The following is a 57,671-nucleotide window of genomic DNA, read 5'->3' on the forward strand; positions in this document are numbered from 1 at the left end:
CGCGGGTTCGAGTCCCGTCCACTCCGCCACTTATTAGAGAACCCGATGCGAAAGCATCGGGTTTTTTGCTATCTGAGATATACTACGCTGACTACGCTCGATTCTAGCCAACCATTTAACTAGCCCTCACATGACTTTGAAATATAGGCTAGGTGATAGAATAACTTTTATTCTTTCTTCATGTCATACCATAGCCACATCTCCCGTTCGTTGTACGATTCAGCTCTTTCAACGCGTTACTCTGCATTCTTCGGTACCGACCATTTGACTCAGATCTTTAAGAAGATACTTAATTTATTTCGCAAATTTAATCACCATCATAGTTTTCGATATCGTCGCTTTTAATGATAACGTTGTCATGTATTCTTCATTACAATGCAACATTTCGTACGTTATCAGTATCTGAGCAGAAAAATGAAGTTAAAAAATCAGACATATTTATTATCTCTAATTATCCTTGTTGCCGTAGTCGCTGTTGCGATATCAGGCCTTTGGTCACTACGAGTCGCTAGCGACAGTGACAATAAATCTCGAGTGACCGAGATTTTCACGAGTACTTATTCAACGATCGCGGAACTAGAAAAGTTGGCAATAGAAGGTACGCTCTCCGAACCAGAGGCTAAAGCAATTGCTACACGTATACTTAGGAACAATGTCTATAAGGACAATGAGTATGTGTATGTTGCCGATGATCAGATGATTTTTATTGCAGCACCATTGGATCCTCAACTTCACGGTACAAGCTTCCACGATTTCAAAGACAGTAGTGGTCGTAGCGTCGCTGATATTATTCTGAGTAAGCTGGGCAATACGACAGGCTCTCTCATTGAGTATCATTGGTCTCAAGCGCTCCCAGATGGCTCAGTAGAGGACAAGTTGTCTATTGCTGAACGAACTCCTCATTGGAACTGGGTTGTAGGTACTGGGATTGGTTTTAATGAAGTTAATGAACGTTTCTGGTCCACTGCTAAGTGGCAACTGTCATTCTGTTTGATCATTATCGTCGCTATAGTCGGTCTTCTGCTAACTTCCTTAAATAGAATGACTTCTATCCTGGGTGGCGAGCCTTCTGATGTGCTTAAAGCCGTCCGCGACGTTGCTGATGGCAAGCTAAAGACAAACTTTGAGCACAAAGCAATAGAAGGCAGTATTTATCATTCAGTGCAGACCATGAACCTCTCACTTGCTTCATTGCTGTCTAGCATCGAGAAGGTAACCGCTTCTATTATGTCACAGCTCTCAGACGCTGATTCTCGCTCTTCGGTTATCGCGTCGCTAACATCTACTCAGCAGCAAAGCACAGAGATGATCGCTACGGCCATGACGGAGATGGCATCCTCTGCTTCTCATGTAGCTCAATCGGCCACTGATGCGGCGCGGAGTACGGATGAAGCAGATAAACAGAGCCAACAAGTGAGTCAGCTTATTCTCGCGACAGTATCGAACATTGAAGGCCTGGCTACACAGTTGGAGGGTGCTAGCACCGCGGTATCTGAACTCGACAGCGATGTTCACAATATCGCGCGCGTTCTCGATGTTATTGGTGATATTGCAGAGCAGACCAACCTTCTCGCATTGAATGCAGCCATTGAAGCGGCACGTGCAGGCGAACAAGGAAGAGGTTTTGCAGTAGTTGCTGATGAAGTGCGTAACCTAGCAGGTCGCACTCAACAAAGTACCAAAGAGATCCAAGAGATGATCGGTAACTTACAATCTGGCTCTCAAAACGCGATTCAAAGTATTCTACTTTGTGCTGAAACGAGCCAGGCAACGGTTTCTGAGTCTCAAACTGCCTCTCGCGCACTTCAAGAAGTCGTAGTGAGCCTTGAAGCCATTACCGAGAAAAGCCAACAGATCGCGACAGCGGCCGCTGAGCAAACAGAAGTGAGTGATGATATCTCCCAACGCATCAATATGATTGAGCACAGTGGTAGCGAATTAAGAGGTGTTGTCGACGAAACTAAGCGCGCAACCCAAACATTAAACCAGCTTTCTGAAGATCTAAGTGCGAAAGTCGCTCGTTTTGAAGTGACTTAACACAAAATACGGTTGGCTGTAGGCGTTAAAATTGATACTTTTTTGGTGCTTGGGAACTGTCTCAAGTCCAGTAATAACGTGGTCTACAATTGTCTGATCCACTGCTAGGGCTTGTTTTTGAGCACCAAACGAATAAAAATAGAACGCTAAGTATATAAAAGCAACAAACGATATTTTTTTTGCAATTTAGTGTTGACCTAAAGGCCGAAAAACCGTTTAATACACCTCGTCGCCCGGATAGCTCAGTCGGTAGAGCAGAGGATTGAAAATCCTCGTGTCGGTGGTTCGATTCCGCCTCCGGGCACCACAATTTAGGTTGTTGGTGCTAAGACAATTAGTACGAGCAATAACAAAATAAAGTGTCGCCGACTTAGCTCAGTAGGTAGAGCAACTGACTTGTAATCAGTAGGTCACCAGTTCGATTCCGGTAGTCGGCACCATTTATTTACGTAAAGTAATTCCCCCTTAGTTCAGTTGGTAGAACGGCGGACTGTTAATCCGTATGTCGCAGGTTCGAGTCCCGCAGGGGGAGCCACTTTTAAAAGTAAGCGCAAGCTTGCTTTAAGTGCCGACTTAGCTCAGTAGGTAGAGCAACTGACTTGTAATCAGTAGGTCACCAGTTCGATTCCGGTAGTCGGCACCACTTTATTGCGAAAAGCAATTCCCCCTTAGTTCAGTTGGTAGAACGGCGGACTGTTAATCCGTATGTCGCAGGTTCGAGTCCCGCAGGGGGAGCCACTTTAAAAAAGACCGCATCGAAAGATGCGGTCTTTTTGCATTTAATATCCCCAAACTCAACTCATATCTATCTTAATACCACTCAATCTGCTCTGTTGTTTAGACTCGCTCTCTTGAAGCTTTAGCATCAGTCTTAAGTCGTTTGGTGAATCTGCACTATGCATAGCATCGCTTTGATTGATTTTATTCTCCAGAACAAGGTCATATAGGGCTTGGTCGAAGGTTTGCATTCCGACTTCCTTGCTTTTACTCATCGCTGTTTTGATTTCGTGGAGATCTCCCTTGCGTATGAGCTCTGCCACTCTAGGACTGTTCAGTAAAACTTCAAAGACCCCGTGTCTACCGCGACCGTTTTTGTCACGTATGAGTTGCTGGGCAACAATGCCCCTTAAGTTGGTCGAGAGATCAAACAGAAACTGCTCTTTGCGCTCTTTGGGTACGAGATGAAGTATTCTTTCTAATGCTTGGTTGGCGTTATTGGCATGCAAAGTCGCCATACAAAGGTGGCCTGTTTCGGCGAATGCCATCGCATATTCCATGGTCGCACGGGTACGAATTTCACCGATAAGGATCATGTCGGGAGCTTGTCTAAGCGAGTTTTTTAAGGCAACGTCGTAGCTTTCTGTATCTAACCCCACCTCTCTTTGAGTAACAATGCATTTTTGATGTTCATGCACAAACTCAATCGGATCTTCCACCGTTAAGATATGCCCACTTCGATTGCGGTTGCGATACCCCGTCATCGCTGCCATCGTGGTTGATTTTCCAGATCCGGTTGCGCCAACTACAAGCACTAGCCCACGTTTGGCGATTGCTAAGTCTTGCAGAACGTCCGGTAGTGCTAGCTCTTCAAAGCTAGGTATTTGGGTTTCGATGCGGCGTATTACCGCGGCAGGGAGTTCTCGCTGAAAAAAGGCACTGACGCGAAAGCGGCCAATCGCTTTTACGATCGCGAAGTTTGCCTCTTTAGTCGCTAGATAATCTTGCCGAAGGTTGCTATCCATAACAGCGTTTAATAACTCGAGAATCTCCTGCTTGGTAAGTGTTTCTCCCTTAGACTTTAGCTCGCCATCGACGCGATATAGAACAGGTGCTCCCACCGTCAGGTAGAGATCCGAGGCTTTCAGCTCTAGCATGTGATTTAGAACGTCATCAATGATTAACATGTTGCCTCCTTACTGGAACAGGTTGTCATTTTGAACCACTTTCTTACTGACCTCTTCGATATCAATTAGGCCTTGAGAAAGAAGCAGCCTTGCGTGCTGTTCCATGGTTTGCATTCCATTCGCGGCACCAGTCTGGATAACCGAAAACATTTGAGCCACCTTGTCTTCTCTGATGAGGTTACGTATCGCTGGGGTACCAACCATGATTTCATGACACGCAACTCGGCCACCCCCCAGGCGCTTAAGGAGTGTTTGTGCAATGACGGCGCGCAATGACTCAGAGAGCATAGAGCGAACCATGTCTTTATCTTGGCCAGCAAACACATCCACAATCCTATCTACAGACTTCGCCGCAGAGTTAGTGTGCATAGTGGCAAACACTAAATGCCCAGTTTCAGCCGCCGTTAACGCAAGGCTAATGGTTTCTTGGTCGCGAAGCTCACCGACAAGGATAATATCTGGGTCCTCCCTCAGTGCAGAGCGAAGCGCGGATTTAAAGCTATGAGTATCCCGGTGTACTTCACGTTGATTAACCAGGCATTTCTTATTGCAGTGAATAAACTCGATCGGATCTTCAATGGTCAAGATGTGCTTGTTTTGATGCTCATTGATGTGATTGACCATGGCCGCTAGCGTGGTGGATTTACCAGAGCCGGTTGGCCCTGTTACCAGTACTAGCCCATTCTCGAGGTTGGCAAGCTCGGCGAACTTACTTGGTGCACCAATGCTGTCGAGTGTCGGTATCTCGGTAGGGATGGTTCGAAACACGGCTGAGCAGCCGCGTGATTGATTAAACGCATTGGCGCGAAAGCGGCCGATATTGGGAAGTTCAAACGAAAAGTCGACTTCTAAATTCTCTTGGTATTCGTTGCGCTGCTTGTCATTCATGATGTCAAAGATGAGTTTATGTACTTCTGAATGCTCTAATGCCGGGATACCCAGTTTTCTCACGTCTCCATCGATACGCACCATGGGGGAAACCCCAGCAGAAAGGTGTAGATCTGATGCATTATGCTTTACACTGAAGTCTAGTAACTCGGTGATATCCATTCATTTTCCTTTTGACTTTAAATCTATGACTAGCATTCAGAACAATATACAACTTATTAACTCGCAAATTGCGGCAACAGAGCAAAAGTGCGGGAGAGTGCAAGGTGAGGTGCAACTGCTCGCGGTAAGCAAAACCAAGCCTGTGGCAGCGATTCTAGAAGCCTGCGACGCTGGGCATCGCATGTTTGGTGAAAACTATGTGCAAGAGGGCGTTGCTAAAGTCGCGCTATTCAGAGAGCAGTATTCAGATCTGGATATCGAGTGGCACTTTATTGGCCCTATTCAATCGAATAAGACTCGACCAGTGGCTGAGCACTTTGATTGGGTGCACACCATCAATAGAGATAAAATTGCGCAGCGTCTCAACGATCAAAGACCGGCAGATATGCCCCCGCTTCAGGTGCTGATTCAGGTAAATACCAGTGGTGAAGCGAGTAAGTCTGGTGTAGATGATGAGCAGGTGTTTGAACTTGCCCAGTTGATATCTGAACTTCCCAACCTCACGTTAAGGGGAGTGATGTCCATCCCTGAAAACGTCGGTGACTATCAATCTCAGCTTGTTGCTTTCAATGCTCTAGCAAAAGTGAAAGATACACTGGCAAAGCGCTATCCGCAGGTTGATACACTATCGATGGGAATGAGCGGAGATATGCAAGCGGCGATTGAAGCGGGCAGTACCATTGTACGTATCGGCACTGCAATATTCGGCGCAAGAGATTACAGTAACAAAGCTTAGGCAGCACCTAGCTTAGCTTTCATTTTAGGATTAGTTTCATGGAACAAAGAAAAGTCGCCTTTATCGGAGCGGGCAACATGACGCGCTCGATAGTTGCAGGTCTAGTTGCTAGTGGATACGAGCCAAGTCAAATCATTGCCACCAACCGCAGTGAAGCGAAACTCACGGCATTGCAACAAGACTATGGCGTACAGGTAACCACTGACAATGTTGCTGCGGTGCAGCAAGCTGATGTTGTCGTTATGGCAGTAAAACCGCAATTAATGGAAGAGGTAGCAAAACCGCTTCAAGCTATTGATTTTAGTAGTAAGCTGGTTATCTCGATTGCTGCAGGAATCAACGTTGCAAGAATGCAACAGATGTTCGCGTGTGATTTAAACCTTATTCGCGTGATGCCAAACACACCATCACTGGTTGGCAAAGGCATGAGTGGTCTTTTGGCTTCTTCATTGACGCCAAAAATCGATAAACAGTTTGCGGGTGACCTAATGCAAGCTGTTGGCGAGGTGTGCTGGGTTGAGCAAGAGTCAGGTATCAATGATGTGATTGCAGCAGCTGGCAGTGCACCTGCTTACTTTTTCTTGTTTATGGAAGCGATTCAGCAGCAAGCAATAGCCAGTGGTTTTGATAAGGAAACCGCGCGCTTGTTGGTTCAGCAAACGGCGTTAGGCGCTGCAACTATGGTAACGGCCAACCCAGACACCGATCTTGCGACACTGCGTCAGCAAGTGACATCAAAAGGTGGAACGACTGCAGAAGCGGTACGCACCTTTGAAGAAAGTGATATTCGTGGCATTGTAGCCAAAGCGATGCAGGCGGCAGTGGCGCGTGCAGAAGAAATGGAAAAACTGTTCTAATCCCACTAATGATTATTCGTAAGGGCTTTATATGAATTCAATGAGTTTTTTAGTTTCGACCGTGTTTGATCTTTACATCATGGTCGTTCTTTTACGTATTTGGCTGCAGGCTGCGCGAGCGGATTTCTATAATCCGTTCTCTCAGTTTATCGTCAAGGCAACGCAACCAGTGGTCGCGCCACTGCGTCGTGTTATTCCATCGATCGGCAGTCTCGATATGGCGACGTTGCTGTTTGCCTACCTGCTTAGTGTCGGTAAATTTATTGCGCTAGTGATGGTCTCTTCTGGTGGCGGTATTAGCCTAGATGCGGGCTTCTTTATTTGGGGAGCGCTGTCACTACTTAAAGCAGCTGGCGGACTACTATTCTGGGTACTGCTACTTCGAGCTATTCTCAGCTGGGTCAGCCAAGGTCGTAGCCCAATTGAGTATGTGTTCCATCAACTGACTGAGCCAATGCTTGCGCCAATTCGCCGTATTATCCCTGCTATGGGCGGGTTTGATTTGAGCGTGTTGGTGCTGTTTATCGTGCTGCAATTTGCCAATATGCTTATGGGCGATATTATCGGTCCAATCTGGTTCCGACTATAATGTCAGCCGCTACTTTGGTGGTGGATGACCTAGTTTTGCGTATTTACGTACAACCTAAGGCAAGCCGAGATAAGTTGGTAGGAGAACATGGTGATGAGTTTAAAGTTGCTATAACTGCCCCTCCCATCGATGGCAAAGCCAATGCCCACTTAAGTAAATACTTGGCCAAGCTATTTAAAGTGGCGAAAAGCCAAGTGCTGATAGAAAAAGGCGAGCTCGGTCGCCACAAACAAGTCAGGATAATTGCGCCTACGCAAATACCTCAGGAATTCCAAGCCCTCTTATGAGGGCTTTTTACAAGGAGATAACAGATGAAAAAGTCGTTGTTATTCATCTTTGCTGTACTCATGAGCAGCGCTGCAGCCGCAGGCCAGTTTAAAACTATAAAAGATGCAGAAGTGCATTATGTTGTCTTTAACTCGACGTTTATGACGCCAAAGATTGCTCGCAGTTATGGCTTAAAACGCAACGAGCATATCGCAACCGTTAATGTGAGTGTGCTTGATCGTGCTAGCGCGGGTAAACCTGCGATGGAAGTAGGTATCAAAGGGGTTGCCAAGAACCTTATCGGTCAAATGAAAACGCTAGAGTTTAAGCAAATTAAAGAGGGAGATGCGGTATACTACCTCGCTCAATTTCCGATCGTGAACGAAGAAATGTACCAGTTTACGATTGATATCGATGCGGGAAACAAAGGCCGTGGCCCGGTTTCTTTTAGTCAAAAGCTTTATGTTGAACCTTAACCCCGAGACACTCTCATGAACAAAAAAATCGTCCTAGCAACCGGTAACCAAGGGAAAGTCCAAGAGATGGCAGACCTGCTGTTAGACTTTGGCTTTGAGGTTCACTCTCAAAGTGAGTTTAACGTTTCTGAAGTCGCTGAGACCGGAACGACGTTTATTGAAAACGCCATCATCAAAGCCAGACACGCCGCAAAAGAAACAGGTTTTGCTGCCATTGCTGATGACTCTGGTTTAGAGATTGATTACCTGAAAGGTGCCCCTGGCATTTACTCTGCTCGCTATTATGGTGAAGGCGCGACGGATAAGCTTAACTTAGAGAAAGTACTTACTGAAATGCAAGGCGTACCAGAAGAGCAAAGAACGGCGCGTTTTCACTGCGTACTGGTATTGATGCGTCATGAGAACGATCCAACGCCACTGGTTTGTCATGGTAAGTGGGAAGGCCGAATATTAACGGAAGCATCCGGTGAAAATGGCTTCGGCTACGACCCTATCTTCTTTGTCCCTGAGGAAGGTTGTGCTTCTGCAGAGTTAGAGCCTGTGCGTAAAAAGCAGCTCTCTCACCGTGGTAAAGCGCTCAACGAGCTTTTCACAACGATCAAGGCTCAAGGTCTATAAACGATGTCGACTCTTTCTGCCATCACTCCACCGCCTCTTAGCTTGTACATTCATATCCCATGGTGTGTGCAAAAGTGTCCTTACTGTGACTTTAACTCCCACGCTCAAAAGGGAGAGATACCTCAGCGGGCATATATCACTGCGCTTCTAGAAGATCTGGATGCTGATATCGCTCGTTATCAACTTGCCGACGATGAGCGTTCACTGCACTCGATCTTCATTGGTGGTGGTACGCCAAGCTTAATTGCTCCTGAGTTGATTGAGGAGCTGTTGGATGGTGTAAGGCAGCGAATCCCATTTCGTGATGATATTGAAATCACCATGGAAGCCAATCCAGGTACTATCGAAGCGGCAAGGTTCCAACGCTATCAAACTGGCGGTGTGACTCGTATTTCAATTGGTGTTCAGAGCTTCCAGCAACAAAAGCTTGAACGTTTGGGGCGTATTCATGGAGAGAGTGAAGCTGTTAATGCTGCCAAACTGGCGCATACTATAGGTCTGAACAGCTTTAACTTAGATCTGATGCACGGCCTTCCAGAGCAGTCCGTAACGGATGCGCTTAGTGATCTGCAGCAAGCCATTGATCTTGCGCCACCGCATCTTTCTTGGTATCAGCTAACCATTGAACCGAACACCTTGTTCTACTCAAAGCCGCCGACCTTGCCAGATGATGACGATCTCTGGGATATCTATGAGCAAGGCCATAAGATACTTGAAGAGGCTGGTTACCAGCAGTATGAAGTCTCCGGCTACAGTAAGCCAGGCTACCAATGTCAGCATAATCTGAATTATTGGCGATTTGGTGACTACCTCGGAATTGGTTGCGGTGCACACGGCAAGTTGAGTTTTTCAGATGGTCGTATCGTGCGAACCACCAAAGTTAAGCACCCTAGAGGCTATCTCAATATGCTTAAGCCCTACCTAGATTCTGAGATTGAAGTCGAAGCCAATGATAGGCCGTTTGAGTTCTTTATCAACCGCTTACGCCTTTTGGAGGCTTGCCCTAAAGCTGAGTTTACCGAGCGTACTGGACTAAGCATGAGTGTAATTGAAGCTCCAATGACGCACTGTATTCAACATGGCTACATTGATGATCTTGGAGATAGCTGGATAGTGACCGAAAAAGGCAAGCTGTTCCTCAACGACGTATTAGAGCAATTTGAACTGGAATGATGACCAATCATTACCGTAACTTACTTCTGCTTAAGTAACAGTTTGACTACAATTCGCGCCCAGGAAGACTTTTTACTGTAAGGATGCAGTAACCTGTTGAAATTACTGGGCGCAATATGATCCTTTCTTTAGTAAAAATTGTCGTGATGCTGGCACTGTTGTCAGTTATTTCTAAAGTTACTTTTCTTGGTTGGTATGAAATCAACTATTCCGACACATCATGGTTAGAATTTCTGAAAGCCGTTGTATGGGGCGTGCAATTCGACCTGACGGTCTCTATGTTGCTGACAGGCTTAAGCTTACTTTTGCTTACTCCAATGGCCTACTTTAAGCGCTTCTATCAAGGTTTGTTTCACATCTGGCTATTTGCTTGTGGTGCGTGGATCATTTTTTCGACCATGGGCGATACGATTTACCTCAGCCAAGCAAACCGTCATGTAACCGTTGATTTGCACTTAGGCAAGGGAATGGAGCTTGAGCTTTTATCAACCGTCGTCACTCAGTTCTCAGGTCTTATTGTTGCCGCGGTAGCCATGTTAGTGGCTTTTACTGCGCTGCTACGGAAATTTCCTCAAAAGATCATTTTTAGCCGACGTTGGTACCAATCTACGTCGATTGCACTGGTCTTTGTTTTTGCTGTGGTTACAACGGTACGTGGCGGTTACAGTGATAAGCCACAAACCCCAATGTACGCCTATAAAATTGGCGATGTTAACCATGCTCGTATTGCCTGGAATGCACCTTATGCGATTACTTACTACTCGCTAATAGGTGAAGATAAGTCTGGTCATCGCTGGACGCCAGAGCAAAGTAACCAGCAAATGGCCACACTCAAAACGAAAGTAAATCCTAAGCCGAAAACGAGAGTAAATCGACTCAAGCAACATGACGTCGTACTAGTTCTATTAGAAAGTTGGACTGCCTACGATATGCAAAGCTATGGCTCTGATGTCAATGCCACCCCGAACTTTGATGCATTGCGTGATAAATCGTTATCGACAGAGGCGTTTTATTCCAACGGTTTTCGAACCGTAGAAGGTGTTTTTGCTACCATGTGCTCGCAGCCTAATCCGGTTGGCGGAAGTGTGGCTGGAACCCGTCTAGAGAGCATGCCGTACCGCTGTTTGCCGCAATTACTAAAAGAGCGCGGCTGGGAAACGTCCTTTGTTCAAGGCAGTGGTCACGGCATGGTCGGTGCATTCGCTCAATCGCTAGGATTTAGCGATTCCTACGGTAAGTTTGACTACCCCCATAAAGGGCAAGATCAAAACTATTGGGGCTATATGGATGATGGTATTTATGATTTCGCGTTAGATAAGTTGGCGAGCGCCAGTGATGCGCCGCAATTTGTTGCGATCAACACAGGTACTACGCACGATAGCTATCTGCCGAATGAGTCTGACTATGTGTTTGGTGATGAAACAGATGAACAAACGCGCCGTAGCGTATTGCACCATGCTGATCAGTCGTTGGGGCGTTTTGTTGAGCGTTTGAAAGCGCAAACTAAGCGACCAACGCTCTTGGTGCTGGTGGCTGATCATACTATGGTGGGGGCAAAAAACGATCTCAGACATGTTTCTATTCCATTTTTGATCCATGGTATCAATATGGATATTCCGACAGGCACCTTACCGTTTGCAGCTTCTCACAAAGATGTCGCGCCAACGGTGGTCGATCTGTTAGGAGGGCAAGTCGGTTGGTTCTCAGGACAAAGTCTCTTGGCGAAAAACTACAAAGAAGGGGCGGATTTTTCCGTGAATAACCAGTTCTACTGGTTAGCTAACAACAAGATGGTTCGAATTAACGCAGAAACTGGCCAAAAAGAGGCGTGCTATCGTGTAGGTCGCGATAGCATCAGTTTGAAGTCATTTGACTGTAGTGAGTCGAAACGCACCAAAGCCATGTATGAAAATGGCCTTAATTACCTGCTTTATAGTCAGCAGCACTTGTTTGATGGCAGTACAGCGCGCTACTAGTGCCGGGTTGCTAGATGTCTCGTCCTAATACGTTGAAATAAAAACGAAGCTGGTGGAAACCAGCTTCTTTTGTTTTAAACCATTGGAAATGGAATCAGAAAATTGAGCGACCGATTCGCTCAGAAAGCATTTCTAAAGCGCGAGTGCCGGCGAGTGAGTTACCGGATTTATCCAGTTCAGGTGACCATACGGCTATGGTCATCTCCCCAGGCACAATCGCGATGATCCCGCCGCCAACACCCGACTTGCCCGGCATGCCGACTCGATAGGCAAATTCGCCCGCGCCATCATACAGCCCACAAGTCGCCAGCAGTGCATTGAGCTGCTTGGTTTGTGTTGGTGTGATGATCTGCTTATTGGTGTTGACCGACTGACCTTGGTTAGCAAGATAGCTAAAGGTCTTAGCAAGGTCGACACAGCTCATTTTAAGCGCGCAAGCGTGAAAGTAGTTATTCAACACAGGGATAACATCATTATTGAAGTTACCGAATGAGCGCATCAGGTAGGCGATAGCGGCATTACGATCGCTGTGCATCATCTCAGACGCAGCAACAATCTTGTCGTAGACAATATGACTATCTCCGGACAACACTCGCACAAACTCCAGCAGACGCTGCCTAGGGGCTGACAGGCGGCTTTGTAGTAAGTCAGCAACCACAATGGCGCCAGCGTTGATAAACGGGTTGCGAGGAATTCCTTGCTCCATTTCAAGCTGGATCAGTGAGTTAAATGCCTGTCCTGATGGCTCTTTACCTACACGTTGCCAGATTTCCTCTGGTTTATAGAGCATCATGGCAAGCGTTAAAGTCAGGGCTTTGGAAATCGACTGAATAGAGAAGCTTTCTTCTGCATCACCCGCCGTGATGACTTCACCTTCATTAGTGTAAACCGCAATACCCAATTTGTTGTTGGGCACATTGGCGAGCGCAGGGATGTAATCGGCAACTTTACCTTGCCCAATTAGCGGTTTTACTTCGCTTAGGATGGTAGAAAGGATCTGTTTTGTTGGTTTCATGGTTATTGTTCTCCCAACATTAGCGCTAAAAAAAGCCAACGTTGGGTTGGCTTTTCATTAATAAACTTTCGCGTTTTGCTTACGCAGTGCGACGGTACTTGATATCCCAAACACCGTGACCTAAACGGTGACCACGAGCTTCAAATTTCGTCAGTGGACGCTCTTCAGGACGTGGTACGAAATCACCATCGGTAGCAATGTTTTCAAAGCCAGGTGCTTCGTTCATCACTTCAACCATATGCTCGGCATAGTTTTCCCAGTCTGTTGCCATATGGAAAATACCAGATTCAGGGATCAGTTTAGTTCTTACCATTTCTGCAAAGTCTAGCTGAACAATACGGCGCTTGTGGTGACGCTTCTTGTGCCATGGGTCTGGGAAGAATAGCTGCATTGTGCTTAGGCTGTTCTCTGGAATCATGTTGGCAAACACTTCAACTGCATCGTGGCACATTACGCGTAGGTTCGTAACACCTGCATCACGCGCAGAAGATAGACAAGCGCCAACACCTGGGCTGTGCACTTCAATACCGATGAAGTTTTTCTCTGGAGCATTCTTTGCCATCTCTACCAAAGACGCACCCATGCCAAAACCAACTTCCAGTACAACAGGGTTGTTGTTGCCAAATACCTGTTCCCAGTCGAGTAGTGACTCTTGGTAATCAATACCCATCGTTGGCCAGCACGCTTCCATCGCCGCCTCTTGGCCTTTTGTTAGACGTCCTTCGCGACGAACAAAACTGCGAACTTTGCGAATCAGTTTGCCATCTTCAGTGTATTCGTTAGTAGTCACTTCACTCATTGGTTTAGCCTGTTCATTCAATAATCAGAGCGGGAATTATCCAAAGAATTTGCCATCAAGCAAGTATTATCGGATCAGAAATTCACGCGGTTTTACTTCTGTTACTAAGTGTGGTGCAATTTCTGGCAAATTATAAGAGAGAAGAGAAACATTGTGACGCCTTTTGCACGCTCAATATTAGACTGGTACGACAAATTTGGCCGTAAGCAGTTGCCGTGGCAGCAAGACAAAACCGCTTATAAAGTTTGGCTGTCTGAGATCATGCTGCAACAAACCCAAGTCGCGACAGTCATCCCATACTACGAGCGATTTCTAGAACATTTCCCAACGGTCGAATCTTTGGCTAACGCGCCGCAAGATGAGGTGCTGCACCTTTGGACTGGGCTTGGCTATTACGCGAGAGCTCGTAACCTACATAAAGCCGCCAAAGTGGTTGTGGAGCAATATGGTGGGGAGTTTCCATTAACCTTAGAAGAGATGAATGCGCTGCCAGGCGTTGGCCGCTCAACCGCCGCCGCAGTGCTTTCTTCGGTTCATAAACTTCCACATGCAATTCTAGATGGCAACGTAAAGCGAACGCTGGCTCGCAGTTTTGCCATAGACGGTTGGCCTGGTCAGAAGAAGGTAGAAAATCAATTATGGGAAATTGCTGAGCAGCATACGCCAGGTATCGATACAGATAAGTACAACCAAGCTATGATGGATATGGGAGCCATGGTGTGTACGCGCAGTAAGCCGAAATGCACGCTATGCCCAATCGAGTCACTTTGTGTAGCGAATAAGCAGGGTAACCCGCTTGAGTATCCCGGTAAAAAGCCTAAAAAACAGAAGCCAGAGAAGGAAACCTGGTTTGTGATTGTTAAGTATAACCAAGAGCTTTGGCTTGCTCAGCGCCCGCAGACGGGGATTTGGGGAGGGCTGTTTTGTTTTCCTGAAAGCCCAACAGCGGATATTGAGCCAGTACTCGAGGGGTTAGGCATTCGTGAAGCCATGGTAGCCTCAAAAGACGTTGAGATAGCGTTTAGACATACCTTTAGTCATTATCACTTGGATATCACCCCAATCGTCGTGACGCTGAACCAGCTTCCGACAATGATGATGGAAGAGTCTAAAGGTCTTTGGTATAACATTACCCAACCAGAAAAGGTGGGGCTGGCTGCACCAGTGAAGCAGCTGATTGACACCTTACAACGATATTAATTGAGGATAACATTATGAGCCGTATGGTTTTTTGTGCTCGTCTACAGAAAGATGCTGAAGGCCTAGACTTTCAACTGTACCCAGGTGAATTGGGTAAACGTATCTTCGATAACATTTCTAAACAGGCTTGGGCAGAGTGGCAATCTAAGCAGACGATGCTGATCAATGAAAAGAAGCTGAATATGATGGATCCTGAACATCGTAAACTGCTTGAAGCTGAGATGGTGAGCTTTCTGTTTGAAGGCAAAGATGTCGTTATCGACGGCTATACACCGCCATCTGAGTAATTGACAAAGGAATGAAGCAAGCACCACCTTACAGGTGGTGTTTTTAAATGGTATCTATGAAGAAGCTAATCTATTTTTTAACGCCGTTACTTTTGCTCGGTTGTAGTCGTGAGTTCATCGAAAAAATCTACGATGTGAACTACGAACCAACCAACCGCTTTGCTAAGAACTTGGCACAACTGCCTGGTCAGTATGTCAAAGATGTTGCCGCGCTCGATGCGCTCATCAGTAGCTTTAATGGCAACATCGAGAAGCGATGGGGGAGCCGTGAAATTAAAGTCGCGGGCAAGAGCAACTACGTTAAATACATAGACAACTACTTGAGCCGCGCTGAGGTTAACTTTAGCAAGGGTTTGATCACCATAGAGACCGTTTCCCCAACGGAACCAGAAAAGCACCTTAAAACGGCGATTGTGACTACGTTGCTTACGCCAGACGATCCGTCTAGCGTTGACTTATTCTCATCAAAGGGCATCACACTGGAAGGTCAGCCGTTTTTGTACAATCAGGTTGTTGACCAAGAGAAAAAACCTATTCAATGGACATGGCGCGCGAGTCGTTTTGCTGACTACCTGATTGCCAACAAGCTAAAAACCAAGAATGTGGATTACAAGAAGGCCTACTACGTTGAGATCCCTATGGTGGCGGATCACTTCAAGCAGCGCAGCTATCAGTATTCGGATATCGTTCGTCGTGCTTCTCAGCGTTACGACATTCCTGAAGACCTGATATACGCGATCATCAAGACTGAGAGTAGTTTCAATCCGTATGCGGTGAGCTGGGCGAATGCCTATGGCTTGATGCAGGTGGTACCGAAGACGGCAGGGCGAGATGTATTTAAGCTTGTGAAGAATAAGCCAGGGCAGCCAACACCAGAGTACCTGTTCAATCCAGAGCAGAACATTGATACCGGTACCGCGTACTTCTATATCTTGAAAAATCGTTACCTTCGCGCTGTACGTCATCCGCTTTCGTTGGAATACAGCATGATCTCCGCATACAACGGTGGTACTGGTGGCGTGCTAAACACTTTCCATCGGACAGATAGAAAGCGAGCGATGAATGATCTTAATTCACTGCAGCCAAATCAGGTGTATTGGGCACTGACGAAGAAACACCCAAATGCAGAAGCTCGTCGCTATTTGGAGAAAGTAACTAAATTCAAAAAAGATTTTAATGCTGGAAAAGGCTAATTTTGCCAAATTTGCCTAAAACAAATACGATTCGCTGAAAAATGCAGCGCTTGAACGCTTTTTTAAAGTTTTTTTCAAAAAAGCGTTGACGGGAGGACCGAAAATCCGTTTAATAGCGCCCCGTTGCCCGGATAGCTCAGTCGGTAGAGCAGAGGATTGAAAATCCTCGTGTCGGTGGTTCGATTCCGCCTCCGGGCACCACAATTTAGATTGTTGGTGCTGTTAACAGAAGCACGAGCAATAACAAATAAAGTGTCGCCGACTTAGCTCAGTAGGTAGAGCAACTGACTTGTAATCAGTAGGTCACCAGTTCGATTCCGGTAGTCGGCACCATTTATTTGCCTCGATAGCTCAGTTGGTAGAGCAGCGGATTGAAAATCCGCGTGTCGGTGGTTCGACTCCGCCTCGAGGCACCATTATTTGGTGTTAAGCTGATAATGGTCTCACGACCTAGCTTGCACAAATAATTCCCCCTTAGTTCAGTTGGTAGAACGGCGGACTGTTAATCCGTATGTCGCAGGTTCGAGTCCCGCAGGGGGAGCCACTTTAAGAAAAAGGCCGTATCGAAAGATACGGCTTTTTTCGTTTCTACGGCACCTGATTTCAAAGTCATAAAAAAGCCCCGCAAGTTATGCGAGGCTATTTTTAGTCAACTTGCTGCTAATCCTGCTGAGCTTTGATTTCGCCTTCAGGCTGCGCTTCTTTTTGCATCTCTTTCTCAGCTAATTTGGCCTTCTCAATCATAGGAGTGATGGTTGAGCCTTGGATCAGGATAGAGAACACCACCACGGAGTAGGTCATGACCATGATGATCTCTTTCACGTCGATCAGCTTATCTTCGATTACCCATATACCGGATGGGATAGACAGTGCCATCGCAATTGCGAGACCACCACGTAAGCCACCCCACGTTAAAATACGCACTGACCAAGGGTTATAGCGGCGATAGCGCTTAAAGCCCACGTAGGCCAGCGCCACACTCAAATAACGCGCACAAAGCACCATCGGTACCGAGACGGCCATCATAATCCAGTCTTCTTGGTGGAATTGGAATAGCAGCATCGACATACCGATGAGTAGGAACAGCACGCCATTTAAGAATTCGTCCACAAGTTCCCAGAAGTGGTCGAGGTGCTCCTCTGACTGTTTTGAGAATCCGATGTAGCGTGTCCAGTTACCGATCATAATACCCGACACCACCATTGAAAGTGGTCCAGAGACATGCAGGAACTCAGCAAAGGCGTAGCCTGCGGTTGGAATACCAATAGTCAGTAGCAGCTCCATTGAATGATCGTCTGTGGAGCTGATGAGGTAATGGAATACTAAGCCGAGTACAAAACCATAAACAATGCCGCCAATGGCCTCTTGAAGGAACAGAGCCGTTACGCTGCCAAGTGTGGGTGCTTTACTGCCAAAGGCAATGGTAAATAGGGTGACAAAGATAACAAGACCAAAACCGTCGTTGAATAGCGACTCTCCCTCGACTTGAGTTGAAACCCGTTGAGGAGCATTGAGTTTTTTAACAATAGCAAGAACGGCGATGGGGTCGGTAGGGGAGATCAGTGCGCCAAACAGTAAGCAGTAGATAAGATCAAACTGAATGCCAATCAGTAAACAGACACCATACAGCACAAAGCCAATAAAGAAGGTGGAAAATAGCGTCGCACCTAAGGCGAGAACGGTGATCTCCCATTTTTGATCTTTAAGGTGGGGCAGTTTGATGCCTAAACCGCCGGCAAACAATAGAAAGCCAAGGATCCCTTGAAGTAGGAAATCTTCAAAATCGATATCAGCAACGGTCTCGGTTGCCAGTTCAGTTAAGTGGAACCAATCGTTTTGACCTGCAACTAAGATGAGTAGTGATAGCATCATAGCACCGGCAGTAATCGCGATGGTGGTTTGCATTTTACCTATCTTGCTGTTTATTAGGGCTATTAACATAGCTGCTGCGGACAGAAAGCATAAAGTCTGATAGACGGACATCACTTCACCTAAGAGTGTAAAAAAATGTTAATGGGATTTTGTTCTTCTTCCTCGCGAATATCAATCACTGTTTGTGAAATCATTTGTCAATTTTATAGTTTAGAGCGACTCAGGTGATGTCGGTGTTTTTTATTCGCTCCGTGGACTTACTAGACCATGAACAACTTGTTTCTGCTTTAAGAGTCCGATAGTTTGAGGGGATAACAAGTCAGTAAAGATTTTTTAGACGTCTAGATTTCTAAAAAATCTATGATACGATGACAGCATTAGCAAGGAATGAGGCAGTATCGTGGGAAGCAGTAAGTACGTTGAAAGCAGCTATGCTCAAGGCAAGAAAGCTCAAGACAAGAAATCGCAGATAGAAAATCAGCTCAAGCAGCGTATTCTTTTGATCGATGGTGGTATGGGCACCATGATCCAAGGATACAAGCTTGAAGAAGAGGACTATCGCGGCGAGCGTTTTGCAGATTGGCAGTGTGATCTTAAAGGCAACAATGATCTTTTAGTGTTAACTCAGCCAGATCTTATTAAAGAGATCCATAGCGCTTACCTAGAAGCGGGTGCGGATATTCTTGAAACCAATACTTTCAACGCCACTACGATTGCCATGGCTGACTATGAGATGGAATCGCTAAGTGAGGAAATCAACTACGAAGCGGCTAGGCTTGCCAGAATTGCTGCTGATGAGTGGACGGCAAAAACGCCAGAACGTCCTCGTTACGTAGCCGGTGTGCTTGGTCCAACAAACCGTACCTGCTCAATCTCTCCTGATGTAAATGATCCCGGCTACCGTAATGTAAGCTTTGATGAGCTGGTGGAAGCGTACTCAGAGTCCACTCGCGCGCTGATTCGTGGCGGCAGTGACCTAATCCTTATTGAAACCATCTTCGATACCCTAAATGCAAAAGCCTGTTCATTTGCGGTTGAATCCGTATTTGAAGAGCTAGGTATCGAGCTTCCGGTCATGATCTCAGGCACCATCACCGATGCCTCTGGTCGTACTCTGTCAGGACAAACCACCGAAGCTTTCTACAACGCACTACGCCATGTGAAGCCACTTTCTTTCGGTCTCAACTGTGCACTTGGTCCAGATGAGCTAAGGCAATATGTTGAAGAGATGTCTCGCATCTCCGAAGGTTTTGTTTCGGCTCACCCGAATGCAGGCCTGCCGAATGCCTTTGGTGAATACGATCTTTCACCAGAAGACATGGCTGAACATATTGGTGAGTGGGCACGAAGCGGTTTCCTAAACCTAGTGGGTGGCTGTTGTGGTACCACGCCAGAGCATATTCGTCAGATGGCAAACGCCGTAGAAGGGGTGACGCCTCGTCCACTTCCAGAGCTGATTACCGCTTGTCGACTTTCCGGTTTAGAACCGCTAACTATTGAAAAAGAATCCCTATTCATCAACGTTGGTGAGCGTACCAACGTGACAGGTTCTGCTCGCTTTAAGCGTCTTATCAAAGAAGAACTGTATGACGAAGCATTAGAGGTGGCTCGTCAGCAAGTTGAAAATGGCGCGCAGATCATCGATATCAACATGGATGAGGGCATGCTGGATGCCGAAGCCTGTATGGTTCGATTCCTAAATCTTTGTGCCTCTGAGCCTGAGATTTCTAAAGTGCCTATCATGGTTGACTCTTCTAAGTGGGAAGTCATCGAGGCGGGTCTTAAGTGTATCCAAGGCAAAGGCATTGTTAACTCCATTTCGCTAAAAGAAGGCAAAGAGAAGTTTGTCGAGCAAGCGAAGCTGATCCGCCGCTATGGTGCAGCCGTTATCGTGATGGCGTTTGATGAAGTGGGTCAGGCAGAAACTCGCGAGCGTAAATTAGAGATTTGTAGCAAGGCTTATCGCATTCTTGTGGATGAAGTAGGCTTCCCACCAGAGGATATTATCTTTGACCCGAATATCTTCGCGGTAGCGACAGGTATTGAAGAGCACAACAACTACGCAGTCGACTTTATCGAGGCCGTTGCTGATATCAAACGTGACCTGCCACATGCGATGATCTCTGGTGGCGTATCAAATGTTTCGTTCTCGTTCCGTGGCAACAACTATGTACGTGAAGCGATTCATGCCGTGTTCCTTTACCACTGTTTCAAGAATGGTATGGACATGGGTATCGTTAATGCCGGTCAGCTCGAGATCTACGACAACGTTCCAGACAAACTGCGTGAAGCGGTAGAAGATGTAGTTCTCAACCGTCGTGATGATGGTACCGAGCGACTACTTGATATTGCCGCTGAATACGCTAACAAAGGCGTTGGTAAAGAAGATGATGCCAGTGCGCTAGAGTGGCGTACATGGCCAGTAGAGAAGCGTCTAGAGCACGCTCTCGTGAAAGGCATCACTGAGTTCATTGTTGAAGATACCGAAGAAGCGCGCGTCAATGCCTCAAAACCTCTCGAGGTAATTGAAGGCCCGTTAATGGATGGTATGAACGTGGTCGGTGACCTATTTGGTGAAGGTAAGATGTTCCTTCCTCAGGTAGTAAAATCGGCTCGTGTTATGAAGCAGGCCGTGGCGCATCTAGAGCCTTATATCAACGCTTCCAAACAAGCAGGTTCGAGCAACGGCAAGATCCTTCTCGCGACCGTTAAAGGCGATGTTCACGATATCGGTAAGAATATCGTTGGCGTGGTTTTGCAGTGTAACAACTACGAGATCATCGACCTTGGCGTCATGGTGCCTTGTGAAAAGATCCTCAAAGTCGCCAAAGAAGAAAACGTCGACATTATTGGCCTGTCAGGTCTCATTACTCCATCGCTTGATGAAATGGTTCATGTCGCCAAAGAGATGGAGCGTCAAGGCTTCGACCTACCGCTACTGATTGGCGGCGCGACGACATCAAAAGCACATACTGCGGTTAAGATTGAGCAGAACTACAGCGAGCCTGTGGTTTATGTAAATAACGCATCACGCGCGGTAGGTGTATGTACTTCGCTACTTTCTAACGAGTTAAAACCAGCGTTTGTTGAGAAGCTAGATATCGATTACGAGCGCGTTCGTGACCAGCACAATCGTAAAAAGCCACGCACTAAGCCTGTCACATTGGAAAAAGCGCGTGAAAACAAGGTTGATATCGATTGGCAGAGCTACACACCACCAAAACCGGCTAAACCGGGTGTACACGTGTTTGAAGACTTCGATGTCGCTACACTGCGCAATTACATTGACTGGACACCATTCTTTATGACTTGGTCGCTGGTGGGCAAATACCCAGCCATTCTAGAACATGAAGAAGTAGGAGAAGAGGCCAAGCGCTTGTACAAAGATGCCAACGACCTACTTGATCGCGTTGAACGAGAAGGGCTGCTAAAAGCTGCGGGCATGTGTGCACTGTTCCCGGCAGCCTCTGTGGGTGACGATATCGAAGTCTACACAGATGAGACGCGCAGTGAAGTTCGTACCGTACTTCATAATCTTCGTCAGCAGACTGAGAAGCCAAAAGGCTTTAACTACTGTCTATCGGACTACATTGCGCCGAAAGAGAGTGGCAAGCAAGATTGGATTGGCGCCTTTGCGGTAACCGGCGGTATTGGCGAGCGTGAACTTGCTGATGAATACAAGGCGCAAGGTGATGACTACAATGCCATCATGATCCAAGCGGTAGCTGACCGATTAGCCGAAGCTTTTGCTGAGCACCTGCACGAGAAAGTTCGTAAAGAAATCTGGGGCTACTCTGCGGATGAAGCGCTGTCAAATGACGACCTTATTCGCGAGAAATATCAAGGCATTCGCCCAGCACCGGGTTACCCAGCGTGCCCAGAGCACACAGAAAAAGGCTCGCTATGGGAAATGCTGAATGTAGAAGAAACCATTGGCATGTCGCTAACCACAAGTTATGCAATGTGGCCGGGTGCTTCGGTATCGGGTTGGTACTTCTCACACCCTGATTCTCGCTACTTTGCGATTGCTCAAATTCAGCAAGACCAAGTAGATAGTTACGCAGACCGTAAAGGTTGGAGTTTGGAAGAAGCTGAGAAATGGCTTGGTCCTAACATCAACTAGTCTCGATATCCTAATTATCTACAAGTAAATTAAAGCAAAACGGCACCTTTCGGTGCCGTTTGTTTATGTGTTCATAGCCGTATTGAGTTTGCTGATTAGCTCTTGCTTTTCGCTTTTGGGAAAACCTTGACCATCTTGATGCGGTTCTCTTCTAGCTCGACAATTTCCATCTGATGCTCAGCAACTTGCACACTTAGGTGACTCTCAGGAATATCTTCCAAGTATTCTAAGATAAGGCCATTTAGGGTGCGCGGTCCATCGGTCGGTAGCGTCCATTTCAGACCTTTGTTGATATCACGGATATTGGCACTGCCTTCAATTAAGAAGCTGCCATCACCTTGCGGTGTGATTTCATCGGACAGCGTTGGCGCCATCGATGTGGTGAACTCACCAACGATCTCTTCCAGGATATCTTCAAGCGTCACTAGACCGTTGATATCGCCATATTCGTCAACAATGAGGCCAATACGTTCTTTGTTGCGCTGGAACTTGAGCATCTGCACGTTGAGTGGCGTGCCTTCTGGAATGAAATACACCTCATCAGCACTGCGAAGTAGGGTCTCTTTCGTGAACTCATTCTTCTCTAGCATCAAACGATACGACTCACGTAGCCTGATCATTCCTACCACTTCATCAATTTGATCACGATACAGCACCACTCGGCCATGAGGAGAGTGGGTCAACTGGCGAACAATCGATTTCCAGTCATCATTAATGTTGATGCCGGTGATCTCGTTACGTGGGATCATGATGTCATTCACGGTCACGTGTTCAAGGTCGAGAATCGAAATCAGCATATCTTGGTGACGACGTGGGATAAGCGAGCCTGCTTCATTTACCACGGTGCGCAGCTCTTCCGAGCTCAAATGGTCTTCATCGTTATGATCGACTCGTAAGCCAAGTAAGCGGATAAAGCCGTTAGTAATGAAGTTAACCAGGATTACCAGGGGCGAGAGCAGTTTCATCAGGATGGTGAGTACGATACTGCTCATAAACGACACTCGCTCAGGATAGAGAGCGGCAAGTGTTTTTGGCGTGACTTCCGCAAACACCAAGATGACCATAGTCAGTGCACCGGTAGCGATTGCGACACCTAAGTCACCAAATAGACGCAGGCCAAGTACCGTAGCGATTGCAGACGCCAATATATTAACGAGGTTATTACCGATTAGGATCAGGCCGATGAGTCGGTCAGGGCGGCTAAGCAGTTTCTCAACGCGCTTTGCCCCTTTATGGCCTGTTTTAGATAAGTGTTTAAGTCTGTATCGGTTCAAAGACATCATCCCTGTCTCTGAACCTGAAAAATAGCCGGAAATTACAATTAGACCTGCAAGGATTGCAAATAAAATACCGGTCGAAATGTCGTCCAATGCCCTAGAATTCCTTTAGTTAATAGCTGGTTAATTTATGAACTACTTAATCCCTATTGTCAACGCGCCTTTAGTTGTAGTGCGTCTAAGGTCGACTTAGTTCAAGATGATCTCTCTTACAAAGCGGCTGCCAAAGTAAGCGAGAGTGAGAAGTGTGGCGCCCGCGACTGCAAACCATGTAACTTTTTTGCCGCGCCAGCCTTTTTGATAGTGTCCCCAAAGCAGCACTGAATAGACAATCCATGCTAACAATGACAATACGCCTTTGTGGGCTTTGCCTTGAGCAAACATATCTTGGACAAATACAAAACCTGTGATCAAGGTAGCGGTTAATAAGCCCGTGCCGATGAGGATGATATTGAAAAGTTGTCTTTCCACCATCATTAATGGAGGAAGGTTAGGGTTAATCGTTAGCGCTTTCTTGTTTTTCAGCTTGTGATCAAGCCACGCTAGTTGCAATGCATACAGTGCGCCAATAGACAGCGTCGAGTAAGAGAACAATGCCAATGAAATGTGAATCAACAGTTTCGGGTTGTGCTCTAGATGGGTAATAAAGGCCGTCGGCACAAACGCAGCCGCACTGAGATTGATTGCCGCGAAGCTGTAGACCACAGGAAGCAAGAACCAAATACGAGTTTTCACCATCGCGACGCTCATAAATAGCGAGATGATGAAGCTAATCAGTGAAGCGACGTTAAGAATACTTAGGTTCTGGCCGGTGCCACTGAAGATTAAGTCGCTGAGCAATACTGCGTGAAACGTCAGCGCGAGAACAGCACTAACCAGAACAGTTTTTGTACGGATCCCTACCTGGTTGACCAAGCCTGGGATGATTGTTGCGATGGCCAAGCCATAAAGTATGGCGGCCGCAATTGCGATTAAACTGTCCATTTTTCCTAAAAAATCGATTGCTTAGAGCACGAATTATACCCTGCATCGTCCTATTGGGCTACGTCAGATGTAAAAACTATTGACTCGTATTTGATCTTGTTAGATATGACTCTCACTGCTGGCTAAGGTATACTCACTGCAATTGATCGCCCAGTTTGAAGCGAAGAGAAAGAAATGTTTGAGAATTTAACGGATCGTCTATCCAAAACGCTGAAGAACATCAGCGGTAAAGGTCGTCTGACCGAAGACAACATCAAAGACACGCTACGCGAAGTTCGTATGGCGCTACTTGAGGCGGACGTTGCTCTGCCAGTTGTTCGTGAGTTTATCAAAGGTGTTAAAGAGCGCGCTGTTGGTGTTGAGGTGTCTAAATCACTCACGCCAGGTCAGGAGTTCATCAAGATTGTTCAAGCTGAGCTTGAGCAAGTCATGGGGGAATCGAATGAAGCGCTTGACCTTGCTGCGCAGCCGCCAGCTGTCATTCTTATGGCGGGTCTACAAGGTGCCGGTAAAACCACCAGTGTAGGCAAGCTCTCTAAGCTTCTAAACGAGCGCGAGAAAAAGAAAGTATTGGTTGTGTCTGCCGACGTTTACCGTCCAGCGGCAATCAAGCAGCTTGAAACGCTAGCTGGTGATGTGGGTGTGGACTTCTTCCCATCGACAGCCGATCAAAAGCCTATCGATATTGCTAATGCTGCAATCGAGCACGCTAAGAAGAAATTCTACGACGTACTGATTGTCGATACCGCAGGTCGCTTAGCGGTTGACCATGAAATGATGGATGAAATCCAGCAGCTTCATACGGCAATCAACCCAGTTGAAACTCTGTTCGTGGTTGATGCCATGACAGGTCAAGATGCGGCGAACACGGCGAAAGCCTTCGGTGATGCACTGCCACTAACAGGTGTAATCCTGACTAAGGTGGATGGTGATGCACGTGGTGGTGCGGCACTTTCAGTTCGCCATATCACAGGCAAACCAATCAAGTTCTTGGGTGTGGGTGAGAAGACCGACGCACTCGAACCGTTCCACCCAGATCGCGTGGCTTCACGTATCCTAGGTATGGGTGACGTCCTTTCTCTTATCGAAGACCTTCAGCGCAATGTCGATACTGAGAAAGCAGAGAAAATGGCGAAGAAGTTCAAGGAGAAGAAAGGCTTTGACCTTGAAGACTTCCGCGAACAACTTGGCCAGATGCAGAACATGGGTGGCATGATGGGCATGATGGACAAGCTTCCAGGCATGTCTAACCTGCCAGACAACGTCAAAGATAAAGTTGACGACAAGATGTTCAAGCAGATGGAAGCCATCATCAACTCGATGACCATGAAAGAGCGTCAGCGTCCTGAGCTTATTAAAGGTTCTCGCAAAAAACGTATCGCGGCAGGTTCTGGTACTCAGGTACAAGATGTGAACCGCCTGCTCAAGCAATTCACCCAGATGCAGAAGATGATGAAGAAGATGCAGAAAGGTGGCATGCGCGGCATGATGCGTAATATGCAGGGCATGATGGGTGGCATGGGCGGTATGGGCGGCGGTGGTAATCCGTTTGGCCGATAATCTCGCGATTCGAGAAGGGTAATAGAGCGAGTGAAAGCAACTCATTGATCTTTCAAACTGTTATCCAGCTCACATCTTCACCAGCGCCCAAAAACTGGTGAAAAAATAGCTAAACCCCTTGCAATGCCTCGGAATAAGAGTAAAATTCCGAGGCTTTATTTTGGCACGAGACCTCAGGTTGCTCATTTGAGAAACATTTCTGAGGTCATTTTTATTATTGAGAAAGCAAAGAGGACGATATGGTTACCATTCGTTTGGCACGTCACGGCGCTAAGAAGCGTCCATTCTATCAAATCGTAGTAGCGGACAGCCGCAATGCAGCAACTGGCCGTTTCATCGAGAAAGTGGGTTTCTTTAACCCAACTGCTAAAGGTCAAGAAGAAGGTCTACGTCTAGACCTAGAGCGCGTTAACCACTGGGTTGGTCAAGGCGCAACAGTTTCTGACCGCGTTGCTAAGCTAGTTAAAGACGCTCAAAAAGCGGCTTAATTCTAGTTAAGTAAGCAGTATGTCGTCGATGAAAGGTAAAGACACAATGAGCAATCAAGACGAAAGAATTGTTGTAGGTAAATTTGGTTCTACTTACGGCATTCGCGGATGGCTTAAGGTGTTTACCTACACAGACAATCCTGAAAGTATTTTCGATTACAGCCCTTGGTATATTAACCAAAAGGATGAATGGGTAGAGTACAAAGTCGAAAGTTGGAAGCGCCATAACAAAGGTATGGTGTGTAAACTAGAAGGTCTTGAGGTTCGTGAAGAAGCTCACCTACTGACCAACTTTGAGATTGCGATCGACCCAGCTGTGCTACCAGAGCTGTCAGAAGATGAATTCTACTGGCGCGAATTGTTCGGTATGAAAGTAGTGACCACGAAAGGTTATGACCTAGGGGAAGTAACTGACATCATGGAAACGGGTTCGAACGATGTTTTGGTTGTGAAAGCAAATCTGAAAGATGCTTTTGGGCAAAAGGAACGGTTAGTACCGTACCTTGAAGAGCAAGTGATCAAAAATGTTGATCGCGAAGCTCAACGGATCGAAGTTGACTGGGATCCTGGATTCTAATTCATTTTTAGTAACTCAATAGAGCGAGAGAACAGATGTGGGTTGGCGTAATTAGCCTGTTTCCAGACATGTTCCGCAGCGTTACTGATTATGGAGTAACAGGTCAAGCGGTTAAAAAAGGTCTACTGTCGATTGAGACATGGAATCCTCGTGATTTCACTCACGACAAACATCGCACTGTCGATGATAGACCTTACGGTGGTGGTCCTGGCATGTTGATGATGGTGCAGCCATTGCGCGATGCCATTCACGCAGCCAAACAGGCATCACCGGGTAAGACGAAAGTCATTTACCTTTCTCCTCAAGGTCGCAAGCTCGACCAAGCTGGGGTAGAAGAACTAGCGAAAAACGACAACCTTGTGTTGATTTGTGGACGCTACGAAGGGGTAGATGAGCGCATCATCCAAACTGAGGTTGACGAAGAATGGTCAATCGGAGATTTTGTGATGACTGGTGGGGAAATCCCAGCCATGACGCTAATCGACTCAGTCTCACGGTTTGTTCCGGGAGTACTAGGCGATTTTGCTTCAGCAGAAGAAGATTCTTTTGCAAATGGTTTGTTAGATTGCCCGCACTATACGCGCCCTGAGGTGTTAGAAGATTTAGAGGTACCAAGTGTCCTCAAGTCTGGCAACCATAAGGATATTCGTCGCTGGCGACTAAAACAGTCGTTAGGCCGTACTTGGCTAAGAAGACCGGAGCTCCTGGAAAACCTAGCTCTGACTGACGAACAGGAACAATTACTTGCCGAGTTCATTAAAGAAACTCGAACTAACAGCAAGTAACCTATTTAATTTAGTATCAGTTTATTCTAGGAATTTAAGAACATGAGTAACATCATCAAGGCTCTTGAAGAAGAGCAAATGAAATCAGGCCTACCTAAATTTGCACCAGGTGACACTGTTGTAGTTCAGGTTAAAGTAAAAGAAGGTGACCGTGAGCGTCTACAGGCTTACGAAGGCGTTGTAATCGCTATCCGTAACCGTGGTCTTCACTCTGCTTTCACTGTTCGTAAGATCTCGAACGGCGAAGGTGTTGAGCGTACGTTCCAAACTCACTCTCCAATGGTTGATAGCATCGAAGTTAAACGCCGTGGTGCAGTACGTCGTGCCAAGTTGTACTACCTACGTGAGCGTTCTGGTAAGTCTGCTCGTATCAAAGAGAAACTTGCTAAGAAGTAATGCTATTTTACTAGCGTTCTCAAAGATTAAGCGGAGTCCTTGGACTCCGCTTTTTTTATGTCTGAGATTTAAAGGCATAAAAAAAGAGCCTCCGACGGAGGCTCTAGGTATTAGTAATTATCTTCCGACCAGCCATCGCTGTCCGACATATCTGGTGCGCCCGGAATGGTGTTTTCTTCATCCGCCCACTCACCAAAATCAATCATTTGGCACTGCTTAGAGCAGAATGGACGAAACGGGCTCTCTTCGCCCCATACCACGTCTTTTTGACACTGTGGACATGGGACAACAGTTGGTTTACTCATAATAATTCCTGAGTGTGACAGTTCACTGAGTTTGCAGTCAAATGAGTTGGAGGTTAACTGCAAATCGCTAATTCAAATTCAACATCGTTAGGGTAGGCTTGCCCTGACTCAAAAGCAATAAACTTCACCGTAAAGCGGCTCTTATGGCCTGATACCATTGGGTAAACGCCGTAATGCATTGGAATATTGAGTCTGATGATATTCGCCTCTTCAGCCTCACTTTGAAGCAGACCTGAACGCGCAATTTTCGGTTTAAAGCGACCGGTTTCACGAGTGAGTTTTAGCCACAAGTGCAGCGCGTTCATCAGAGGCTTGAGTGACGCCAACCACATTTCAGCATCATGCATACGCTTGTCGATAGGCAAATGCAGCCAGTGATGCAGTGTTGGCAAGTCAAAACAGCATGCGCCACCTGGCAACCCAAAACGCTGACGAATCGCGCTCAAGAATCGGTCTTCTTTAAAAGACTGACCGAAACGTTCTGCGCCCATCAGTTCACGGTGCACGCTGTCGAGATCGCCTAAGATCGACCCAAGCATCTCTTGATCGACATCGTCGATATTGAGCCAGGCTCTATAGGTTTGTCGCTGTTTTTCAAGATCCTTAGCCAGCTCGCTCTTAAGTTGGATCTGCTCAAAAATCTCTAGTAAATCAAACAGAGACTTAAAGAAGATCTGGTGCTGGTAGTTATCTGAAAAAGACGAGGAATGCTGTAGCTGTCTCAGTAGAGATTCAACTCTTAGGTATATTCTGGTTTTTTCGTTAAGAGGGTGTTCGAATCTATTTGTGATCATGTGCTAGCCTTTAAACGCTTCCTTGCTATTTTCACCGATTTTTACCGCATAATGCTAGGTACTTTTGGTGCAATTGTGTGACTTGGGGCAAAAGTTGAGCGTTGTCAGTATTATTATCAATCACATCATCTGCATGCATTAGCCGGGTATCTCTATCGACTTGTGCTTTGAGTATAGAACGCACCTGTTGTTCGGGCACCCCGTCACGTGTCATTGTTCGGTAAATTTGTGTGTCAGCGGCGACATCGACCACAAGCACGCGGTCGGCCATGCTTTGTAAACTGTTCTCGATGAGTAGAGGAACCACGAGCAAGGTGTATGGGCTGCTCGAAGCATTAAGACGTTGCTGCATTTGCTGGCGGATCATCGGGTGCAGTAAGTTGTTTACCCACTGCTTTTCCTCATCATTGGCAAAGATGCGTGCTCTAAGCGCTGCGCGATCCAATGCGCCATCAGTTTGCAAAATATCACGACCAAAATGCTGTGCTAATGCATTTAAACCTTCAGAGCCAACCTCAACTACGTCGCGCGCTACAACGTCTGCATCGACAAGGTCGATACCAAACTCATGATGAAACAGGTTGGCCACGGTGGTTTTTCCGCTCGCAATACCACCCGTTAAGCCGACTACAAATCCCACTAGTATACTCCCGTTACCGTCGCCAAATAGAAGTGCGTGATGGCATCGCCCCATAGCGCACTAACCCAGCCAGCAATCGCTAGGTAAGGGCCAAACGGAAACGCCACATCTAAACCTTTGTTTTGCATTCTAAGCTGAATTAAACCAAACACAACGCCAACAACCGAGGAAAGTAAAATAATCATTGGTAGGTGTGCCCAGCCGAGCCAGGCGCCCAGAGCGGCGAGTAGCTTAAAATCGCCATAGCCCATACCTTCCTTGCCAGTTAGCAGCTTAAACAGCCAATAGACAGACCAGAGGCAAAGGTAGCCCGCGATAGCGCCAATCACAGATTCTTGCAGAGTGATTGGAGAGATGCCGAACAAGGCGAGGGCAATCCCTGCCCAAAGTAGAGGCATGGTGAGCTGATCGGGTAGCAGCATAGTATCAAGGTCGATAAAGGTTGCTGCGATAAGCACAAATGTCATGGCAATCAGCGCCACACTGTAGAAGCTAAAACCCAGCTGCCAAGCCACAGTAGCACTAAGAACCGCAGTAAGAAGCTCGACAAGCGGATAGCGGATGCTGATTTTGCTCTCGCAGTGACGGCAGCGACCTTTGAGTAACAGCCAGCTTAATAGCGGAATATTGTCGATAATGCGAATGGGCGTTTTACATGACGGGCAACTGCTGCAGGGAATGCTGAGATCAAAACGTCCCTCTGGCGGCGTTATCTTGTATTCAGGGAAGGCTTCTGCACACTCTTCGCGCCAGCCGCGCTCCATCATGATAGGCAATCGATGGATCACCACGTTGAGAAAGCTTCCGACAATTAAGCCAAGAATGGCTGCGAATACAACAAACAACCAAGGGTAATAAATCAACACGTCCATTTGCGGCTACACAGGAAATAAATCAATAAGTTAATGTCTATGTTAGCCTATTACGGTCATTAAGTTAAAGATAGGAAGGTACATTGCGACCACAAGCCCACCAACGAGGGTTCCTAGAAAAACAATGATAAAGGGCTCGAGGATCTTGCCTAGGTTATCCACGGTATTATCGACTTCCGCTTCATAAATAGCCGCCACCCGATTGAGCATGTCATCAAGGGTGCCGGACTCTTCACCAATCATTACCATTTGCAGTACCATTTCAGGAAAGGCATCAGCTTGACGCATCGCTAGGTGGATTGGTGTACCAGCGACAATATCGGAGTGGATAGATTGAATCACCTGTTGGTAGTAGAGATTATCCGCGGTTTTCGCGCTGGCTTGTATGCTCGACAGTATTGGAATGCCGGCGCTAAAGCTGGTGGATAGGGTACGACTGAACTTAGCTATGGAGGCTTTCGTGATCACTTGGCCTATGATAGGAATCCGTAATACAAGGCGGCTAGTGTAAAGCTGCACGCTAAAACTGCGCTGACGAGCGACCTTTAGACCAAAAGTGGCGAGAATAAACAGGTTAATACTCAAAAAGCCATTTTGTTGAAACCACGCTGAAAGACTGAGCACTTGCTGGGTAAACCAAGGAAGGTCGGCATTGAAGCCGCGAAACATCGACTCAAATTCCGGGACTACAGTGGTGAGCATCAGGTAGGTAACACCAAGTGACACGAGTAAGATCATCACAGGATAAATCAGCGCTTTGACGACTTTTGATCGCAGCATTTCTTGCTTTTCTCGATAATCGGCCAAGCGCTCAAACACACCGGCTAGGTTGCCTGAGTTTTCTCCAGTGGCGACCATATCCACATAAAAGCTATCAAAATGGCGACTTGCCACCTGCATCACGCGTGAAATCGGCGTACCCGCTTCCAGTCCTTTGCTGATTTGGGAGAGTATTGATTTCATTTCCGCTTTGGCCTGATTGTCGGCAATCAGTTTGATGGCATGAACAATGGGAATACCTGTACTGAGCATGGTGGCAAGCTGACGGGTAAGGATGGTGATGTCTTTGCCTTTGATGCGCTGAGTCAGCTTAGTCCAAGTAGAAATACTGCGTTTTTTAAGCTTACGAACCTGAATATGTTGCTGTTTAAGGGTTTCGCGCGCCTCAGGCTCAGTCAATGCCAGTGTTTGACCTGAGACTTTCTGTCCTTGGCTGTTAACACCTTTCCAGTGAAACGCTTTGAGTGTTGGTTCTAACTTTTTAACCATACTACTTAACCCATGATTAGAAGTAGAGCACGCGCTGCAACTCTTGATAGCTGGTCACGCCATCTCGAAGCTTCTCAATGCCCGATTGTTTGAGGGTGGTCATTCCTTGAGATTGTGCCAACGCTTCGATCTCTTGCATGCTAGCGCCGGTAAGCAGAGCATTGGCGATGTCATGAGTGCACTCCATCACTTCATAAATGCCTGTACGCCCCAAGTAGCCATAGTTGCAGTGATTGCAGCCTTGCTCGCTTGCTTGATAGACAAGTTCATCGTCATTAATGGCGAGGGATTGACGTAGTGCCGGGGACATAGGGTCGATGACCTTGCAGTGCTGACATAGCTTGCGTGAAAGGCGCTGGGCAATGATGAGCGATAGTGAGGAGGCGAGGTTAACGCTTTCTACACCCATGTTTTTTAGTCGTATGACTGTCTCAGCAGCAGAGTTAGTGTGCAGGGTAGAAAGTACTAAGTGACCGGTTTGCGCGGCTTTCACGGCAATCTCCGCCGTTTCAATATCACGGATCTCACCCAGCATCACCACATCCGGATCTTGACGTAAAAAAGATCGCAGTGCGGTGGAAAAATCAAAACCGATCTTAGGATTGATTTGAACCTGATTGATCCCATCAAGGTGGATCTCAACCGGATCTTCGGCGGTAGATACGTTGCGTTCAGCGGTATTGAGAATATTCAGTCCGGTATACAAAGAAACGGTTTTACCGCTTCCAGTCGGCCCTGTCATTAAGATCATACCCTGCGGCTTTTTCAGCGCGGCAAAGTAGAGAGATTTTTGCAGTGCGTTATAACCCAGTTGATCGATATCGAGATTGGCAGAGTCACCATCCAGTAGTCGCAATACGATCTTCTCACCCCACATCGTAGGCAGGGTCGATACCCGCATGTCTATCGAAGCACTCTCCGATAATCTCAGCTTCAAGCGTCCATCTTGTGGTAATCGGCGTTCAGCGATGTCCAGTTTCGCAAGGATCTTGATCCTCGCCGCCAAACGTCGACTAAGCTGCGTGGCGGGCTGGTGGGTTTCAATCAAGATCCCATCACAACGTAGGCGTATTCGGTATAGATGTTCATAGGGCTCGAAATGGATATCAGAAGCCTTTTTGCGCACCGCATCCATGAGAACCTGATGGATAAAGCGACTGACCGGAGAGTCATCTTGGGAGAGATCTTCGATGTTGTCGATCTCCGCGTCACTAACTTGGACTAGATTGGCGAGATCGTCGGAGGTGAGTTGTTTAGCGTTGGATCCACCGTCTAGCTTCCCTTCGCCGTAGAGACGACGTATTGCCGCTCGAATACTTTGACAGTTGGCTATGACAAGCTCAACTTGCATACCCGTAGCGAAGCGAAAATCGTTCTCAATTTGAACTATTGAGGGATCTGAGACCGCAACAATAAGTGTGCCATTTTTTTGCTCTATGGGTATTGCATGATTACTTAGAATTTGGTCTCTCAATCCTAGTTTTTTACAAAGAGGTAAGTATTCATATTCATCAATATCTCTTACAGGCAAACTAAGCAAATTGCTTAGTTTGCCTGTGACTTGGCTTTGGGAAAGGTAGCCAAAGTGAACAAGCCCCTCAGTCACAGATAGTTGGCTTTGACTTATCCATTCAATAACAGAGCTACTTTGCTCTTTGGAAATAACTCCTGTTTGAAGTAGTAATTGTAACAATGTTGATTGCACTATTAGCTACATCCTCTTGGTCTTAAGCTTTGCTCTATAGTTGAGCTACACGACCACCCTCCATTTGCGCCTCTTTGGAGAGTAACAGTTTTACCTTTAACTTGGGGGCTTGCATTTACAAAAGATGCGATCACACTTCCTGCTCCGCTTGTAGATGGGCTTACATTTATGCTGCCTAATGCAAAACTCGGAACTGAAACGGAAGCCGCTACTGGGAATGTACCAAAATCAACGGCATGCATTTCTATTTCTGTTTTGAGTGCGGTTAGTGTTGCGAGAGCTGATGCAGCCTCACTTTTGGCCACATACTTTTGATATTGGGGAACAGCCACCGCCGCCAACACCCCAATCACAGCCACCACAATCATCAACTCAATCAAGGTAAAACCTTGCTGCTTTGTTGTTTTTTTCATTTTTCATCCTTAATAAATTAGTTGCACAAAACGAACATACTCTTGAGGTTTACCCCAATAAAGTTAATGACTTAGCACGCTAGAGCCGGTTCTAAAAAATGTAGAGGCGTTGCAGTAAGTTGCAGTTTGAATGCGAGTGATATTGAAGTGATAGGACTAGCACTGATTGATAAATAGTCAGTAAAAACAGTGAATCACTGAGCAATGAGATCAAAAAAGCGAAGCCATTTGCTTCGCTTTCTATAGATTTTCTGACCCTTATTCCCAAGGACCAAGGACCAAGGACCAAGGACCGGTTTTTAACCCTTAAACCTCATCGACAAATCCATCGCCTTAAGATGCTTCGTCAACGCACCAACAGAAATGTAGTCGACGCCTGTTTCAGCAAACTCAGCGATAGTGTCCATGGTAACATTGCCTGAGTTTTCAAGTGCCGCGCGGCCAGCGTTGATTTCAACGGCTTTGCGCATCATGTCGGTGGTGAAGTTGTCGAGCATGATGATGTCTGCGCCTGCATCAATCGCTTGTTGTAGCTCTTCCAGTGATTCAGTTTCTACTTCAACTGGTTTGCCTGGGTTTAGCTGCTTAGCGGTTTCAATGGCTTTAGTGATGCCGCCACATGCGATGATGTGGTTCTCTTTAATTAGGTAAGCATCAAATACACCGATACGGTGGTTGTAACCGCCGCCACAAGCCACGGCGTATTTTAGTGCGCTACGCAGACCCGGGATGGTTTTACGAGTATCAAGTAGGCGACATTCAGTATGAGCGATTTTTGCCGCGTACTCTGCCGTTACTGTTGCACAGCCTGATAGCGTTTGGATGAAGTTCATCGCGTTGCGCTCTCCAGTCAGTAGCGTGCGCGCAGGGCCTGTTAGCGTACAAAGCACTTGGTTTGGCTCAACCTTGTCGCCATCTTGCACGTGCCATTCAATACTGACTTCGCCGCCAAGCTGTTTAAACACTTCATCAGCCCACATCTGTCCGCAAAATACGCCGTGCTCACGAGTGATGAGCGTTGCCACGTTTTGGGCATCTGCTGGGATCAGGCTTGCCGTGATATCTGAGGTGACATCCAGTGTTCCACCCAAATCTTCACGAAGCGTGTCGGCCACGGCACGTGTGATTTCTGAAGGAAGTTGCTGCTTTAGATATTCAAGACGTTCTAGGCTGTTATGTGTGTTTTTCATCGCTTAACGTGTTTAGTGGGGGAACGAAGTGGGCATGATACTCTTGCTTGTGCGGAATTTCAGCATCAAATCTCGCATTTTATTGGCCGTCGGATAAAATCAAAGCGATAGCGATGTAGATGAGCTCAAAATATATGCAAAACCAAGATAGAACCTATGCCACTCAAGCCGCGGTTACTGACGTTATGCCAGATATTGTTTCAGGTGTTATCGATGAGCAGGGGTGGTATCCACGAGCAAGGCGAGTGCCTTCTCCTCATTTTGATGACAGACCTGATGAGGAAGATGTCTCCTTACTGGTAGTGCACAACATTAGCCTTCCTCCAGGGCAGTTTGGTGGTGGCTATATTGAAGACTTTTTTCTAGGCAAGCTTGATGTGGCTATCCATCCTTTTTTCCACGTGATTAAGGACCTGCGTGTTTCCGCCCATTGTTTAATAAGGCGAGATGGTGAAGTGGTTCAGTTTGTCCCTTTTCATGCCAGGGCGTGGCATGCGGGCATGTCGAGCTTTGCAGGCCGAGCAAGGTGCAATGATTACTCGATTGGTATTGAGCTTGAAGGCACAGATTATGTGGCCTATACCGAAGCGCAGTATCAAAGCTTGCAGCGATTAACCTTGTCACTTCAAGCGCGTTATCCAGCAATGACTCGTGAACGTATCACTGGGCATCAATACATTGCGCCGCTTAGAAAAAGTGACCCTGGTCTCGTTTTTGATTGGCGTCGTTTCAAAAACTCTCTGTCATAAAAGATTCACTCTACCTCTTAGTGTCGATTTCGTGGCTGTATTGCCGCGCCACGAAATATTTTGTTATGCAAATTATTAATAACCAGTGATGCGGTTATTTCTTTCTTGATATTGGTCAATTTCCTTTGTCTGACAAATAAAGATCTTTGTTATTGATTTATAAGGATTTCTATAGCACAAGAATTCCTCCATAAGTTTCCTGTATGTAATTGGTCTGACCATGAGTGTTGATGTTTTAATCTATAAATGTTTCATCAAGGTTAATATAAGGCCAATTCTATGATGTGAATCAATTTTCCACTAGACATTGGTGTTTTAAATGTGTTAATTTTTACCCCAACTTATAAATTGGTAATACCAATTAACAGCTCAAGAAAGTAGAAGAAAAAAGAATAATAGTTATGGCTTATCAAAGGATCCGTCAGCCGAAGCTTTCGGATGTTATCGAGCAAGAATTGGAACGCTTGATTGTTGAAGGGACACTTTCAGCAGGACAGCAGCTTCCACCTGAACGCGAGCTGGCAAAGCAATTTGATGTTTCTCGTCCTTCTATTCGAGAAGCTATTCAGCGACTTGAAGCGAAAAAGCTTCTTACTCGTCGTCAAGGTGGTGGCACGTTTGTTAGCGAGAACATCTGGAAAAGCTTCTCAGATCCCTTGTTAGACCTTCTATCTTCTCACAACGAAACTCAGCTAGACTTGCTTGAGGCTCGTCATGCTATGGAAGGTATTTCTGCTTACTTTGCCGCTTTACGTGGCACTGATGAAGATTTTGCTCAAATCGAGACGTGTCTAAACAACATTCGCATCGCTCAAGAAGCGGATGATGTGGAAGCTGAAGCTTCCGCTGTGATGGCATTTCTGGTAGCACTTACGGAAGCGGCACACAACGTTGTGTTACTGCATATCGTGAGAAGTTTAGCACCACTACTTGAACAAAATGTTCTACAGAATTTAGAGCTATTACATCGCCGTTCTGAGGTGGTGGAGAAAGTCAGTAAACACCGAGCTAATATTGTTGAAGCGATCGTCGCTGGGCAGCCAGAAAAGGCGCGTGAGATGTCGCATTCACATTTAGCTTATATCGAAGAAACATTGTTGGATTTGACGCGGGAAGAGTCTCGTCGAGAGCGCTCTCTAAGACGAATTCAACAAGATAGTGATTCTTAATACTAGAAACGCTTACTTTAATTAAGTAGATCCAACCAACAGAAGGATAGATCGCCATGTCTGACATGAAGCATGACGTAGATGCACTGGAAACTCAAGATTGGCTTCAAGCACTTGAGTCCGTTGTTCGTGAAGAAGGTGTAGAACGTGCACAATTTCTACTAGAAACTGTTCTAGAGAAAGCTCGTTTAGATGGCGTTGATATGCCAACAGGTATCAACACTAACTACATCAACACCATTCCAGCAGCTCAAGAACCAGCATACCCGGGTGATACCACACTTGAGCGTCGTATTCGTTCGATTATTCGCTGGAACGCAATCATGATCGTATTGCGTGCTTCTAAGAAAGACCTAGACCTTGGTGGTCACATGGCTTCTTACCAGTCTGCAGCGGCATTCTACGAAGTTTGTTTCAACCACTTCTTCCGTGCTCCAAACGAGACGGACGGTGGCGATCTGGTTTACTACCAAGGCCACATCTCTCCGGGTATCTACTCTCGTGCGTTCGTTGAAGGCCGCCTAACTGAAGAGCAGCTAGACAACTTCCGTCAAGAAGTAGACGGTAAAGGTGTTCCTTCATACCCGCACCCTAAGTTGATGCCTGAATTCTGGCAATTCCCAACAGTATCTATGGGTCTTGGTCCAATTTCTGCTATCTATCAAGCGCGCTTCCTTAAGTACCTAAATGGTCGTGGCCTTAAAGATACATCTGCTCAACGCGTATACGCCTTCCTAGGTGACGGTGAGATGGATGAGCCAGAATCACGTGGTGCTATTTCTTTCGCTGCGCGTGAGAAGCTAGACAACCTATGTTTCCTAATCAACTGTAACCTACAGCGTCTAGATGGCCCTGTAATGGGTAACGGTAAGATCATTCAAGAGCTTGAAGGTCTATTTAAAGGTGCTGGCTGGAACGTAGTGAAAGTTATCTGGGGTAACAACTGGGACGCACTACTGGCCAAAGATACGACGGGTAAGCTTCTGCAGCTTATGAACGAAACGATCGATGGCGACTACCAAACATTCAAATCTAAAGATGGTGCATACGTACGTGAGCACTTCTTTGGTAAGTACCCAGAGACAGCTGCACTTGTTGCAGACATGACTGACGACCAGATCTTCGAATTGAAGCGTGGTGGTCACGACTCTTCTAAACTGTTTGCTGCGTTTAACAATGCAAAAGAAACAGGCGGTAAGCCGACAGTAATCCTAGCTAAGACCGTTAAAGGTTACGGCATGGGTGAAGCTGCTGAAGGTAAAAATATTGCCCACGGCGTTAAGAAGATGGACATGACGCACGTACAATACCTGCGTGATCGTCTAGGCCTGCAAGATCTGCTATCTGATGAGAAAGTGGCTGAGCTACCGTATCTTAAACTTGAAGAAGGCAGCGCTGAGTACGAATACTTACACGCTCGTCGTAAAGCCCTAAAAGGTTACACGCCAGCTCGTCTACCGAAATTCACTCAAGACTTCAAAGTACCTGAACTAGAAGAGTTTGCTCCTCTACTAGGTGCTCAGAAGCGTGAAATTTCAACGACTATGGCTTACGTTCGTACATTGAACATCCTGCTTAAAGATAAGAACATTGGTAAGAACATTGTTCCTATTATCTGTGATGAAGCGCGTACGTTCGGTATGGAAGGCCTATTCCGTCAGGTTGGTATTTACAACCCACACGGTCAAGAATACACACCTGAAGATAAAGGCATTGTTTCTTACTACAAAGAAGCAACGTCTGGTCAAGTTCTTCAAGAAGGTATCAACGAACTAGGTTCAATGGCATCTTGGGTTGCTGCTGCTACTTCTTACAGCACAAACGATCTGCCAATGATTCCGTTCTACATCTACTACTCAATGTTCGGTTTCCAACGTATTGGTGACATGGCATGGCTAGCAGGTGACCAACAAGCTCGTGGCTTCCTACTAGGTGCTACAGCTGGTCGTACAACACTGAACGGTGAAGGTCTACAGCACGAAGATGGTCACTCGCACATCCAAGCGAACACTATCCCTAACTGTATCTCTTACGACCCAACATTTGCTTACGAGCTAGCAGTCATCATGCAAGACGGTATCCGTCGTATGTACGGCCCTGAGCAAGAAAACATTTACTACTACCTAACCGTAATGAATGAAAACTACGCGATGCCAGCAATGCCAGAAGGCGCTGAAGAAGGTATCCGTAAAGGTATCTACAAGCTTGAGTCTCACCTTCCTCAAGGTGAACAGGCTGCTAAGGGTAAAGTTCAGCTAATGAGCTCTGGTACTATCATGAACGAAGTACGTAAAGCTGCGACTATCCTAAGCGAAGAGTACGGCGTAGCGTCAGATGTATTCTCGGTAACATCGTTCAACGAATTGACTCGTGACGGTCAAGATGCAGAGCGCTTCAACATGCTTCACCCAGAAGCGGAAGAGAAAGTACCGTACATCTCAACCGTTCTTGGTAAAGAGCCAGCAATTGCTGCGACGGATTACATGAAGAACTACGCTGAGCAAGTACGTGCATTCATGCCTACTGAGTCTTACAAAGTACTTGGTACCGATGGTTACGGCCGTTCAGACAGCCGTGAAAACCTACGTCGTCACTTCGAAGTGAACGCAGGCTACGTGGTAGTTGCAGCGCTAACTGAACTAGCGAAGCGCGGTGATGTTGAGAAGTCTGTTGTGACTGAAGCAATTGCTAAGTTCAACATCGACACTGAAAAAACTAACCCACTTTACGCTTAATACAGCGCTTAATTAGAAGGTAAATAAGCAATGGCAATCGAAATTAATGTACCTGACATCGGTGCGGATGAGGTTGAAGTTACTGAGATTCTTGTAAGCGTTGGCGACAGGGTGGAAGAAGAGCAGTCTTTAATCACTGTTGAAGGCGACAAGGCTTCTATGGAAGTTCCAGCGTCTCAAGCAGGTATCGTTAAAGAAATCAAAGTAGCGGAAGGCGATTCTGTTACTACTGGTTCTCTAATTATGATTTTCGAAGCCGAGGGTGCAGCAGCTGCTGCACCTGCTCCTGCGGCGGAAGCGGCTCCAGCAGCGGCTCCAGCTCCAGCGGCAGCGGCTGAACTTAAAGAAGTTCACGTTCCAGATATCGGTGGCGACGAAGTAGAAGTGACTGAAATCATGGTTAAAGTTGGCGATGCAGTAGAAGAAGAGCAATCTCTTCTAACTGTAGAAGGCGACAAAGCTTCTATGGAAGTACCAGCTCCATTTGCAGGTACGGTTAAAGAGATCAAGATTGCTGAAGGTGATTCAGTAACGACTGGTTCTCTTGTGATGGTATTCGAAGTAGCAGGTTCTGGTGCGCCAGCAGCTGCTACTGCAGTTGAAGCGGCTCCAGCAGCAGCTCCTGCGGCGTCTGCTGAAAAAGAAGTTAACGTTCCAGATATCGGCGGTGACGAAGTAGAAGTTACTGAGATCATGGTTAAAGTTGGCGATACAGTAGAAGAAGAGCAATCTCTAATTACTGTAGAAGGTGACAAAGCTTCTATGGAAGTACCAGCACCATTCGCTGGCACAGTTAAAGAGATCAAGATTGCTGAAGGTGATTCAGTAACCACTGGCTCTCTAATCATGGTATTTGAAGTGGCCGGCACTGCGGTAGCTGGTTCAGCTCCAGCTGCAACAGCGGCTCCTTCGGCAGCAGCTCCGGCACCTGCCGCTGCTCCAGCTGCTCCTGTAGCAAAAGCTGAAGCAGCACCACAAGCGAACGACTTCCAAGAAAACAACGACTACGCACACGCGTCTCCTGTTGTTCGTCGTCTAGCTCGCGAATTTGGCGTTAACCTCTCTAAGGTTAAAGGTACTGGCCGTAAGAGCCGTATCCTTAAAGAAGACGTTCAGTCTTACGTTAAAGATGCACTTAAGCGTCTTGAGTCTGGTGCTGCGGCAGCTGGCAAAGGCGGTGACGGCTCTGCTCTTGGTCTACTACCTTGGCCGAAGGTTGACTTCAGCAAGTTTGGTGAGACTGAAGTTCAGAAGCTTTCTAAGATCAAGAAGATCTCTGGTGCTAACCTACACCGTAACTGGGTAATGATCCCGCACGTTACACAGTGGGACAACGCAGATATCACAGCCCTAGAAGCGTTCCGTAAAGAGCAAAACGCTATCGAAGCGAAGAAAGATTCAGGTATGAAGATCACGCCACTTGTGTTCATCATGAAAGCGGTTGCGAAAGCACTTGAAGCCTTCCCTGCGTTTAATTCTTCTCTATCTGAAGATGGCGAGAGCATCATTCTTAAGAAATACGTGAACGTTGGTATCGCAGTGGATACGCCAAACGGTCTTGTTGTTCCTGTATTTAAAGACGTGAACAAGAAAGGCATTTACGAGCTATCTGAAGAGCTAATGGTTATCTCTAAGAAAGCACGTTCAGGCAAGCTAACTGCAGCTGATATGCAAGGTGGCTGTTTCACTATCTCAAGTCTAGGCGGCATCGGTGGTACTGCATTTACTCCTATCGTAAATGCACCTGAAGTTGGTATCCTTGGTGTGTCTAAGTCTGAAATGAAGCCAGTATGGAACGGTAAAGAATTTGAGCCGCGCCTACAGCTGCCACTTTCACTATCTTATGATCACCGTGTGATTGACGGTGCGGAAGGTGCACGTTTCATTACTTATCTAAACAGCTGCTTGAGCGATATTCGTCGCTTGGTACTTTAAAGTAGCTGACCCCCTCTAGCTCCCCCTTATAAAGGGAGAGAACCGACGGCTCGCTCCTGACGTCGCATCGCCTTTTCAAACAAGCGATGCGCAGCGAGCCTAAGTGCCTCCCCTTAATAAGGGGAGGCTAGGAGGGGTAAAAAACCAAATTCATACAACAATTCCCCGTGAATTGTCGTCTAGCTCACAGGCTAAATTGATTTACTTTTCACACCATTAACATCTCTGTAAAATGTTGGCGGTCTGAAATCATAAATATTTAAACTCATTACGCTTTAAACGTTGTCATAAGGCGTTTAAGCAAAGTTTATAAAAAAGAAAATCAATACCCACTCAGCCTGTTAGGGATAATGACTACAAGAGGTCAAAATGAGCAAAGAAATTAAAGCCCAAGTTGTTGTACTTGGTTCTGGTCCTGCTGGTTACTCTGCCGCATTCCGTTGTGCAGACCTAGGTCTTGAAACTGTTCTTATCGAACGTTATAGCACCCTAGGTGGTGTTTGTCTGAATGTGGGTTGTATCCCATCTAAAGCACTTCTTCACGTTTCAAAAGTTATCGAAGAAGCTAAAGCAATGGCTGAACATGGTGTTGTTTTCGGTGAGCCACAAACAGACATCAACAAAATCCGTATCTGGAAAGAGAAGGTTGTAAACCAGCTAACTGGTGGTCTTGGCGGTATGGCTAAGATGCGTAAAGTTAACATCGTTAATGGTTACGGTAAGTTCACAGGTCCTAACTCTATCCTTGTTGAAGGTGAAGGCGAGTCAACAACAGTCACGTTTGACAACGCAATCATCGCAGCAGGTTCTCGTCCGATCAAACTGCCATTCATTCCACACGAAGATCCACGCATTTGGGACTCAACTGACGCTCTTGAGCTAAAAGAAGTACCAGGAAAACTGCTTATCATGGGTGGTGGTATCATCGGTCTAGAAATGGCAACGGTTTACCATTCTCTAGGTTCTAAAGTTGACGTCGTTGAGATGTTTGACCAGCTTATCCCTGCTGCGGATAAAGACATGGTTAAGGTCTACACCAAGCGCATTAAGAACAAGTTCAACTTGATGCTTGAGACTAAAGTAACAGCCGTTGAAGCGAAAGAAGACGGTATTTACGTTTCAATGGAAGGCAAAAAAGCCCCTGCTGAAGCTGAGCGTTACGATGCAGTTCTCGTTGCTATCGGTCGTGTGCCAAACGGCAAGCTGCTTGATGCAGAGAAAGCGGGTATTGAGGTGGATGAGCGCGGCTTTATCAATGTTGATAAGCAAATGCGCACTAACGTTCCACACATTCACGCTATCGGTGACATCGTTGGTCAGCCAATGCTTGCTCACAAAGGTGTGCATGAAGGTCACGTAGCGGCTGAGGTTATCTCTGGTAAGAAGCACTACTTTGACCCGAAAGTGATTCCTTCAATTGCTTACACTGAGCCAGAAGTGGCATGGGTTGGTAAGACAGAAAAAGAAGCGAAAGCAGAAGGTATTAACTACGAAGTGGCGACATTCCCATGGGCTGCATCTGGCCGAGCTATCGCGTCTGACTGTGCTGATGGTATGACTAAGCTTATCTTTGATAAAGAGTCGCACCGTGTTATTGGTGGTGCTATCGTCGGTACTAACGGTGGTGAACTGCTTGGTGAAATCGGTCTAGCGATCGAGATGGGTTGTGATGCAGAAGATATCGCTCTGACTATCCACGCTCACCCAACACTACACGAATCTGTAGGTCTTGCAGCAGAAGTATTTGAAGGCACCATCACTGACCTTCCAAATGCTAAAGCGAAGAAAAAGAAGTAAGATCTGAATAAATAAAAAAACGGCCAGTAGCAATACTGGCCGTTTTTTTATTGTCTTGATTTATCGCTTTGAACTGTCGCTTCTATTTGCGCTAGGCAAGTAGCTAGCGAGGTTCTAGTGCGATGAGCAAACTATGATGCGTGCGCTTCACCGGTGTTATAAATACAAACCATGTCCATATAGCAATCAGTGAGTGATTTTACGGTGTCGCTATCGTTCGTGCGCATTGCTTCTACAAATAGTGAGTAGCAGAGGCCGTGGAATAGGCTAGTGAGGTGTTTTGGATTGTGGTGTGGGCAAACTTCACCGCGTTCAATGGCCTTAATGAACATGTTTTCAATTAGAGCTTGGCTGGTTTTGTTCGAGCTAACGAATAATGGCCAAACTTCATCGCGTGTCGATGCGCTCCACTCGAACCACACCTTATTCCAGTGACAACCTTCAACGGCCATATCGACCACACCATCTAGGATATTGACCAAGTTCTCTTTGATGTTGACATCAAGATCGATGGTGTTCGATAGAAAGTTAGAATACTGACAGACTACATGGTTAAGTACTTCATCCACTAAGTCTTCACGCGTTGGGAAGTAGTTGAATACTGTTGCCACAGAAACCTGTGCTATTTCTGCGATATCGGCGTGTCCCCCGCGTCCAATGCCGCGCTTTGCGAATACTTCAAGCGCAATCTCCATAAGCTGTAGCTTGCGCTTTTGCGGAGACAGACGAGTCCTAGGTCTTTTTACTATAGAGTCCATATTGTTTTTCCTTGCCAACGAATGTCGAGGTGGTGACTTTTTATTAGTCGCCTTGCTCCTCGTTTATTATGAGTCAGCCATTTCACATGACGGAAAACCACATAAACCCTTCGACCGATGACGTTATACCAGCCTTTGCAGGGTTATTTCCAAAATGGAAATTAACTGCTCCTATTTTTCTAGTTATAAATAAGTGTAATGGTGCATATGTTAATGGTCAATAGTCATGCACTGATAATTATCATAATTAAGAGTAATTTATCTGCGTATCACATTTTGTTGTGAAATTAATAAAATATTTCAACAGAAGTCGTTAACAGTGGAGCGGTTATTGTTGTTGCTACAAAGGACTATGAACATGCTGTGGGTTTTTATCGGACGGTATAAAGTGATACTATTGCGCGCAAATTGACAGGCATGCCTAGGCGAGCGACTTTATCTTGATGTTTTATACTCTATCAAGGTGCGCGGTCATGGCTGCGTTTGTTCTACCCACATACAACATCGAGATAGATATGAAACATACTGTAGAAGTCATGATCTCTGAGCAAGAAGTTCATGAGCGCGTACAAGTGTTAGGCAAAGCCATCACCGAACATTACCAAGGCAGCGAAGATCTAGTGATGGTCGGTTTGCTTCGTGGCTCATTTGTGTTTATGGCGGATCTGGCGCGTGCGATTGATTTGACCCACTGCGTGGACTTCATGACCGCTTCTAGCTACGGCAATACGATGGAAAGCTCTCGCGATGTGCGCATTCTTAAAGATCTTGATGATGACATTAAAGGCAAAGACGTACTGCTAGTTGAAGACATTATCGATACAGGTAACACGCTAAACAAAGTGAAAGAGATTCTGTCACTGCGCGAGCCTAAGTCTATCGAGATTTGTACGCTTCTGGATAAGCCTTCTCGCCGTGAAGTGGACGTTGATGTTAAGTGGATTGGTTTTGAGATCCCAGACGAGTTTGTTGTGGGCGTGGGAATCGATTACGCTCAGAAATATCGTCACCTGCCATACATTGGCAAGGTAGTACCTCAAGAGTAATCTCTCGATTAATTAAAAAAGCCCACAAGTGGGCTTTTTTGATTCGGTGTGGGCTTATCATTCAGCTTCGAGGATTGCTTGCATTGCCGTTTGGTAGTTTGCTTCCAATGTTTCGCGACTTGAGCAACGAACACCTAGATCTTCCAGTTTGCCATCACCAATACCATAAACCACACCGTGCACTTCTACGTCTTGGCCTCTTTCCCAAGCATTTTGCAGAATCGTTGAGTTGCCAAGGTTGTACACCTGTTCAGCAACGTTGATCTCGCATAGCTTGTCACCCCACGCTTCACGTGGCAGTTCATTTAAGAAATTGCGGTGCTTAAGGTATAGATCGCGAATGTGCAGAAGCCAGTTATTGATAAGACCCAATTGAGGGTTGTCTATCGCCGCATTCACGCCACCACAACCGTAGTGACCACACACGATAATGTGTTTCACCTTAAGTACGTCAACCGCGTATTGCACCACGGACAAGCAGTTTAAGTCGGTATGAATGACTTGGTTAGCCACGTTTCGATGAACAAAAAGTTCACCTGAATACAAACCTGTTAGTCGCTCTGCTGGGACTCGGCTATCGGAACAACCGATCCAAAGAAAACCCGGGCTTTGCCCCTCTTCAAGCTTAGCGAAATACTCTGGGCGCTCAGAGGTGATCTCTTGCGACCATTTTGAGTTGTTGTCAAAAAGTTGTTTGATTTCCGGCATGGTACTTCCCTTCAATAATTCGCCACACTATACACAATGTTACAAATTGAATCTCGTTAAAAAGTGTCTCAAATTTACTCATCTGACGTGTTCTTGCACGTAAAATCAGCCACTTAACGATTGCGTGACAAATTGTCATAACTTATGTCGAATGAGTAGTAGTTAATAAATATTCACTCGTCGTCACATTTGTTAACCTGAGTCAATTTTTTGGTTATTTTTCAGGGATAGTAATGAAGTTAGGACGTCGTTTTGAAGATATTAACCTAAAAGGAGATCTGTTTGGTGGTGTGACCACCGCGATTATCTCTTTGCCACTTGCGCTCGCATTTGGTGTTGCTTCTGGAGCAGGCGCTGAAGCGGGTTTATGGGGCGCGATCATGGTTGGCTTGTTCGCCGCACTCTTTGGTGGTTCGTCGACTTTGATCTCTGAGCCAACCGGCCCAATGACGGTGATCATGACCGCAGTACTCACCAGCATGATGGCCAAGTATCCGGAAACGGGACTCGCCATGACCTTTACAGTTGTCATGATGGCGGGAGCGTTTCAGATACTGCTAGGGACGCTCAAGCTTGGCAAGTACGTCACCTTGATGCCATACAGTGTGGTATCAGGCTTTATGTCAGGGATTGGCGTGATACTAATTATATTGCAGTTGGCGCCATTGCTTGGGCAAGCAGCGCCTTCTGGTGGAGTGATTGGTACCCTAACTGCGCTGCCAGATCTGCTTGCCAATATTGATTTCGCCGAGCTACTACTTGGCGCTCTAACGCTAGCGATTTTGTTTCTTTTACCTAAGAAATATCGCCAACATGTTCCACCGCAGTTGGTGGCACTGGTGGCAGTGACACTGTTGTCCGTACTGGTGTTCGACGATGGGTCGATTCGCCGCATAGGTGAGATCCCTGCGGGCTTACCGTCATTGGTAATGCCGCACTTCAATGCCGAAATGTTCACTGAGATGGTGATAGATGCTCTGGTACTTGGCACGCTAGGTTGTATCGATACTCTGCTTACTGCAGTTATCGGTGACTCATTGACTCGTAAAGAGCACGATTCAGATAAAGAGCTACGTGGTCAGGGGCTTGCTAACTTACTGGCGGGTTTGTTTGGAGCACTACCCGGTGCAGGCGCGACAATGGGAACCGTGACCAACATTCAAGTGGGTGCGCGCTCCCCTCTCTCTGGTGTAATACGCGCCTTGGTTTTGATGCTGGTGGTATTGGTTGCCAGTGGATTAACAGAGCCAATCCCGATGGCAGTGTTGGCCGGTATCGCTGTCTACGTCGGTTTCAATATCTTGGATTGGAGTTTCATTCAGCGAGCTCACAAAGTGAGTATCCCGGGTATGGCTATCATGTATGGTGTGATGCTTCTGACAGTGTTTGTCGACTTGATTGTTGCGGTCGGACTTGGCGTATTCATCTCAAACATCATCATTATCGAGCGTTTGAGCCGCGAGCAAGCTAGGCAGGTAAAAGCCATTAGTGATGCCGATGATGACGATGTACCACTGACGGATACGGAAAAAGCACTGCTTGATAAGTCGCAAGGTAAAGTGCTGTTTTTCTATTTGTCGGGACCGATGATCTTCAGTGTATCGAAAGCGATCTCTAGGCAGCACTCGAGCATTGCTGATTATCAAGCGATGATCCTCGACTTGACTGATGTGCCTATGATTGATGTAACAGTTGGTTTGGCATTGGAAAATGCGATTAAGGATGCGCAAGATGCTCACTGTCATGTGTATTTACTCTGCCCACACGATAAGATCCGTCAGCAACTTGATAAATTCCACGTTATCGATTTGGTGCCAGATGACAATATCTTCATTCAACGTGAAGCGGCTTTAGAGGCGGCACATGTAGTGACGGCATAGAGACAGGTAACGTTCCAGAAAAGCGAGTGCTGATTTATCACACTCGCTTTTTTTATATTCATTTTTGCTAATTGACTTGAAAACTGGTGCAGCAATCATCATCTGTAGTACCATCAAAGAACTTTTCGGTATTGATGGAAATATTCCAGTTTCTATCAAGGCAGATTTTGGAAACGAGCTATGGTCGCATTAGAAATAGAACAGCTTAAAAAAACATACGCCGGTGGCTTCGAAGCGCTTAAGGGTGTGAGCCTGACCGTTGAGCAAGGTGACTTTTACGCATTGCTTGGGCCTAACGGAGCAGGGAAGTCGACCACCATCGGCATCATTACTTCATTGGTCAACAAAACCTCAGGCAAAGTGAGCGTGTTTGGTCATGATATCGATAAAGAACTTGAGCTCGCAAAGCAGCAACTGGGTTTGGTGCCACAAGAATTTAACTTCAACCAGTTTGAAACGGTGGAGCAAATTGTCCTCCAGCAAGCGGGTTACTATGGGGTGTCGAAAGACGTCGCTAAACAAAGGGCGCAGAAGTATCTATCTCAGCTTGATTTGTGGGAAAAGCGCAGCGAGCGCGCTCGCAATCTATCGGGCGGGATGAAGCGTCGCCTGATGATAGCTCGCGCCTTGATGCATGAGCCTAAACTGCTGATCTTGGATGAGCCAACCGCTGGGGTAGATATCGAGCTGCGCCGCTCAATGTGGAACTTTCTAAAAGAGATAAATCGTCAAGGTATCACCATCATTTTGACGACTCACTACCTTGAAGAAGCGGAGTTGCTGTGTCGTAACATCGGTATTATTCAACGTGGTGAACTGATTGAGAACACGTCGATGAAAGCGCTGCTGAATAAACTGCACGTCGAGACGTTCATTCTAGATATTGAAGCGGATGTAGATATCCCTAAGCTTGAAGGTGTGAATGCGCAGCAACTGGTCAATGGTTCTTTAGAGATTGAAATTGAGAAGACTCAGGGTCTTAACCATATCTTCAGTCAGCTCTCTGACGCTGGCATTAAGGTGTTATCAATGAGAAACAAAGCGAACCGACTTGAAGAGCTGTTTGTCTCCATTGTTCGTGAACAAATGGAGGCAAAATAATGAACATGTATGGTTTGTATTGGACGGCTTTTAAGAGCTTACTGACTAAAGAGATCAATCGCTTTACCCGTATTTGGGTGCAGACGTTGGTTCCGCCAGCGATCACCATGACTTTGTATTTTATTATCTTTGGTAGCCTTATCGGCTCTCGCATCGGCGAGATGAACGGCTTTAGTTACATGGAGTACATAGTACCGGGCCTTATCATGATGTCGGTGATCACTAACTCGTACTCCAACGTTGCGTCTTCCTTCTTTAGTGCGAAGTTCCAGCGCAATATTGAAGAGTTGCTCGTCGCACCGGTACCGAACTACATCATCATCGCTGGCTTTGTGATGGGTGGCGTAGTGCGTGGACTGCTGGTGGGAACTATCGTCACGATTGTATCGCTGCTGTTTGTTGATCTGCGTGTTGAGCATTGGGGCATCATTATTGCGACGGTATTCCTGACCTCTGTGGTCTTTTCACTGGGTGGTCTTATCAATGCTGTCTTTGCCAAAACGTTCGATGATATCTCAATTATTCCCACGTTTGTGCTGACCCCTCTGACTTACCTTGGTGGTGTGTTTTACTCGATTAGTTTGCTGCCTGATTTTTGGCAGGGTGTGTCGAAGATCAATCCTATTGTCTACATGGTGAACGCGTTCCGCTACGGATTTTTGGGTGTGTCGGATGTGGGGATTGTGACATCTTTTGGCGTACTCTTGGCGTTTATCGTGGTACTTTATGGAGTAGCCCATCATCTAGTGACCAAGGGAATTGGCCTGAGAAGCTAAGGCTTTTTTGGCGATTTTCTTATAATCACAGCGACAAGCGAATGAAACAAGTGGTGGCCTCGGTCACCACTTTTGTTATGAGTCGAGACAAGGACGACAAATGCAACTGCCTCCTGAATTACAACAAGACGCTGACAAGGCGTTAGCACAACTCAAAGACACTTATTCCGATTTCTCTCAATGGTCTCAAGAGAGACTGACCCAGTTACAACATGTGACGGCGATGAGCCAGTTCATCACAGAAACTTTGCAGCAAGATCAGACGTTGTTTGAGCAACTGCCAGAGATGCTTGGTGAATCAAGTCGTGAACAGGCATATCGAGAACGCTTAGCGGCCCAACTTTCAGAATGTCAGCAAGAAGCTGACGGTCACCGCGTGCTGCGCCGTTTTCGTAATCGCGAGATGGTCTATATTGCTTGGCGAGATTTTCTCAACGATTGGACGTTGGAACAGAGCTTGAGTCATCTATCGATGTTGGCTGAGGCGATGATCTTTGAGACGTACCAATGGCAATATCAAGCCTGTTGTAATGAGTGGGGCACACCATGTAATGATGCTGGCGAAGCGCAGCCAATGTTGATCATTGGTATGGGTAAGCTTGGTGGTGGCGAGCTTAACTTCTCCTCAGACATCGACCTTATTTTTACCTATCCAGAAAACGGTGAGACGCAAGGTGCTCGCCGATCGATTGCTAATGCTCAGTTTTTCACTCGCCTTGGTCAGCGCATCATAAAGGCGCTTGATCAGCAAACCTTCGATGGTTTCTGCTACCGTGTAGATATGCGCTTGAGGCCATTTGGGGAAAGTGGGCCTTTGGTCATGAGTTACGCCGCTCTGGAAGATTATTATCAAGAGCAGGGGCGTGATTGGGAGCGTTATGCCATGGTTAAAGCTCGGGTGATGGGTCGTGAGATGTACCCTGAATACCAAGAGCTTAGACAGATGCTGCGCCCATTTGTGTTTCGTCGTTACATCGACTTTAGCGCTATCCAATCTTTGCGCCGAATGAAGTCGATGATCAGCAGCGAGGTAAGGCGTCGTGGCCTAGGCAACAATATTAAACTCGGTGCCGGAGGCATTCGTGAGGTCGAGTTTATTGCACAGGTGTTTCAGTTGATCCGCGGTGGCCGTGAGCCAAGTCTGCGTGGTCGAGGACTGCTAGAGACATTAGAGGCCATTGAGACATTGAAGTTGCTTGAGTTAGATGAGGTGAATCAGCTCAGAGAGGGTTACTGCTTCTTGCGCCGTCAGGAGAACCTTCTGCAAGCGATGGCCGACAAACAGACTCAAACGCTTCCAGACAACGAATCGGAACAGCGTAAGCTTGCTTTTGCTATGGGTTTTGACGATTGGCAGAGTATGCTGGGCGCCACTGAGCAGCATATGCTCAACGTCCACAATGTATTTGCCAACTTGATTGGTGAAGATGAAGAAGACGAAGACGTTGACCCAATCGCTAAGCACTTCCATGAGCTTTGGGACATGGTTGGCCGTTCAGAAGTCATCGAACACATTTTGCAGCATGACCTCAATGTGGAAAGTGCTCAAGATAAGTGTGCAACCATTCAGCAGTTCAAAGCCGACCTCGCAAAAAAGACCTTAGGGCCAAGAGGGCGAGAGGTGCTCAACCGATTAATGCCAAAGGTCTTTAGCGCCATCTATAGTCACAAAGACGCTGAATTTGGTTTGCCACGAGTGCTGCATGTTCTGCACCGAATTGTCACCCGCACGACGTACCTAGAGCTGCTTGATGAACATCCAGCGGCGCTGACTCAACTTGTTCGCTTGTGTACCGCGAGCCCGATGATTTCAGAGCAGCTTGGTCGTTACCCAATTCTTCTGGATGAACTTCTCGACCCTGCTCATCTCTACAATCCAGTGCCTTTGGAGTCTTATAAGACCGAACTGCGTGACTACCTAGCTCGCATCCCTGAAGAGGACATGGAGCAGCAAATGGAGGCGCTAAGGCAGTTTAAGCAAACCTGTATCCTTCGAATCGCCGCTGCAGATATTGCGGGCGTACTGCCAGTGATGAAGGTAAGCGATCACTTAACTTTCCTAGCGGAGGCGATTGTTGAGGCGGCTATTAACCAAGCCTGGCAGCAAATGGCAGCCAAGTATGGAGAGCCAACACACCTAAAAGATCGTGGCAGTAAAGGGTTTGCTGTCATTGGCTATGGCAAAGTTGGCGGCTGGGAGCTTGGCTATAATTCAGACTTGGATATCGTATTTATGCACGACTGCCCTGTGAGCGTGTATACCGACGGTAAGAAAGAGATTGATGGTCGTCAGTTCTACCTGCGTTTAGCTCAGCGCATCATACATATCTTCTCGGCACGTACAGCGTCGGGCATCTTGTATGAAGTGGATACCAGATTGCGACCTTCTGGTGCATCAGGGCTTTTAGTAAGTCCAACAGATGCGTTTGATGACTATCAGCACAACGACGCTTGGACTTGGGAGCATCAGGCACTCGTTCGAGCGCGAATGATTTATGGAGACGTTCCATTGGAGAAAGCGTTTAGCGCTACTCGCCACAACATTTTGTGTAAGTCTCGTGATAAAGTCACACTGATCGAGCAAGTGGTCGATATGCGTGAAAAAATGCGTGACCATTTGGGTGGTAAGAAAGCGGGACGCTTTATGCTTAAGCAAGATCCCGGAGGGATCACCGATATTGAGTTTTTGGCTCAGTACCTAGTGCTGCAATACAGCCATGACAAACCAAAACTGACACGTTGGTCCGATAATGTGCGCATCTTCGAATCGATGATGGCGCAAGGGGTAATGGAGGAGGCGCAAGCGATGGCACTGACCCATGCTTACACCACTCTCCGTGATGAAATCCACCATAGGAACCTACTTAACCTCGACGCAGATGTTGTCGAAGATAAGTTTGAATCGGAGAAGGCTATTGTGGTCGGCGCTTGGAATGCATGGCTCGGAACTCGTTAGCGAAAAGCGTGGCTTGTTTTAGTAGTGCAGCGAAGAGTTGTGCTACTATCCCTTCAAAGGCTTACAGCGATATAGCCAACGTAAATTATGATAAGAAGATGCCATGGCATCTTCTTTGTCACTATGTGGAGTACAGAAATGAAACCCATCCTACCGAATTACAGCGATTCTGGCGTATTAATTGTTGGCGATGTGATGCTTGATCGCTACTGGTATGGTCCAACGGGGCGCATCTCACCAGAAGCGCCAGTGCCTGTAGTGAAAGTAGAAAACAACGAAGAGCGTCCGGGTGGTGCTGCAAACGTGGCCATGAACATAGCCTCTCTTGGTGGTCATGCTCACACCATTGGTTTAGTGGGTATGGATGAGCCTGCTAAAGTGCTGACCGAGACTCTGACTTCACTGAAAGTGAAATGTGACTTTGTTGCTTTGCCAGACTACCCAACCATCACCAAACTGCGTGTGTTGAGCCGCGGTCAACAGCTTATCCGTCTCGATTTTGAAGACAAATTTGAGAACACAGATCCAGAGCTGGTACTGGCTAAAATGGAGCAAGCGCTACCCGATGTTCGTGCCGTGATCTTATCGGATTATGCCAAAGGCGCACTAGAACACGTTCAGCGTTATATTCAAAAAGCCAAAGCAGCTGGCGTTCCTGTATTTATTGACCCGAAAGGCGCGGATTTTGAACGCTACCGCGGAGCAACCTTGCTGACACCAAACATGGCTGAGTTTGAGCATGTTGTAGGTAAAGTGAAGAACGAACAAGAGCTGATTGAAAAAGGCAATGCACTTATCGATCAGTTCGACTTTGAAGCACTATTGGTGACGCGAAGCGAGCACGGTATGACCTTGCTACGTCGCGGTCTAGAGCCATTCCATTTACCGACTCAAGCCAAAGAAGTTTATGACGTAACAGGTGCCGGCGATACGGTGATTTCAGTATTGGCGGCATCGGTTGCAGCGGGTAAACCATTGGATGAAGCCTGTGCTCTTGCGAACGCAGCAGCGGGTGTGGTTGTTGGTAAGCTGGGTACGTCAACGCTTTCAACGATTGAACTTGCTGAAGCGGTTCACGGTAGCCAAGACACTGACTTTGGCGTGATTAGTGAGCAAGCACTCATCGAAGCGGTTGCTAAAGCACGCGCAAAAGGCGAAAAGGTAGTCATGACCAATGGTTGCTTTGATATCTTGCACGCTGGCCATGTTTCTTACCTTAACCACGCAGCAGAGCTAGGCGATCGTTTGATTGTAGCGGTCAATACTGATGAATCTGTACGTGCATTGAAAGGGCCCGGTCGTCCAGTCAATCCAACGGATCGCCGTATGGCAGTACTGGCTGGTCTCGGCGCTGTGGATTGGGTGGTTCCGTTTTCGGAAGAGACGCCACGTCGTTTGATCTCTGAAGTGCTTCCATCACTGCTGGTGAAAGGTGGCGATTACAAACCAGAAGAGATAGCTGGTGGTAAAGAAGTGATTGCGGCAGGCGGTGAAGTGAAGGTGCTTAACTTCGAAGATGGCTGCTCAACGACAGAAATCATTGAAGCAATTAAAGGTGGTAGAGGCTAATTTAAGCCTTTATACCAGATAAACAAGAGGGACGCCGAGGCGTCCCTTTTTAGTATTACTGACTATGAGTTAGTTTGCTTTCTTAAGGCCAGCATTGATATCAATGATATCTTGCTCACTCAAAGTACCTACAGATTGACGTAGGTTTAGCACACTGACGATGTAGTCGTAACGAGCATCAGATAGGTTGCTTTCTGCATCGTACAGCGCTTGGGTCGCTTCAAGTACGTCAACGATAGTACGCGTACCCACATCGAAACCGGCTTTGGTTGCTTCCAGTGCCGATTCAGCAGAGACTACCGTCTGCTCAAATGCACGGATAGCACCGATAGAAGAGTTGATATTGTTGTTATTCGCGCGAACGTTACGAACTACTGAGCGGTAAGTTTGCTCTAGCTGCTCACTTGCTTCAACGTATGCAAACTCTGCTTGGCGGGTTTGCGAGGTAATGTTACCACCGGTATATAGAGGTACTGACAGGTTGATACCAGCGTTAAAGGCATTTACGGTCTCGGAAGGAGTACCATAACGACTGTTACTGCTGTTTCTTTCGTTGTCATAGCCATAGCCACCATCAAGAGTAAGCTTAGGTAGGTGACCAGAGCTTGCTAATGTGATGTTGTCTTTTGCGATATCTTGTCCAATGCGAGCAGCTAATAGATCCAAGTTTTTAGACTGAGCTTCTTCTAGGAAGAAGGTCACATTGTTTTGGGGACGTGTTGCTGAGAATCGGTCGGTATCAAGGACATCGATGTTGCTATGCTCTTGGCCTGTGATTTCACGCAGTGCTTCGTATTGGTTCAGTAGGTTGTTTTCTGCAACGACTTCATCGGCTAATACACGGTCATACTGAGCTTGAGCATCGTGAACGTCAGTAATCGCCGATAGGCCTACTTCAAAACGTTGCTTAGTTTGCTCTAGCTGACGAGCTACCGCCGCTTTATTGGCGCGAACCGATTCAAGTGCATCTTTTGAACGTAGCACTTCAAAGTATGCTTGAGCGGTACGAAGGATTAGGGATTGTTGCGCCGCTGCATATTGAGAGTCCGCTTGACGTGCTGTTTTCTCAGCGGTGTCTAGCGTGATCCAGCTTGTACGGTTGTAGAGTTCTTGAGAGAAACCAACGCCAGCCGTTAGGTTTGTGCTGTCCTGAGGGTCAAAGTCAGAAGACGTAAAGTCTAAGCCCGCAGTCAAATTAATTTGTGGTAGAAGTGTTGCACGAGCAGAATTGATCGCTTCAAATGCACGATCACGCTGAGCCGCTGCACGTAGCAACTGAGGATCGTTTTGCTTTGCTTGATCGTAGATCTCGGTTAGGGAGTCGGCCCATGTCGCTGCACTTACGCTTCCTAATGCAGCTGTAATAAAGAGTGGAAGCAGTTTTTTCATTTGTCCTAATCCTGCCTAATACTAATAAAGGTATGATTCACAGTTTAACTTAAACTGGCCGTAATTCACTCGAAACTTTGCACTTTTTTACGCAAGCTCACCAAAAGTTGAGACAAATAATTAACCAGAATCAAATTAATTTTGAATTTTTACGTGAAAAATTGAGCCGTGTCCTTGGTAGTCGCTCTATTCCTTGAGTAAACTATAAGGTTCACGGAAGTCAGAGGTCGATGATGAAAGACGGATTACAGCCAAACGATCAGTATACGCCGCAAGACGTAGAGGTTGTGTCAAAACAAACCGTATTTAAAGGTTTTTTTGAAATGGTTCAGTTTCGCTTCAAGCATAAGCGCTTTGAAGGTGGCTGGAGTGCATTAATTGACCGAGAAATGTTTGTTCGTGGTGATGCAGCCGCTATGCTGCCTTATGATCCGATCACTGACCAAGTCGTGCTTATTGAACAAATCCGTGTTGGTGCTCTTGAACACTCTCATCCATGGCAAATAGAGATTGTTGCCGGTATTGTCGACAAGCAAGAGAGTATCGAAGAGCTGGTTTGCCGTGAAGCAGTGGAAGAAGCGGGTGTTGATGTGAAGCAATTGGTGCCGATCACGCGCTATTACCCATCTTCAGGTGGCTGTAATGAGCGAATTTCTGTGTTTGTTGGTCAGGTTGATGCGACGCAGGCGTCCGGTGTGCATGGCCTTGAAAGTGAAGGTGAAGACATTCGCGTGAGCGTGGTATCTCGCGAACGTGCATACCAAATGGTGGAGAGTGGCGAGATTGAAAATGGTGCCTCCATTATCGCCTTACAATGGCTACAACTGAATTACCAAAAGCTCAAGCAGCAATGGTAGAGGGAATTTTTTATGGCTCGCGTTGTCGATACTAATGCGTATCATGTTGATCTAGCAGAGTTAATGCGTATTTATGAAACCAACTACGCTAAGCTTAACCGTTTGATCCCAACACATCCAGAAGTTGGGGATGTACGCTGTTATCAAGCGGGTTCACTGACTTACCAGTTAGAAGTGCGAGAAGTGACGAAGTACACAACATTGGTTGAAATTTTCCAAGATGATGAGCTTCCTGTTTTCCCATTGCCTAAAATGACCGTTAGGCTCTATCACGATGCAAAAGTGGCAGAGGTAAGTGATTGCGAAAACGCGTCTCGCGTCCAAGCAAGGTACGATTACCCCAATGCAAAGATGCATCAAAAGGACGAAAAATTTCAGTTTAATCAGTTTTTAAGTGATTGGCTGACGTTCTGTTTAAAAAATGGCATTAGTCGAGCTCCGATCATGTATCGCAGCTAACAAGAATTATAATTTCAGGTTTTTAATATTTTGAACACAACACCCAGTGATGAATCTCAGTTAAGTAGCGTTAGGTTGCTGCAATTAACGGACACGCATCTGTTTGCGCCTGATGATGGTTGCTTACTGAGTGTTAATACCCAAGATAGTTTTCACGCCGTCGTAGCGGAAGTTATGCAGCAAGGCATGCCGTTTGATGCCTTGCTTGCGACAGGCGATATTTCTCAGGATCATACCGAAGCGTCGTATCAAAAATTTGTCGATGGTATCGAGCCGCTGGGCTTGCCTTGTTATTGGCTGCCTGGCAACCATGACTATAAGCCGTGCATGAACAGTGTCGTGAGCGCGCCGCTTATTCAA

At 46.6% G+C, this 57,671-nt stretch carries 50 protein-coding genes and 9 tRNA genes (1 of these 59 running past the window's edge); 41 read left to right on the plus strand and 18 right to left on the minus strand.

Features of this window, described 5'->3' with window-relative positions:
* The first annotated feature begins 414 nt into the window (after positions 1 to 414).
* From ACJB0T_RS08625 to ACJB0T_RS08650, 6 genes are all read left to right on the plus strand, one after another.
* Entirely contained in the window at positions 415 to 2,037 is a 1,623-nt protein-coding gene (locus ACJB0T_RS08625) for a methyl-accepting chemotaxis protein (RefSeq protein WP_479288673.1), read from the plus strand.
* A gap of 231 nt (positions 2,038 to 2,268) precedes the next feature.
* Positions 2,269 to 2,344 (plus strand) — tRNA-Phe (locus ACJB0T_RS08630).
* Positions 2,345 to 2,401: 57 nt separating this feature from the next.
* Positions 2,402 to 2,477: transfer RNA gene (locus ACJB0T_RS08635), tRNA-Thr, on the plus strand.
* 19 nt (positions 2,478 to 2,496) lie between these two features.
* Positions 2,497 to 2,572: transfer RNA gene (locus ACJB0T_RS08640), tRNA-Asn, on the plus strand.
* A gap of 32 nt (positions 2,573 to 2,604) precedes the next feature.
* Positions 2,605 to 2,680, plus strand: a tRNA-Thr gene (locus tag ACJB0T_RS08645).
* A 19-nt stretch (positions 2,681 to 2,699) separates the two neighbouring features.
* Positions 2,700 to 2,775: transfer RNA gene (locus ACJB0T_RS08650), tRNA-Asn, on the plus strand.
* A gap of 56 nt (positions 2,776 to 2,831) precedes the next feature.
* Here ACJB0T_RS08650 and ACJB0T_RS08655 read toward each other — a convergent pair.
* Both ACJB0T_RS08655 and ACJB0T_RS08660 read right to left on the minus strand, forming a co-directional pair.
* Complete coding sequence (locus ACJB0T_RS08655; RefSeq protein ID WP_479288674.1) at positions 2,832 to 3,941, minus strand: PilT/PilU family type 4a pilus ATPase; 1,110 nt, start codon at positions 3,939 to 3,941, stop codon at positions 2,832 to 2,834.
* Between the two features lie 9 nt (positions 3,942 to 3,950).
* Positions 3,951 to 4,991 (minus strand): type IV pilus twitching motility protein PilT, encoded by a 1,041-nt coding sequence (locus tag ACJB0T_RS08660; RefSeq protein ID WP_479288675.1) that lies wholly within the window; start codon positions 4,989 to 4,991, stop codon positions 3,951 to 3,953.
* Between the two features lie 25 nt (positions 4,992 to 5,016).
* On the opposite strand from ACJB0T_RS08660, the gene ACJB0T_RS08665 reads away from it, so the two are divergent.
* From ACJB0T_RS08665 to ACJB0T_RS08700, 8 genes are all read left to right on the plus strand, one after another.
* Complete coding sequence (locus tag ACJB0T_RS08665) at positions 5,017 to 5,727, plus strand: YggS family pyridoxal phosphate-dependent enzyme (protein WP_479288676.1); 711 nt, start codon at positions 5,017 to 5,019, stop codon at positions 5,725 to 5,727.
* Between the two features lie 38 nt (positions 5,728 to 5,765).
* Positions 5,766 to 6,584, plus strand: a complete 819-nt coding sequence (gene proC / locus ACJB0T_RS08670) for a pyrroline-5-carboxylate reductase (RefSeq protein ID WP_479288677.1) — start codon at positions 5,766 to 5,768, stop codon at positions 6,582 to 6,584.
* Positions 6,585 to 6,615: 31 nt separating this feature from the next.
* Entirely contained in the window at positions 6,616 to 7,173 is a 558-nt protein-coding gene (locus ACJB0T_RS08675) for a YggT family protein (RefSeq protein ID WP_479288678.1), read from the plus strand.
* Entirely contained in the window at positions 7,173 to 7,460 is a 288-nt protein-coding gene (yggU, locus tag ACJB0T_RS08680) for a DUF167 family protein YggU (protein ID WP_479288679.1), read from the plus strand. Before ACJB0T_RS08675 ends, yggU begins: the two co-directional genes overlap by 1 nt.
* Positions 7,461 to 7,484: 24 nt before the next feature.
* Positions 7,485 to 7,916, plus strand: a complete 432-nt coding sequence (locus ACJB0T_RS08685; RefSeq protein WP_042501032.1) for a DUF4426 domain-containing protein — start codon at positions 7,485 to 7,487, stop codon at positions 7,914 to 7,916.
* A 15-nt stretch (positions 7,917 to 7,931) separates the two neighbouring features.
* The gene (locus ACJB0T_RS08690) at positions 7,932 to 8,534 is read left to right on the plus strand and encodes an XTP/dITP diphosphatase (RefSeq protein WP_479288680.1); all 603 of its coding nucleotides are present in this window, start codon (positions 7,932 to 7,934) and stop codon (positions 8,532 to 8,534) included.
* Positions 8,535 to 8,537: 3 nt separating this feature from the next.
* Positions 8,538 to 9,707 carry a radical SAM family heme chaperone HemW gene (gene hemW / locus ACJB0T_RS08695; protein ID WP_479288681.1) on the plus strand — a complete coding sequence of 390 codons (1,170 nt, stop codon included), beginning with the start codon at positions 8,538 to 8,540 and terminating at the stop codon, positions 9,705 to 9,707.
* Positions 9,708 to 9,823: 116 nt separating this feature from the next.
* Positions 9,824 to 11,683 (plus strand): LTA synthase family protein, encoded by a 1,860-nt coding sequence (locus ACJB0T_RS08700; protein ID WP_479288682.1) that lies wholly within the window; start codon positions 9,824 to 9,826, stop codon positions 11,681 to 11,683.
* A gap of 94 nt (positions 11,684 to 11,777) precedes the next feature.
* On the opposite strand, the gene glsB is transcribed toward ACJB0T_RS08700, so the two are convergent.
* Both glsB and trmB read right to left on the minus strand, forming a co-directional pair.
* A complete protein-coding gene (glsB, locus tag ACJB0T_RS08705; protein WP_479288683.1) occupies positions 11,778 to 12,698 on the minus strand; it encodes a glutaminase B in 921 nt (306 codons plus the stop codon).
* 79 nt (positions 12,699 to 12,777) lie between these two features.
* Positions 12,778 to 13,497: a tRNA (guanosine(46)-N7)-methyltransferase TrmB gene (gene trmB / locus ACJB0T_RS08710; RefSeq protein ID WP_479288684.1), complete on the minus strand. Its 720-nt coding sequence runs from the start codon at positions 13,495 to 13,497 to the stop codon at positions 12,778 to 12,780.
* Between the two features lie 153 nt (positions 13,498 to 13,650).
* Between trmB and mutY the strand changes: the two genes are divergently transcribed.
* The 7 genes from mutY to ACJB0T_RS08745 all read left to right on the plus strand — a co-directional run bounded on the left by mutY (position 13,651) and on the right by ACJB0T_RS08745 (position 16,721).
* Positions 13,651 to 14,697 (plus strand): A/G-specific adenine glycosylase, encoded by a 1,047-nt coding sequence (mutY, locus tag ACJB0T_RS08715; protein ID WP_479288685.1) that lies wholly within the window; start codon positions 13,651 to 13,653, stop codon positions 14,695 to 14,697.
* A gap of 14 nt (positions 14,698 to 14,711) precedes the next feature.
* Positions 14,712 to 14,984 (plus strand): oxidative damage protection protein, encoded by a 273-nt coding sequence (locus ACJB0T_RS08720; RefSeq protein ID WP_112459442.1) that lies wholly within the window; start codon positions 14,712 to 14,714, stop codon positions 14,982 to 14,984.
* 56 nt (positions 14,985 to 15,040) lie between these two features.
* On the plus strand, positions 15,041 to 16,177 hold the full coding sequence (mltC, locus tag ACJB0T_RS08725) for a membrane-bound lytic murein transglycosylase MltC (RefSeq protein ID WP_479288686.1): 1,137 nt from the start codon (positions 15,041 to 15,043) through the stop codon (positions 16,175 to 16,177).
* Positions 16,178 to 16,302: 125 nt separating this feature from the next.
* Positions 16,303 to 16,378 (plus strand) — tRNA-Phe (locus ACJB0T_RS08730).
* A gap of 56 nt (positions 16,379 to 16,434) precedes the next feature.
* Positions 16,435 to 16,510, plus strand: a tRNA-Thr gene (locus tag ACJB0T_RS08735).
* A 7-nt stretch (positions 16,511 to 16,517) separates the two neighbouring features.
* Positions 16,518 to 16,593, plus strand: a tRNA-Phe gene (locus tag ACJB0T_RS08740).
* A gap of 52 nt (positions 16,594 to 16,645) precedes the next feature.
* Positions 16,646 to 16,721 (plus strand) — tRNA-Asn (locus ACJB0T_RS08745).
* 116 nt (positions 16,722 to 16,837) lie between these two features.
* Here the strand turns inward: ACJB0T_RS08745 and ACJB0T_RS08750 are convergent.
* Positions 16,838 to 18,160: a cation:proton antiporter gene (locus ACJB0T_RS08750; protein WP_479288687.1), complete on the minus strand. Its 1,323-nt coding sequence runs from the start codon at positions 18,158 to 18,160 to the stop codon at positions 16,838 to 16,840.
* Between the two features lie 289 nt (positions 18,161 to 18,449).
* Here ACJB0T_RS08750 and metH point away from each other — a divergent pair, with 289 nt between their 5' ends.
* Positions 18,450 to 22,172 carry a methionine synthase gene (gene metH / locus ACJB0T_RS08755; protein ID WP_479288688.1) on the plus strand — a complete coding sequence of 1,241 codons (3,723 nt, stop codon included), beginning with the start codon at positions 18,450 to 18,452 and terminating at the stop codon, positions 22,170 to 22,172.
* Between the two features lie 95 nt (positions 22,173 to 22,267).
* Here metH and ACJB0T_RS08760 read toward each other — a convergent pair whose 3' ends face one another.
* Both ACJB0T_RS08760 and ACJB0T_RS08765 read right to left on the minus strand, forming a co-directional pair.
* Positions 22,268 to 23,542, minus strand: a complete 1,275-nt coding sequence (locus ACJB0T_RS08760) for an HlyC/CorC family transporter (protein ID WP_479288689.1) — start codon at positions 23,540 to 23,542, stop codon at positions 22,268 to 22,270.
* Positions 23,543 to 23,638: 96 nt separating this feature from the next.
* The gene (locus tag ACJB0T_RS08765; RefSeq protein WP_112459445.1) at positions 23,639 to 24,433 is read right to left on the minus strand and encodes a cytochrome C assembly family protein; all 795 of its coding nucleotides are present in this window, start codon (positions 24,431 to 24,433) and stop codon (positions 23,639 to 23,641) included.
* A 174-nt stretch (positions 24,434 to 24,607) separates the two neighbouring features.
* Between ACJB0T_RS08765 and ffh the strand changes: the two genes are divergently transcribed.
* From ffh to rplS, 5 genes are all read left to right on the plus strand, one after another.
* Positions 24,608 to 25,993: a signal recognition particle protein gene (ffh, locus tag ACJB0T_RS08770; RefSeq protein WP_479288690.1), complete on the plus strand. Its 1,386-nt coding sequence runs from the start codon at positions 24,608 to 24,610 to the stop codon at positions 25,991 to 25,993.
* A 239-nt stretch (positions 25,994 to 26,232) separates the two neighbouring features.
* Entirely contained in the window at positions 26,233 to 26,481 is a 249-nt protein-coding gene (gene rpsP, locus ACJB0T_RS08775) for a 30S ribosomal protein S16 (RefSeq protein ID WP_042475851.1), read from the plus strand.
* A gap of 46 nt (positions 26,482 to 26,527) precedes the next feature.
* The gene (gene rimM / locus ACJB0T_RS08780) at positions 26,528 to 27,058 is read left to right on the plus strand and encodes a ribosome maturation factor RimM (RefSeq protein ID WP_479288691.1); all 531 of its coding nucleotides are present in this window, start codon (positions 26,528 to 26,530) and stop codon (positions 27,056 to 27,058) included.
* A gap of 35 nt (positions 27,059 to 27,093) precedes the next feature.
* Entirely contained in the window at positions 27,094 to 27,843 is a 750-nt protein-coding gene (trmD, locus tag ACJB0T_RS08785; protein WP_479288692.1) for a tRNA (guanosine(37)-N1)-methyltransferase TrmD, read from the plus strand.
* Between the two features lie 42 nt (positions 27,844 to 27,885).
* Positions 27,886 to 28,239, plus strand: coding sequence for a 50S ribosomal protein L19 (gene rplS, locus ACJB0T_RS08790; RefSeq protein ID WP_006074418.1), 354 nt, complete (start codon positions 27,886 to 27,888; stop codon positions 28,237 to 28,239).
* 110 nt (positions 28,240 to 28,349) lie between these two features.
* On the opposite strand, the gene yacG is transcribed toward rplS, so the two are convergent.
* The 8 genes from yacG to nadC all read right to left on the minus strand — a co-directional run bounded on the left by yacG (position 28,350) and on the right by nadC (position 35,427).
* Complete coding sequence (gene yacG, locus ACJB0T_RS08795; protein ID WP_042475855.1) at positions 28,350 to 28,544, minus strand: DNA gyrase inhibitor YacG; 195 nt, start codon at positions 28,542 to 28,544, stop codon at positions 28,350 to 28,352.
* Between the two features lie 53 nt (positions 28,545 to 28,597).
* Positions 28,598 to 29,338, minus strand: coding sequence for a cell division protein ZapD (gene zapD / locus ACJB0T_RS08800; RefSeq protein WP_479288693.1), 741 nt, complete (start codon positions 29,336 to 29,338; stop codon positions 28,598 to 28,600).
* Between the two features lie 31 nt (positions 29,339 to 29,369).
* Entirely contained in the window at positions 29,370 to 29,978 is a 609-nt protein-coding gene (gene coaE / locus ACJB0T_RS08805) for a dephospho-CoA kinase (protein WP_479288694.1), read from the minus strand.
* Positions 29,978 to 30,850, minus strand: coding sequence for a prepilin peptidase (locus ACJB0T_RS08810; protein ID WP_479288695.1), 873 nt, complete (start codon positions 30,848 to 30,850; stop codon positions 29,978 to 29,980). Before ACJB0T_RS08810 ends, coaE begins: the two co-directional genes overlap by 1 nt.
* 42 nt (positions 30,851 to 30,892) lie before the next feature.
* On the minus strand, positions 30,893 to 32,119 hold the full coding sequence (locus ACJB0T_RS08815) for a type II secretion system F family protein (RefSeq protein WP_479288696.1): 1,227 nt from the start codon (positions 32,117 to 32,119) through the stop codon (positions 30,893 to 30,895).
* 16 nt (positions 32,120 to 32,135) lie between these two features.
* On the minus strand, positions 32,136 to 33,824 hold the full coding sequence (gene pilB / locus ACJB0T_RS08820) for a type IV-A pilus assembly ATPase PilB (protein ID WP_479288697.1): 1,689 nt from the start codon (positions 33,822 to 33,824) through the stop codon (positions 32,136 to 32,138).
* A gap of 2 nt (positions 33,825 to 33,826) precedes the next feature.
* The gene (locus ACJB0T_RS08825) at positions 33,827 to 34,237 is read right to left on the minus strand and encodes a pilin (protein WP_479288698.1); all 411 of its coding nucleotides are present in this window, start codon (positions 34,235 to 34,237) and stop codon (positions 33,827 to 33,829) included.
* A 299-nt stretch (positions 34,238 to 34,536) separates the two neighbouring features.
* Complete coding sequence (nadC, locus tag ACJB0T_RS08830) at positions 34,537 to 35,427, minus strand: carboxylating nicotinate-nucleotide diphosphorylase (protein WP_479288699.1); 891 nt, start codon at positions 35,425 to 35,427, stop codon at positions 34,537 to 34,539.
* Positions 35,428 to 35,612: 185 nt separating this feature from the next.
* Between nadC and ampD the strand changes: the two genes are divergently transcribed.
* The 5 genes from ampD to lpdA all read left to right on the plus strand — a co-directional run bounded on the left by ampD (position 35,613) and on the right by lpdA (position 43,812).
* A complete protein-coding gene (gene ampD / locus ACJB0T_RS08835) occupies positions 35,613 to 36,176 on the plus strand; it encodes a 1,6-anhydro-N-acetylmuramyl-L-alanine amidase AmpD (RefSeq protein WP_479292181.1) in 564 nt (187 codons plus the stop codon).
* Between the two features lie 401 nt (positions 36,177 to 36,577).
* Positions 36,578 to 37,345, plus strand: coding sequence for a pyruvate dehydrogenase complex transcriptional repressor PdhR (pdhR, locus tag ACJB0T_RS08840; RefSeq protein WP_479288700.1), 768 nt, complete (start codon positions 36,578 to 36,580; stop codon positions 37,343 to 37,345).
* Between the two features lie 56 nt (positions 37,346 to 37,401).
* The gene (gene aceE / locus ACJB0T_RS08845; RefSeq protein WP_479288701.1) at positions 37,402 to 40,080 is read left to right on the plus strand and encodes a pyruvate dehydrogenase (acetyl-transferring), homodimeric type; all 2,679 of its coding nucleotides are present in this window, start codon (positions 37,402 to 37,404) and stop codon (positions 40,078 to 40,080) included.
* A 30-nt stretch (positions 40,081 to 40,110) separates the two neighbouring features.
* Positions 40,111 to 42,015, plus strand: coding sequence for a pyruvate dehydrogenase complex dihydrolipoyllysine-residue acetyltransferase (gene aceF / locus ACJB0T_RS08850; protein WP_479288702.1), 1,905 nt, complete (start codon positions 40,111 to 40,113; stop codon positions 42,013 to 42,015).
* 369 nt (positions 42,016 to 42,384) lie between these two features.
* A complete protein-coding gene (lpdA, locus tag ACJB0T_RS08855; RefSeq protein ID WP_042501075.1) occupies positions 42,385 to 43,812 on the plus strand; it encodes a dihydrolipoyl dehydrogenase in 1,428 nt (475 codons plus the stop codon).
* A gap of 131 nt (positions 43,813 to 43,943) precedes the next feature.
* Here the strand turns inward: lpdA and ACJB0T_RS08860 are convergent, their stop codons facing one another.
* Positions 43,944 to 44,570, minus strand: a complete 627-nt coding sequence (locus ACJB0T_RS08860) for a LuxR/HapR/OpaR family quorum-sensing transcriptional regulator (RefSeq protein WP_479288703.1) — start codon at positions 44,568 to 44,570, stop codon at positions 43,944 to 43,946.
* A 515-nt stretch (positions 44,571 to 45,085) separates the two neighbouring features.
* Here ACJB0T_RS08860 and hpt point away from each other — a divergent pair.
* Entirely contained in the window at positions 45,086 to 45,616 is a 531-nt protein-coding gene (gene hpt / locus ACJB0T_RS08865; RefSeq protein ID WP_042501080.1) for a hypoxanthine phosphoribosyltransferase, read from the plus strand.
* Between the two features lie 57 nt (positions 45,617 to 45,673).
* Here the strand turns inward: hpt and can are convergent, their stop codons facing one another.
* Complete coding sequence (can, locus tag ACJB0T_RS08870; RefSeq protein WP_479288704.1) at positions 45,674 to 46,324, minus strand: carbonate dehydratase; 651 nt, start codon at positions 46,322 to 46,324, stop codon at positions 45,674 to 45,676.
* 233 nt (positions 46,325 to 46,557) lie between these two features.
* Between can and ACJB0T_RS08875 the strand changes: the two genes are divergently transcribed.
* The 5 genes from ACJB0T_RS08875 (at position 46,558) to hldE (ending at position 54,606) form a co-directional block, all read left to right on the plus strand.
* Complete coding sequence (locus ACJB0T_RS08875; protein ID WP_479288705.1) at positions 46,558 to 48,204, plus strand: SulP family inorganic anion transporter; 1,647 nt, start codon at positions 46,558 to 46,560, stop codon at positions 48,202 to 48,204.
* Positions 48,205 to 48,384: 180 nt separating this feature from the next.
* Complete coding sequence (locus ACJB0T_RS08880; RefSeq protein WP_479288706.1) at positions 48,385 to 49,305, plus strand: ABC transporter ATP-binding protein; 921 nt, start codon at positions 48,385 to 48,387, stop codon at positions 49,303 to 49,305.
* Between the two features lie 5 nt (positions 49,306 to 49,310).
* Entirely contained in the window at positions 49,311 to 50,081 is a 771-nt protein-coding gene (locus ACJB0T_RS08885; RefSeq protein WP_112459491.1) for an ABC transporter permease, read from the plus strand.
* 100 nt (positions 50,082 to 50,181) lie between these two features.
* Positions 50,182 to 53,037, plus strand: a complete 2,856-nt coding sequence (glnE, locus tag ACJB0T_RS08890) for a bifunctional [glutamate--ammonia ligase]-adenylyl-L-tyrosine phosphorylase/[glutamate--ammonia-ligase] adenylyltransferase (RefSeq protein WP_479288707.1) — start codon at positions 50,182 to 50,184, stop codon at positions 53,035 to 53,037.
* A 138-nt stretch (positions 53,038 to 53,175) separates the two neighbouring features.
* Positions 53,176 to 54,606, plus strand: coding sequence for a bifunctional D-glycero-beta-D-manno-heptose-7-phosphate kinase/D-glycero-beta-D-manno-heptose 1-phosphate adenylyltransferase HldE (gene hldE / locus ACJB0T_RS08895; RefSeq protein ID WP_479288708.1), 1,431 nt, complete (start codon positions 53,176 to 53,178; stop codon positions 54,604 to 54,606).
* Positions 54,607 to 54,675: 69 nt separating this feature from the next.
* Here hldE and tolC read toward each other — a convergent pair whose 3' ends face one another.
* Entirely contained in the window at positions 54,676 to 55,995 is a 1,320-nt protein-coding gene (gene tolC, locus ACJB0T_RS08900) for an outer membrane channel protein TolC (RefSeq protein ID WP_479288709.1), read from the minus strand.
* Between the two features lie 233 nt (positions 55,996 to 56,228).
* On the opposite strand from tolC, the gene nudF reads away from it, so the two are divergent.
* The 3 genes in view from nudF to cpdA are tightly spaced (at most 30 nt apart) and all read left to right on the plus strand, a layout consistent with a single transcriptional unit that may run on beyond the window.
* Positions 56,229 to 56,852 (plus strand): ADP-ribose diphosphatase, encoded by a 624-nt coding sequence (nudF, locus tag ACJB0T_RS08905; protein ID WP_479292184.1) that lies wholly within the window; start codon positions 56,229 to 56,231, stop codon positions 56,850 to 56,852.
* A gap of 12 nt (positions 56,853 to 56,864) precedes the next feature.
* A complete protein-coding gene (locus tag ACJB0T_RS08910) occupies positions 56,865 to 57,311 on the plus strand; it encodes a DUF1249 family protein (RefSeq protein ID WP_479288710.1) in 447 nt (148 codons plus the stop codon).
* 30 nt (positions 57,312 to 57,341) lie between these two features.
* On the plus strand, positions 57,342 to 57,671 hold the beginning of the coding sequence (gene cpdA / locus ACJB0T_RS08915) for a 3',5'-cyclic-AMP phosphodiesterase (protein WP_479288711.1). 495 nt of this gene lie beyond the right edge of the window; 330 of the gene's 825 nt are visible here — the first part of the coding sequence; it begins with the start codon at positions 57,342 to 57,344; its stop codon lies off the right edge, out of view.

The sequence above is a fragment of the Vibrio sp. CB1-5 genome (assembly GCF_059412285.1).

Bases quoted from the DNA above. Each gene is read 5' to 3' on its own strand.
- ACJB0T_RS08625 (WP_479288673.1), top strand. From the start codon at position 415: ATGAAGTTAAAAAATCAGACATATTTATTATCTCTAATTATCCTTGTT.
- ACJB0T_RS08655 (WP_479288674.1), bottom strand. From the start codon at position 3,941: ATGTTAATCATTGATGACGTTCTAAATCACATGCTAGAGCTGAAAGCC.
- ACJB0T_RS08660 (WP_479288675.1), bottom strand. From the start codon at position 4,991: ATGGATATCACCGAGTTACTAGACTTCAGTGTAAAGCATAATGCATCA.
- ACJB0T_RS08665 (WP_479288676.1), top strand. From the start codon at position 5,017: ATGACTAGCATTCAGAACAATATACAACTTATTAACTCGCAAATTGCG.
- proC (WP_479288677.1), top strand. From the start codon at position 5,766: ATGGAACAAAGAAAAGTCGCCTTTATCGGAGCGGGCAACATGACGCGC.
- ACJB0T_RS08675 (WP_479288678.1), top strand. From the start codon at position 6,616: ATGAATTCAATGAGTTTTTTAGTTTCGACCGTGTTTGATCTTTACATC.
- yggU (WP_479288679.1), top strand. From the start codon at position 7,173: ATGTCAGCCGCTACTTTGGTGGTGGATGACCTAGTTTTGCGTATTTAC.
- ACJB0T_RS08685 (WP_042501032.1), top strand. From the start codon at position 7,485: ATGAAAAAGTCGTTGTTATTCATCTTTGCTGTACTCATGAGCAGCGCT.
- ACJB0T_RS08690 (WP_479288680.1), top strand. From the start codon at position 7,932: ATGAACAAAAAAATCGTCCTAGCAACCGGTAACCAAGGGAAAGTCCAA.
- hemW (WP_479288681.1), top strand. From the start codon at position 8,538: ATGTCGACTCTTTCTGCCATCACTCCACCGCCTCTTAGCTTGTACATT.
- ACJB0T_RS08700 (WP_479288682.1), top strand. From the start codon at position 9,824: ATGATCCTTTCTTTAGTAAAAATTGTCGTGATGCTGGCACTGTTGTCA.
- glsB (WP_479288683.1), bottom strand. From the start codon at position 12,698: ATGAAACCAACAAAACAGATCCTTTCTACCATCCTAAGCGAAGTAAAA.
- trmB (WP_479288684.1), bottom strand. From the start codon at position 13,497: ATGAGTGAAGTGACTACTAACGAATACACTGAAGATGGCAAACTGATT.
- ACJB0T_RS08720 (WP_112459442.1), top strand. From the start codon at position 14,712: ATGAGCCGTATGGTTTTTTGTGCTCGTCTACAGAAAGATGCTGAAGGC.
- mltC (WP_479288686.1), top strand. From the start codon at position 15,041: ATGAAGAAGCTAATCTATTTTTTAACGCCGTTACTTTTGCTCGGTTGT.
- ACJB0T_RS08750 (WP_479288687.1), bottom strand. From the start codon at position 18,160: ATGTCCGTCTATCAGACTTTATGCTTTCTGTCCGCAGCAGCTATGTTA.
- ACJB0T_RS08765 (WP_112459445.1), bottom strand. From the start codon at position 24,433: ATGGACAGTTTAATCGCAATTGCGGCCGCCATACTTTATGGCTTGGCC.
- ffh (WP_479288690.1), top strand. From the start codon at position 24,608: ATGTTTGAGAATTTAACGGATCGTCTATCCAAAACGCTGAAGAACATC.
- rpsP (WP_042475851.1), top strand. From the start codon at position 26,233: ATGGTTACCATTCGTTTGGCACGTCACGGCGCTAAGAAGCGTCCATTC.
- rimM (WP_479288691.1), top strand. From the start codon at position 26,528: ATGAGCAATCAAGACGAAAGAATTGTTGTAGGTAAATTTGGTTCTACT.
- trmD (WP_479288692.1), top strand. From the start codon at position 27,094: ATGTGGGTTGGCGTAATTAGCCTGTTTCCAGACATGTTCCGCAGCGTT.
- rplS (WP_006074418.1), top strand. From the start codon at position 27,886: ATGAGTAACATCATCAAGGCTCTTGAAGAAGAGCAAATGAAATCAGGC.
- yacG (WP_042475855.1), bottom strand. From the start codon at position 28,544: ATGAGTAAACCAACTGTTGTCCCATGTCCACAGTGTCAAAAAGACGTG.
- zapD (WP_479288693.1), bottom strand. From the start codon at position 29,338: ATGATCACAAATAGATTCGAACACCCTCTTAACGAAAAAACCAGAATA.
- ACJB0T_RS08810 (WP_479288695.1), bottom strand. From the start codon at position 30,850: ATGGACGTGTTGATTTATTACCCTTGGTTGTTTGTTGTATTCGCAGCC.
- ACJB0T_RS08815 (WP_479288696.1), bottom strand. From the start codon at position 32,119: ATGGTTAAAAAGTTAGAACCAACACTCAAAGCGTTTCACTGGAAAGGT.
- ACJB0T_RS08825 (WP_479288698.1), bottom strand. From the start codon at position 34,237: ATGAAAAAAACAACAAAGCAGCAAGGTTTTACCTTGATTGAGTTGATG.
- nadC (WP_479288699.1), bottom strand. From the start codon at position 35,427: ATGAAAAACACACATAACAGCCTAGAACGTCTTGAATATCTAAAGCAG.
- ampD (WP_479292181.1), top strand. From the start codon at position 35,613: ATGCCAGATATTGTTTCAGGTGTTATCGATGAGCAGGGGTGGTATCCA.
- pdhR (WP_479288700.1), top strand. From the start codon at position 36,578: ATGGCTTATCAAAGGATCCGTCAGCCGAAGCTTTCGGATGTTATCGAG.
- aceE (WP_479288701.1), top strand. From the start codon at position 37,402: ATGTCTGACATGAAGCATGACGTAGATGCACTGGAAACTCAAGATTGG.
- aceF (WP_479288702.1), top strand. From the start codon at position 40,111: ATGGCAATCGAAATTAATGTACCTGACATCGGTGCGGATGAGGTTGAA.
- lpdA (WP_042501075.1), top strand. From the start codon at position 42,385: ATGAGCAAAGAAATTAAAGCCCAAGTTGTTGTACTTGGTTCTGGTCCT.
- ACJB0T_RS08860 (WP_479288703.1), bottom strand. From the start codon at position 44,570: ATGGACTCTATAGTAAAAAGACCTAGGACTCGTCTGTCTCCGCAAAAG.
- hpt (WP_042501080.1), top strand. From the start codon at position 45,086: ATGAAACATACTGTAGAAGTCATGATCTCTGAGCAAGAAGTTCATGAG.
- can (WP_479288704.1), bottom strand. From the start codon at position 46,324: ATGCCGGAAATCAAACAACTTTTTGACAACAACTCAAAATGGTCGCAA.
- ACJB0T_RS08875 (WP_479288705.1), top strand. From the start codon at position 46,558: ATGAAGTTAGGACGTCGTTTTGAAGATATTAACCTAAAAGGAGATCTG.
- ACJB0T_RS08880 (WP_479288706.1), top strand. From the start codon at position 48,385: ATGGTCGCATTAGAAATAGAACAGCTTAAAAAAACATACGCCGGTGGC.
- ACJB0T_RS08885 (WP_112459491.1), top strand. From the start codon at position 49,311: ATGTATGGTTTGTATTGGACGGCTTTTAAGAGCTTACTGACTAAAGAG.
- glnE (WP_479288707.1), top strand. From the start codon at position 50,182: ATGCAACTGCCTCCTGAATTACAACAAGACGCTGACAAGGCGTTAGCA.
- hldE (WP_479288708.1), top strand. From the start codon at position 53,176: ATGAAACCCATCCTACCGAATTACAGCGATTCTGGCGTATTAATTGTT.
- tolC (WP_479288709.1), bottom strand. From the start codon at position 55,995: ATGAAAAAACTGCTTCCACTCTTTATTACAGCTGCATTAGGAAGCGTA.
- nudF (WP_479292184.1), top strand. From the start codon at position 56,229: ATGAAAGACGGATTACAGCCAAACGATCAGTATACGCCGCAAGACGTA.
- ACJB0T_RS08910 (WP_479288710.1), top strand. From the start codon at position 56,865: ATGGCTCGCGTTGTCGATACTAATGCGTATCATGTTGATCTAGCAGAG.